Source organism: Cronobacter malonaticus LMG 23826 (genome assembly GCF_001277215.2).
Taxonomy (GTDB): Bacteria; Pseudomonadota; Gammaproteobacteria; order Enterobacterales; family Enterobacteriaceae; genus Cronobacter; species Cronobacter malonaticus.
The window spans coordinates 1,542,330-1,599,426 of the sequence record NZ_CP013940.1; the positions used below are offsets into that span (position 1 = coordinate 1,542,330).

55 protein-coding genes (2 of these 55 only partly in view) are annotated in these 57,097 nt (G+C 58.4%); 45 read left to right on the plus strand and 10 right to left on the minus strand.

Annotation, left to right across the window (positions count from 1 at the left end; all coding sequences use genetic code 11):
- The 7 genes from AFK66_RS07265 to otsA all read left to right on the plus strand — a co-directional run.
- Nucleotides 1-287, plus strand: partial view of a DJ-1/PfpI family protein gene (locus AFK66_RS07265; RefSeq protein WP_023898499.1) — the 3' portion only. Its footprint begins 271 nt before the window's first position; the window shows 287 of its 558 coding nt (coding positions 272-558); its start codon lies beyond the left edge, outside the window; the stop codon is at nt 285-287.
- A 55-nt stretch (nt 288-342) separates the two neighbouring features.
- On the plus strand, nt 343-849 hold the full coding sequence (locus tag AFK66_RS07270) for a cupin domain-containing protein (protein ID WP_007776027.1): 507 nt from the start codon (nt 343-345) through the stop codon (nt 847-849).
- 288 nt (nt 850-1,137) lie between these two features.
- A complete protein-coding gene (gene araF / locus AFK66_RS07275) occupies nt 1,138-2,127 on the plus strand; it encodes an arabinose ABC transporter substrate-binding protein AraF (protein ID WP_004384880.1) in 990 nt (329 codons plus the stop codon).
- A gap of 62 nt (nt 2,128-2,189) precedes the next feature.
- Nucleotides 2,190-3,704, plus strand: a complete 1,515-nt coding sequence (gene araG, locus AFK66_RS07280; protein WP_007776026.1) for an L-arabinose ABC transporter ATP-binding protein AraG — start codon at nt 2,190-2,192, stop codon at nt 3,702-3,704.
- Between the two features lie 10 nt (nt 3,705-3,714).
- Nucleotides 3,715-4,698: an arabinose ABC transporter permease AraH gene (araH, locus tag AFK66_RS07285; protein ID WP_029039203.1), complete on the plus strand. Its 984-nt coding sequence runs from the start codon at nt 3,715-3,717 to the stop codon at nt 4,696-4,698.
- Nucleotides 4,699-4,873: 175 nt separating this feature from the next.
- On the plus strand, nt 4,874-5,674 hold the full coding sequence (otsB, locus tag AFK66_RS07290; protein ID WP_007776024.1) for a trehalose-phosphatase: 801 nt from the start codon (nt 4,874-4,876) through the stop codon (nt 5,672-5,674).
- A complete protein-coding gene (otsA, locus tag AFK66_RS07295) occupies nt 5,649-7,073 on the plus strand; it encodes an alpha,alpha-trehalose-phosphate synthase (RefSeq protein WP_007776021.1) in 1,425 nt (474 codons plus the stop codon). The genes otsB and otsA overlap by 26 nt, the downstream gene beginning before the upstream one ends.
- A 43-nt stretch (nt 7,074-7,116) precedes the next feature.
- Here otsA and uspC read toward each other — a convergent pair whose 3' ends face one another.
- Nucleotides 7,117-7,539: a universal stress protein UspC gene (gene uspC, locus AFK66_RS07300; protein ID WP_007776018.1), complete on the minus strand. Its 423-nt coding sequence runs from the start codon at nt 7,537-7,539 to the stop codon at nt 7,117-7,119.
- Between the two features lie 812 nt (nt 7,540-8,351).
- Between uspC and flhD the strand changes: the two genes are divergently transcribed.
- From flhD to AFK66_RS07415, 22 genes are all read left to right on the plus strand, one after another.
- On the plus strand, nt 8,352-8,702 hold the full coding sequence (gene flhD / locus AFK66_RS07305; RefSeq protein WP_015741652.1) for a flagellar transcriptional regulator FlhD: 351 nt from the start codon (nt 8,352-8,354) through the stop codon (nt 8,700-8,702).
- A 3-nt stretch (nt 8,703-8,705) separates the two neighbouring features.
- A complete protein-coding gene (gene flhC / locus AFK66_RS07310; protein WP_004384887.1) occupies nt 8,706-9,287 on the plus strand; it encodes a flagellar transcriptional regulator FlhC in 582 nt (193 codons plus the stop codon).
- A 131-nt stretch (nt 9,288-9,418) separates the two neighbouring features.
- Complete coding sequence (motA, locus tag AFK66_RS07315) at nt 9,419-10,306, plus strand: flagellar motor stator protein MotA (RefSeq protein WP_004384888.1); 888 nt, start codon at nt 9,419-9,421, stop codon at nt 10,304-10,306.
- Nucleotides 10,303-11,235 (plus strand): flagellar motor protein MotB, encoded by a 933-nt coding sequence (gene motB / locus AFK66_RS07320; RefSeq protein WP_007776016.1) that lies wholly within the window; start codon nt 10,303-10,305, stop codon nt 11,233-11,235. The genes motA and motB overlap by 4 nt, the downstream gene beginning before the upstream one ends.
- Before the next feature lie 10 nt (nt 11,236-11,245).
- The gene (gene cheA, locus AFK66_RS07325) at nt 11,246-13,249 is read left to right on the plus strand and encodes a chemotaxis protein CheA (RefSeq protein ID WP_023898503.1); all 2,004 of its coding nucleotides are present in this window, start codon (nt 11,246-11,248) and stop codon (nt 13,247-13,249) included.
- Between the two features lie 28 nt (nt 13,250-13,277).
- Complete coding sequence (cheW, locus tag AFK66_RS07330) at nt 13,278-13,781, plus strand: chemotaxis protein CheW (protein WP_004384891.1); 504 nt, start codon at nt 13,278-13,280, stop codon at nt 13,779-13,781.
- A gap of 383 nt (nt 13,782-14,164) precedes the next feature.
- Nucleotides 14,165-14,731 (plus strand): Csu type fimbrial protein, encoded by a 567-nt coding sequence (locus AFK66_RS07335; protein ID WP_007776012.1) that lies wholly within the window; start codon nt 14,165-14,167, stop codon nt 14,729-14,731.
- 62 nt (nt 14,732-14,793) lie between these two features.
- The gene (locus tag AFK66_RS07340) at nt 14,794-15,306 is read left to right on the plus strand and encodes a Csu type fimbrial protein (RefSeq protein ID WP_007776011.1); all 513 of its coding nucleotides are present in this window, start codon (nt 14,794-14,796) and stop codon (nt 15,304-15,306) included.
- A 16-nt stretch (nt 15,307-15,322) separates the two neighbouring features.
- A complete protein-coding gene (locus tag AFK66_RS07345) occupies nt 15,323-16,081 on the plus strand; it encodes a fimbrial biogenesis chaperone (RefSeq protein ID WP_007776010.1) in 759 nt (252 codons plus the stop codon).
- Nucleotides 16,060-18,450: a fimbria/pilus outer membrane usher protein gene (locus tag AFK66_RS07350; RefSeq protein ID WP_032968258.1), complete on the plus strand. Its 2,391-nt coding sequence runs from the start codon at nt 16,060-16,062 to the stop codon at nt 18,448-18,450. The genes AFK66_RS07345 and AFK66_RS07350 overlap by 22 nt, the downstream gene beginning before the upstream one ends.
- Nucleotides 18,447-19,400, plus strand: a complete 954-nt coding sequence (locus tag AFK66_RS07355; RefSeq protein ID WP_007776003.1) for a Csu type fimbrial protein — start codon at nt 18,447-18,449, stop codon at nt 19,398-19,400. The genes AFK66_RS07350 and AFK66_RS07355 overlap by 4 nt, the downstream gene beginning before the upstream one ends.
- Before the next feature lie 96 nt (nt 19,401-19,496).
- On the plus strand, nt 19,497-21,167 hold the full coding sequence (gene tar, locus AFK66_RS07360) for a methyl-accepting chemotaxis protein II (RefSeq protein ID WP_038882380.1): 1,671 nt from the start codon (nt 19,497-19,499) through the stop codon (nt 21,165-21,167).
- A 280-nt stretch (nt 21,168-21,447) separates the two neighbouring features.
- The gene (cheR, locus tag AFK66_RS07370; RefSeq protein ID WP_004388324.1) at nt 21,448-22,314 is read left to right on the plus strand and encodes a protein-glutamate O-methyltransferase CheR; all 867 of its coding nucleotides are present in this window, start codon (nt 21,448-21,450) and stop codon (nt 22,312-22,314) included.
- On the plus strand, nt 22,311-23,360 hold the full coding sequence (locus AFK66_RS07375) for a protein-glutamate methylesterase/protein-glutamine glutaminase (RefSeq protein WP_004388325.1): 1,050 nt from the start codon (nt 22,311-22,313) through the stop codon (nt 23,358-23,360). The genes cheR and AFK66_RS07375 overlap by 4 nt, the downstream gene beginning before the upstream one ends.
- A gap of 17 nt (nt 23,361-23,377) precedes the next feature.
- Nucleotides 23,378-23,767 (plus strand): chemotaxis response regulator CheY, encoded by a 390-nt coding sequence (gene cheY / locus AFK66_RS07380; RefSeq protein WP_004388326.1) that lies wholly within the window; start codon nt 23,378-23,380, stop codon nt 23,765-23,767.
- A 10-nt stretch (nt 23,768-23,777) separates the two neighbouring features.
- The gene (gene cheZ / locus AFK66_RS07385; protein WP_004388327.1) at nt 23,778-24,419 is read left to right on the plus strand and encodes a protein phosphatase CheZ; all 642 of its coding nucleotides are present in this window, start codon (nt 23,778-23,780) and stop codon (nt 24,417-24,419) included.
- Between the two features lie 131 nt (nt 24,420-24,550).
- Nucleotides 24,551-25,699: a flagellar biosynthesis protein FlhB gene (flhB, locus tag AFK66_RS07390; RefSeq protein ID WP_032968253.1), complete on the plus strand. Its 1,149-nt coding sequence runs from the start codon at nt 24,551-24,553 to the stop codon at nt 25,697-25,699.
- On the plus strand, nt 25,692-27,770 hold the full coding sequence (gene flhA / locus AFK66_RS07395) for a flagellar biosynthesis protein FlhA (RefSeq protein ID WP_023898506.1): 2,079 nt from the start codon (nt 25,692-25,694) through the stop codon (nt 27,768-27,770). The genes flhB and flhA overlap by 8 nt, the downstream gene beginning before the upstream one ends.
- Complete coding sequence (flhE, locus tag AFK66_RS07400; RefSeq protein WP_023898507.1) at nt 27,770-28,171, plus strand: flagellar protein FlhE; 402 nt, start codon at nt 27,770-27,772, stop codon at nt 28,169-28,171. The genes flhA and flhE overlap by 1 nt, the downstream gene beginning before the upstream one ends.
- Nucleotides 28,172-28,445: 274 nt before the next feature.
- Nucleotides 28,446-30,032: an MFS transporter gene (locus AFK66_RS07405; protein WP_007775973.1), complete on the plus strand. Its 1,587-nt coding sequence runs from the start codon at nt 28,446-28,448 to the stop codon at nt 30,030-30,032.
- Complete coding sequence (gene bglB / locus AFK66_RS07410; protein ID WP_007775972.1) at nt 30,032-31,171, plus strand: beta-galactosidase BglB; 1,140 nt, start codon at nt 30,032-30,034, stop codon at nt 31,169-31,171. The genes AFK66_RS07405 and bglB overlap by 1 nt, the downstream gene beginning before the upstream one ends.
- Nucleotides 31,172-31,774: 603 nt before the next feature.
- Nucleotides 31,775-32,401, plus strand: coding sequence for a helix-turn-helix domain-containing protein (locus AFK66_RS07415; protein ID WP_007775970.1), 627 nt, complete (start codon nt 31,775-31,777; stop codon nt 32,399-32,401).
- A gap of 66 nt (nt 32,402-32,467) precedes the next feature.
- Here the strand turns inward: AFK66_RS07415 and argS are convergent, their stop codons facing one another.
- Complete coding sequence (gene argS / locus AFK66_RS07420; RefSeq protein WP_007775968.1) at nt 32,468-34,201, minus strand: arginine--tRNA ligase; 1,734 nt, start codon at nt 34,199-34,201, stop codon at nt 32,468-32,470.
- A gap of 185 nt (nt 34,202-34,386) precedes the next feature.
- Between argS and AFK66_RS07425 the strand changes: the two genes are divergently transcribed.
- From AFK66_RS07425 to AFK66_RS07435, 3 genes are all read left to right on the plus strand, one after another.
- Nucleotides 34,387-34,950: a VOC family protein gene (locus tag AFK66_RS07425; RefSeq protein WP_023898509.1), complete on the plus strand. Its 564-nt coding sequence runs from the start codon at nt 34,387-34,389 to the stop codon at nt 34,948-34,950.
- A 149-nt stretch (nt 34,951-35,099) separates the two neighbouring features.
- Nucleotides 35,100-35,642, plus strand: a complete 543-nt coding sequence (locus tag AFK66_RS07430; protein WP_023898511.1) for an SRPBCC family protein — start codon at nt 35,100-35,102, stop codon at nt 35,640-35,642.
- A 3-nt stretch (nt 35,643-35,645) separates the two neighbouring features.
- Nucleotides 35,646-36,812 carry a zinc-dependent alcohol dehydrogenase gene (locus AFK66_RS07435; protein WP_007775962.1) on the plus strand — a complete coding sequence of 389 codons (1,167 nt, stop codon included), beginning with the start codon at nt 35,646-35,648 and terminating at the stop codon, nt 36,810-36,812.
- On the opposite strand, the gene AFK66_RS07440 is transcribed toward AFK66_RS07435, so the two are convergent.
- Complete coding sequence (locus AFK66_RS07440) at nt 36,802-37,953, minus strand: MalY/PatB family protein (protein WP_023898513.1); 1,152 nt, start codon at nt 37,951-37,953, stop codon at nt 36,802-36,804. The genes AFK66_RS07435 and AFK66_RS07440 overlap by 11 nt on opposite strands.
- Nucleotides 37,954-38,038: 85 nt before the next feature.
- Here AFK66_RS07440 and cutC point away from each other — a divergent pair, with 85 nt between their 5' ends.
- The 4 genes from cutC to lysM all read left to right on the plus strand — a co-directional run bounded on the left by cutC (nt 38,039) and on the right by lysM (nt 42,919).
- Nucleotides 38,039-38,770 carry a copper homeostasis protein CutC gene (gene cutC / locus AFK66_RS07445; protein WP_007775956.1) on the plus strand — a complete coding sequence of 244 codons (732 nt, stop codon included), beginning with the start codon at nt 38,039-38,041 and terminating at the stop codon, nt 38,768-38,770.
- 206 nt (nt 38,771-38,976) lie between these two features.
- Nucleotides 38,977-40,677 (plus strand): Hsp70 family protein, encoded by a 1,701-nt coding sequence (locus AFK66_RS07450; RefSeq protein WP_023898514.1) that lies wholly within the window; start codon nt 38,977-38,979, stop codon nt 40,675-40,677.
- On the plus strand, nt 40,677-42,326 hold the full coding sequence (locus tag AFK66_RS07455; RefSeq protein WP_007775950.1) for a J domain-containing protein: 1,650 nt from the start codon (nt 40,677-40,679) through the stop codon (nt 42,324-42,326). The genes AFK66_RS07450 and AFK66_RS07455 overlap by 1 nt, the downstream gene beginning before the upstream one ends.
- Before the next feature lie 146 nt (nt 42,327-42,472).
- Complete coding sequence (gene lysM, locus AFK66_RS07460) at nt 42,473-42,919, plus strand: peptidoglycan-binding protein LysM (protein WP_004386298.1); 447 nt, start codon at nt 42,473-42,475, stop codon at nt 42,917-42,919.
- A gap of 36 nt (nt 42,920-42,955) precedes the next feature.
- On the opposite strand, the gene cmoB is transcribed toward lysM, so the two are convergent.
- From cmoB to AFK66_RS07485, 5 genes are all read right to left on the minus strand, one after another.
- Nucleotides 42,956-43,927, minus strand: a complete 972-nt coding sequence (cmoB, locus tag AFK66_RS07465; RefSeq protein WP_007775948.1) for a tRNA 5-methoxyuridine(34)/uridine 5-oxyacetic acid(34) synthase CmoB — start codon at nt 43,925-43,927, stop codon at nt 42,956-42,958.
- Entirely contained in the window at nt 43,924-44,667 is a 744-nt protein-coding gene (gene cmoA, locus AFK66_RS07470) for a carboxy-S-adenosyl-L-methionine synthase CmoA (RefSeq protein WP_007775947.1), read from the minus strand. Before cmoA ends, cmoB begins: the two co-directional genes overlap by 4 nt.
- Nucleotides 44,668-44,707: 40 nt before the next feature.
- The gene (locus AFK66_RS07475) at nt 44,708-45,103 is read right to left on the minus strand and encodes an MAPEG family protein (RefSeq protein WP_004386301.1); all 396 of its coding nucleotides are present in this window, start codon (nt 45,101-45,103) and stop codon (nt 44,708-44,710) included.
- Between the two features lie 67 nt (nt 45,104-45,170).
- The gene (locus AFK66_RS07480; protein ID WP_007775944.1) at nt 45,171-45,989 is read right to left on the minus strand and encodes a DUF72 domain-containing protein; all 819 of its coding nucleotides are present in this window, start codon (nt 45,987-45,989) and stop codon (nt 45,171-45,173) included.
- Nucleotides 45,986-46,552 (minus strand): hydrolase, encoded by a 567-nt coding sequence (locus AFK66_RS07485; protein WP_007775942.1) that lies wholly within the window; start codon nt 46,550-46,552, stop codon nt 45,986-45,988. The genes AFK66_RS07480 and AFK66_RS07485 overlap by 4 nt, the downstream gene beginning before the upstream one ends.
- 266 nt (nt 46,553-46,818) lie before the next feature.
- Between AFK66_RS07485 and aspS the strand changes: the two genes are divergently transcribed.
- From aspS to ruvB, 6 genes are all read left to right on the plus strand, one after another.
- Nucleotides 46,819-48,597: an aspartate--tRNA ligase gene (gene aspS / locus AFK66_RS07490; protein ID WP_032983276.1), complete on the plus strand. Its 1,779-nt coding sequence runs from the start codon at nt 46,819-46,821 to the stop codon at nt 48,595-48,597.
- Between the two features lies 1 nt (nt 48,598).
- Nucleotides 48,599-49,042, plus strand: a complete 444-nt coding sequence (nudB, locus tag AFK66_RS07495; protein WP_032969987.1) for a dihydroneopterin triphosphate diphosphatase — start codon at nt 48,599-48,601, stop codon at nt 49,040-49,042.
- A 27-nt stretch (nt 49,043-49,069) separates the two neighbouring features.
- The gene (locus tag AFK66_RS07500; protein ID WP_004384823.1) at nt 49,070-49,810 is read left to right on the plus strand and encodes a YebC/PmpR family DNA-binding transcriptional regulator; all 741 of its coding nucleotides are present in this window, start codon (nt 49,070-49,072) and stop codon (nt 49,808-49,810) included.
- Nucleotides 49,811-49,898: 88 nt separating this feature from the next.
- Nucleotides 49,899-50,420 (plus strand): crossover junction endodeoxyribonuclease RuvC, encoded by a 522-nt coding sequence (gene ruvC / locus AFK66_RS07505; RefSeq protein WP_038882382.1) that lies wholly within the window; start codon nt 49,899-49,901, stop codon nt 50,418-50,420.
- Between the two features lie 144 nt (nt 50,421-50,564).
- Entirely contained in the window at nt 50,565-51,176 is a 612-nt protein-coding gene (ruvA, locus tag AFK66_RS07510; protein ID WP_007775936.1) for a Holliday junction branch migration protein RuvA, read from the plus strand.
- 8 nt (nt 51,177-51,184) lie between these two features.
- Nucleotides 51,185-52,195 (plus strand): Holliday junction branch migration DNA helicase RuvB, encoded by a 1,011-nt coding sequence (gene ruvB / locus AFK66_RS07515; protein WP_007775934.1) that lies wholly within the window; start codon nt 51,185-51,187, stop codon nt 52,193-52,195.
- A gap of 84 nt (nt 52,196-52,279) precedes the next feature.
- On the opposite strand, the gene znuB is transcribed toward ruvB, so the two are convergent.
- Together znuB and znuC are read right to left on the minus strand one after the other, a co-directional pair.
- A complete protein-coding gene (znuB, locus tag AFK66_RS07520; protein ID WP_007775928.1) occupies nt 52,280-53,065 on the minus strand; it encodes a zinc ABC transporter permease subunit ZnuB in 786 nt (261 codons plus the stop codon).
- On the minus strand, nt 53,062-53,817 hold the full coding sequence (gene znuC / locus AFK66_RS07525) for a zinc ABC transporter ATP-binding protein ZnuC (protein ID WP_007775926.1): 756 nt from the start codon (nt 53,815-53,817) through the stop codon (nt 53,062-53,064). Before znuC ends, znuB begins: the two co-directional genes overlap by 4 nt.
- A gap of 78 nt (nt 53,818-53,895) precedes the next feature.
- Between znuC and znuA the strand changes: the two genes are divergently transcribed.
- The 3 genes from znuA to lpxM all read left to right on the plus strand — a co-directional run.
- The gene (znuA, locus tag AFK66_RS07530; protein ID WP_023898521.1) at nt 53,896-54,840 is read left to right on the plus strand and encodes a zinc ABC transporter substrate-binding protein ZnuA; all 945 of its coding nucleotides are present in this window, start codon (nt 53,896-53,898) and stop codon (nt 54,838-54,840) included.
- A gap of 15 nt (nt 54,841-54,855) precedes the next feature.
- Nucleotides 54,856-56,187 carry a murein DD-endopeptidase MepM gene (gene mepM / locus AFK66_RS07535; RefSeq protein ID WP_071603022.1) on the plus strand — a complete coding sequence of 444 codons (1,332 nt, stop codon included), beginning with the start codon at nt 54,856-54,858 and terminating at the stop codon, nt 56,185-56,187.
- Nucleotides 56,188-56,312: 125 nt separating this feature from the next.
- Nucleotides 56,313-57,097: the 5' portion of a lauroyl-Kdo(2)-lipid IV(A) myristoyltransferase gene (gene lpxM / locus AFK66_RS07540; RefSeq protein ID WP_023898522.1), read on the plus strand. It continues 184 nt past the right edge of the window; 785 of the gene's 969 nt are visible here — the first part of the coding sequence; the start codon lies at nt 56,313-56,315; its stop codon lies beyond the right edge, outside the window.

The following is a 57,097-nucleotide window of genomic DNA, read 5'->3' on the forward strand; positions in this document are numbered from 1 at the left end:
GCCACGACGCCGCCGGAAAGCTCATCTGCCCAATTTGCTCCGCCGCCGCGCGCGTGCTCGGCGCGCATGGCTTATTGAAAGGCCGCCGCTATGTCTGCTCGGGCGAGCTGTGGCAGGACGTGCGCGATGGCGAGTATGTGGACGCGCCGGTAGTGGAAGACGGCAATCTTATCAGCGGCAAAGGGCTGGGGCGGGTATTTGATTTTGCGCTGACGGTGGCGTCACGTCTTACCGGCGATAAACCCGCCGCGCGCGAACACGCGGATCACATCTACTACCCGTGGTAAAGCACAGGTATACGGCGGGCTATACTTACGCTTTGTTCGCGACAAGGAGGAGAGTATGACTAACGCGTGTGAAACGCTGTATCTGCGCGAGCCTTGCGGCGGCGTGCCGAATAACGCGCTGCCAGTGCTGCTTTATCGCCATGTGTTGCCCGACGACGCTAACGACGCGGCGGTCTGGTTTGAGCAGCGCTTCGGGCAGCATCAGTGGCCGGCGCGCTGGCGCTACCCGGTTTTCACCTACACCCATTTTCATACCAACACGCATGAAGTGCTCGGTATCTATGCGGGCGAAGCGCAGATCCAGTTAGGCGGTGAAGAAGGGCCGATAGTCACCCTGCACACCGGCGACGCGGTGCTGATCCCGGCGGGCGTCGGGCATAAGCAAATCGACGCCAGCGCCGATTTCATGGCGGTGGGCGCGTACCCTGAAGGGCTGTCGCCCGATAAATTTCTGGATGAACCTGCGCAACTGGCACAAACGCGTAAAAATGTGGCGCAGGTCGCAAAGCCTGCACGCGACCCGCTCTGTGGCAAAGAAGGCGGACTTGTCACCCTCTGGTAACGGTCAGGGATTCTCCGGCTGGGCTTATGGAGATTTCTGCTAACCCCTCGTTTAATCATCATACATATCGGGCCAGATTTATGCCCGATATTGCTGTATTTATGTACGCAATCACTGTAATTCCATGATGTGATTTTGCTCTCCTATGGAGAATTAATTTCCCGCTAAAACTATCTCCAGCGTTCGCCGCTTCCGGGAGGGGACGGCTAATACGTTGTTTTCTGTCCGATTAAAAGAACCTTTCAGGTTTTTACCCTGCATAAAAGAGAGCTAAAGCTGGAGATAACCATGCACAAATTTACTAAAGCGCTGGCAGCCATCGGGCTTGCCGCCGTTATGTCACAATCCGCTATCGCAGAGACCATGAAGCTCGGTTTTCTGGTGAAACAGCCTGAGGAGCCGTGGTTCCAGACCGAATGGAAATTTGCCGACAAAGCGGGCAAAGACCTCGGTTTTGAGGTCATCAAAATTGCGGTGCCGGACGGCGAGAAAACCCTGAACGCCATCGACAGCCTCGCGGCGAGCGGCGCGAAAGGCTTTGTTATCTGTACCCCAGACCCGAAACTCGGCTCGGCGATTGTCGCGAAAGCGCGTGGCTACGACATGAAAGTCATCGCCGTGGATGACCAGTTCGTGACCGCTAAAGGCAAACCGATGGAAACCGTGCCGCTGGTCATGATGGCCGCGACCAAAATCGGTGAGCGTCAGGGCCAGGAACTCTATAAAGAGATGCAGAAACGCGGCTGGGATGTAAAAGAAACGGCGGTGATGGCGATTACCGCTGACGAGCTCGACACCGCGCGCCGCCGCACCACCGGCTCCATGGACGCGCTGAAAGCCGCAGGCTTCCCGGAAAAACAGATCTATAAAGTCCCGACCAAATCCAACGATATCCCCGGCGCGTTTGACGCCGCCAACTCCATGCTGGTTCAGCATCCGGAAGTGAAACACTGGCTGGTGGTCGGCATGAACGACAACACCGTGCTGGGCGGCGTGCGCGCCACCGAAGGGCAGGGCTTTAAAGCGGCTGACGTTATCGGCATCGGCATCAACGGCGTGGATGCGGTGAGCGAGCTTTCCAAAGCGCAGGCCACCGGCTTCTACGGTTCGCTGCTGCCAAGTCCGGACGTACACGGCTATAAATCCAGCGAAATGCTCTACAACTGGGTGACCAAAGGGGCAGAGCCGCCGAAATTCACCGAGGTGACCGACGTGGTGCTGATCACCCGCGACAACTTCAAAGAAGAACTGGCGAAGAAAGGTCTTGGCGGCAAATAAGGGCGATTTATCGCGGTTCGGGCGCGCCTGCGCGCCCGCTTTTTGAGTGGCCCGGAGGTATCATGCAGACATCGTCACCTTATCTTTCGTTTCGCGGCATCGGGAAAACCTTTCCCGGTGTGAAGGCGCTTTCGGACATCAGCTTTGACTGCCACGCAGGCCAGGTTCATGCGCTGATGGGCGAAAACGGCGCCGGTAAATCGACGCTTTTAAAAATTCTCAGCGGCAACTACGCGCCGACCACCGGCACAATCGCCATCAAAGGCGAAGACGTCACCTTTAACGACACCACGGCGGCGCTCAACGCGGGCGTCGCCATCATCTACCAGGAGCTGCATCTGGTGCCGGAGATGAGCGTGGCGGAAAACATCTATCTGGGCCAGATCCCCCACAAGGCCGGGATAGTCAACCGCTCGCTGCTCAACTATGAGGCGAAGCTGCAACTGGAGCATCTGGGGCTGGATATCGACCCGCAGACCCCGCTGAAATATCTCTCCATCGGCCAGTGGCAGATGGTGGAGATAGCTAAAGCGCTGGCGCGCAACGCCAAAATCATCGCCTTCGACGAGCCGACCAGCTCGCTCTCGGCGCGTGAGATTGAACACCTGTTCCGCGTTATCCGCGAGCTGCGCAAAGAAGGGCGCGTCATTCTCTATGTCTCGCACCGTATGGAAGAGATCTTCGCGTTAAGCGACGCCATCACGGTGTTTAAAGATGGCCGCTACGTGCGCACCTTCAGCGATATGCAGCAGGTGAACCATGACAGCCTGGTGCAGGCGATGGTCGGGCGCGATCTCGGTGACATCTACGGCTGGCAGCCGCGCAGCTATGGCCCCGAACGGCTGCGTCTTGACGCCGTAAAAGCGCCGGGCGTGCGTGCGCCGGTGAGCTTAAGCGTCAGGAGCGGCGAAATCGTCGGTCTGTTTGGGCTGGTGGGCGCCGGGCGCAGCGAATTAATGAAAGGCCTGTTCGGCGGCACGCGTATTACCAGCGGTCAGGTGCTGATTGATGGCGAGCCGGTCGCTATCCGCGCGCCGGGCGACGCCATTCGCGCGGGCATGATGCTCTGCCCGGAAGACCGCAAAGCTGACGGCATCATTCCGGTACATTCCGTGCAGGACAACATCAATATCAGCGCGCGGCGCAAGCACATCAGCGCGGGCTGCCTTATCAACAACGGCTGGGAGCAGGAAAACGCCCGCCATCATATCCGCTCGCTGAATATCAAAACCCCAGGCGCTGAGCAGTTAATTATGAATCTCTCCGGTGGCAACCAGCAGAAGGCGATTCTCGGCCGCTGGCTGTCGGAAGAGATGAAAGTGATTCTGCTTGATGAGCCGACCCGCGGAATCGACGTCGGGGCGAAACATGAAATCTACAACGTGATCTACGCGCTGGCGGCGCAGGGGGTGGCGGTGCTTTTCGCCTCCAGCGATCTGCCGGAAGTCCTCGGCGTGGCCGACCGCATTGTTGTGATGCGTGAAGGCGAAATCGCCGGTGAATTACTGCACGAGGAGGCCAGCGAATCAACGGCGCTCAGCCTCGCTATGCCCAAAACCAGCCAGGCTGTCGCTTAAGTAAGGAGAAATTATGTCATCACTAACCACATCCGGTGCGCCGAAGTCCTCATTCTCCGTGGGTCGCATCTGGGATCAGTACGGCATGCTGGTGGTGTTCGCCGTGCTGTTCCTCGCCTGCGCTATTTTTGTGCCGAACTTCGCCACCTTTATCAATATGAAAGGCCTGGGGCTGGCTATCTCGATGTCCGGGATGGTGGCCTGCGGCATGTTATTCTGCCTCGCGTCGGGGGATTTCGACCTCTCGGTAGCCTCGGTTATCGCCTGCGCGGGCGTCACCACGGCGGTGGTCATTAACATGACCGAAAGCCTGTGGCTCGGCGTCGCGGCGGGCCTGCTGCTCGGCATCGTGAGCGGGCTGGTTAATGGCTTTGTTATCGCGAAGCTGAAAATTAACGCGCTGATCACCACGCTTGCCACCATGCAGATTGTCCGCGGCCTCGCGTACATCATCTCCGACGGTAAAGCGGTGGGCATCGAAGATGAAAGCTTCTTCACCCTCGGCTACGCCAACTGGCTCGGGCTGCCCGCGCCTATCTGGCTGACGGTCGCCTGTCTTATCGTGTTCGGCTTCCTGCTCAATAAAACCACCTTCGGGCGTAATACGCTCGCGATTGGCGGCAATGAAGAGGCCGCGCGTCTGGCGGGCGTGCCGGTGGTGCGCACCAAGATTATTATCTTTGTGCTCTCGGGCCTGGTGTCCGCTGCGGCGGGTATCATCCTCGCCTCGCGCATGACCAGCGGTCAGCCGATGACCTCCATCGGTTATGAGCTGATTGTGATTTCCGCGTGCGTGCTGGGTGGCGTTTCTCTGAAAGGCGGCATAGGAAAAATCTCGTATGTGGTGGCGGGCATTCTTATCCTCGGCACCGTTGAAAACGCGATGAATTTATTGAATATCTCTCCGTTCGCGCAGTACGTGGTACGCGGCCTGATCCTGCTTGCGGCGGTGATCTTCGACCGCTACAAACAGAAAGCGAAACGTGTTGCGTAACGCATTTTTTTCCGCGTAATTCCCTCTAAAAACGCCTTCCGACCTGTTTTTCAGACAGGCGGAAGGCGTTGCCGAATGGCGACACTCGTCACACTGTCTATACTTACACGGTCATTAAAACTATCAGATAACCTCAGGGTTAGCTGTTTAACCCGTAAGGAAGGAGGAAACACTGGTGGCCGAAGTGTTAGCAGTACCGCCCGTAACCCGCGAAAATCTGGCCTTTTTTTTCGACCTTGACGGCACGCTTGCCGACATCAAGCCGCACCCCGATCAAGTGTTCATCCCCTCCGATGTTCGTCGCCTGCTGCAAAAACTCGCTGACATGAATGACGGAGCACTGGCATTGATTTCAGGACGTTCCATGACGGAGCTGGACCAGCTTGCCGCGCCGCACCGCTTTCCGCTGGCCGGGGTCCACGGGGCCGAGCGTCGTGATATCCGTGGTCAGAACCATGTCGTGTCGCTGCCGGAAACGCTGGTAGAACATCTGCACCAGCAGCTGGAAGCCGCGCTCGCGCAGATGCCGGGTACCGAGCTTGAGGCGAAAGGCATGGCGTTCGCGCTGCACTATCGCGGCGCGCCGGAGTATGAAGACCAGATTTTGGCGCTGGCGGAAGCTATCGCCAGCGAGCATAAGCAGCTGGGGCTGCAACCGGGCAAATGCGTAGTGGAGTTAAAACCGCTGGGCATTAATAAAGGCGCGGCTATCGAGGCATTCATGAATGAAGCGCCGTTCGCAGGCCGCGTGCCGGTTTTTGTAGGTGACGATCTCACCGACGAAGCCGGGTTTTACGCTGTAAACCAGCTTAATGGCATTAGCGTGAAGGTCGGGCAGGGGGATACCCAGGCGAAGTGGCATCTCGCCGATGTCCCGTCCGTACACGCGTGGCTGGAGCAATTAGTTCAAGAACAAGAAAAAAAAACGTCAAATAAAAGGAGAGAAGGCTATGAGTCGCTTAGTCGTAGTATCTAATCGTATCGCCCCGCCGGATGACAAAAAGAGCAGCGCAGGGGGCCTCGCGGTAGGGATACTGGGAGCGCTGAAAGCAGCAGGCGGCCTGTGGTTTGGCTGGAGCGGTGAAATTGGCAATGAGGATGCCCCGCTAAAAAAAGTCACCCGTGACAACATTACCTGGGCGTCATTCAACTTAAGCGAGCAGGATCACGACCAGTATTACAACCAGTTCTCCAACGGCGTATTGTGGCCTGCGTTCCACTACCGTCTGGATCTGGTGAACTTCCAGCGCGAAGCGTGGGAAGGCTATCTGCGCGTTAACAGCCTGCTGGCGGATAAACTCAAACCGCTCATTGAGCCAGACGATAATCTGTGGATCCACGATTACCACCTGCTGCCGTTTGCCAGCGAACTGCGTAAGCGCGGCGTGAATAACCGCATCGGTTTCTTCCTGCATATTCCGTTCCCGACGCCGGAAATTTTCAACGCGCTGCCGACCAATACCGAGCTGCTGGAGCAGCTGTGCGATTACGATCTGCTGGGCTTCCAGACGGAAAACGACCGCACCGCGTTCCTGGACTGCCTGGCGATGCAGACGCATCTCTCTACCAGTAGCGACGGCGAGCATACCGCCTACGGTAAAACCTTCCGCACGGAAGTCTACCCGATTGGTATTGAGCCTGAAGAGATTGCGCAGGCCTCCGCAGGCCCGCTGCCGCCAAAACTGGCGCAGCTTAAAGCCGAGCTTGCCAGCGTGAAGAATATCTTCTCTGTGGAGCGCCTCGACTACTCCAAAGGACTGCCGGAGCGTTTCCAGGCGTTTGAGACGCTGCTGGAAAAATACCCGGAGCACCACGGTAAAATTCGGTATACCCAGATTGCGCCTACGTCGCGTGGCGATGTACAGGCCTATCAGGATATTCGTCATCAGCTGGAAACCGAGGCGGGGCGTATTAACGGCAAATATGGTCAGCTCGGCTGGACGCCGCTCTATTACCTCAACCAGCACTTCGACCGTAAGCTGCTGATGAAAGTGTTCCGCTACTCAGATGTGGGGCTGGTGACGCCGCTGCGCGACGGTATGAATCTGGTGGCGAAAGAGTATGTGGCCGCGCAGGACCCGAAAAACCCGGGCGTGCTGGTGCTGTCACAGTTTGCGGGCGCAGCCAATGAGCTCACCGCCGCGCTGCTGGTCAACCCTTACGATCGCGACGATGTGGCGGCAGCGTTAGATCGCGCGCTGAAAATGCCGCTTGCGGAGCGTATCGCGCGCCACAGCGAGATGCTGGAGATTGTCCGTAAGAACGACATCAATCACTGGCAGGAGGCCTTTATTAAGGATCTAAAGCAGGTAACGCCACGCAGCCCTGAACGTGAGCTGCAGAACAAGGTGGCGACTTTCCCGAAACTGGCCTGACGCACCGTCACCCCTTCCCGGGCACCCGCCCGGGAACGTCATTCTAATCGAGCGCGACCAGCAGAAGATCGGTTCTGCTGGTCGCGACGATTTTTTTCGATAAGCAGATCGCTTTACTGAACAGGTTGTGATTGTGGTTGCCGCAAATCACGAGATCAATGTCATCTTTTTCACATATATCGCGAATATATTCTCCAGGCTCTCCGGTAGCGATTATGGTTTTATTAATCGGGTATCCGGCTCGGCTTTGCAGGTCTTCCAGAAACGTTTTCGTCTCTTCAAACATGATGTCTCGCAAATTTTCGAGCATTGGTGCTGACATTTGATTAAAGAGTTCCGGATCTGTGGCGATAGTAATAAGAGTGATTTTGCCGTTGACGGGTTTAACAATAGAAACCGCGCGGGTGATAAGCCGGTAGCTTTCTGGTGTCACCGCCACGGCAACGAGTACATGTGAATAGCTCATAGTGATGTCCTTTCGCCAGAGAGAACTGCAGGAAGCAGCCATAATGAAATAGTACGACGTACACGCCCCGAAAGAATGTGAAGCCGCTTTAATAACGGTGAAACACGACTTTTGAATACATTAGCTATTCTTATCGAAGGAATAATTTAACCATTATTTCCGTTCTGTAATATCTTGTAACATTAGCGCAGGATGCATCCTGACATCGTTTTATCCCCTTTTCGTTCAAAAATGCATCATTAGCATGCTTCTTATTATTTGACATAAATCACTGTTTTAATTGGTTAAGTTGGTTTAAGTACTCCCCTGGTAGTACTGTTTCTTTTATAGTGACCACCCGTGATCACGTGATGTTAAATAGTTGCAAATGTAAAGTATGACCGACTGCTACACCCTAGTTAAGGGTGAATGAATATTCGGAATTTTACGCATTGCCAGGCGTCTGTTTGGTTACTTTTTATACAAAAGAAAAGCAATCCTGATGGTTTTTTAGTGACTTTTTCCGAAAATGTGTGATACTCGTCACACTTTTTCCAAAATCTTTTCACAAGCACGTTGTGTGAACGGTGTCCGCCGAGTACGATTTGCTCGATTTAGGAAAAATCTTAAGCAAGTGTAAGGAAATGATGAAAGGCGTGCACGGAGCCTGCCAGGGACAATCGAATTTGACGGGAACACTGTTCACCGACAAGTCTGGTTTCACCGATGCATTTTGGCCGTAACGATTTATTTTTTTACCGGGATTTGCCCGGCGACATCACGGGGTGCGGCTTCGCCGCGTTAAAATAATAGTTTGTTATTGGATGGGAAAAATGCATACATCCGAGTTGCTGAAACATATCTACGACATCAACCTGTCATATCTGTTACTTGCACAGCGTTTGATTAGTCAGGATAAAGCGTCTGCGATGTTTCGCCTGGGTATTAGCGAAGAGATGGCGTCCACACTGGGCGACCTGACACTTCCGCAAATGGTGAAACTGGCTGAAACGAACCAGCTTGTTTGTCAGTTCCGTTTTCAGGATCATCAGTCGATCACGCGTTTAACACAAGAATCACGCGTTGACGATCTGCAACAGATCCACACCGGTATTCTGCTCTCCACGCGTCTGCTCAACGAGGCCAACGGCACCGAAGACGTCGCCAGGAAGAAAAGGGCATAACTTATGACCGACAAGAGCATTGTTCAGGAAGCCCGTGATATCCAGCTCGCCATGGAACTGATTACCCTTGGCGCACGTTTACAGATGCTGGAAAGTGAAACGCAACTTAGCCGCGGTAGACTCATCAAACTTTATAAAGAGCTGCGGGGCAGCCCGCCGCCAAAAGGTATGTTGCCCTTTTCCACGGACTGGTTCATGACCTGGGAGCAGAACATCCACGCTTCGATGTTCTGTAACGCCTGGCAGTATCTGCTGCGCACCGGGTTGTGTTCAGGCGTTGACGCGGTTATCAAAGCGTACCGTCTGTACCTGGAGCAATGCCCGCAAGAAAACGAAGAAGGCCCGCTGCTGGCGCTGACCCGCGCCTGGACGCTGGTCCGTTTCGTGGACAGCGGAATGCTTGAATTATCTCGCTGCAATAGCTGCGGCGGTAATTTTGTTACCCATGCACACCAGCCGGTTGGCAGCTTCGCATGCAGCCTGTGCCAGCCACCGTCTCGCGCCGTAAAAAGACGTAAACTTTCGCGAGATGCTGCCGATATTATTCCACAACTGCTGGATGAACAGGTCGAACAGGCCGTTTAACCGGATAGGTGTGGAAAACCACTCCAGCAGCGGCCCAAAAGGCCGCTGCTTTTTTTTTCCTAACTGAAACCGGCAACGTTTTCTGCTCACCTGAACATCCTCGCCATAGCCAACAGCGGAAGGATGATGTCGTGCTGATTTTAATAGGTTACCTGGTCATTCTGGGAACGGTCTTCGGTGGTTACATGATTACCGGAGGAGAGCTTGGTGCACTCTATCAACCTGCTGAATTAATTATTATCGGCGGGGCGGGTGTGGGTGCGTTTATCGTCGGTAACAACGGGAAAGCGATTAAGGGCACGCTGAAAGCGCTGCCGCTGCTGTTTCGCCGCTCGAAATACACCAAAAGTATGTACATGGATCTGATGGCGCTGCTGTATCGCCTGATGACCAAATCGCGCCAGCAGGGCATGTTCTCGCTGGAACGCGATATCGAGAACCCGAAAGAGAGCGAGATCTTCACCAGCTACCCGCGCATTCTGGCGGACAACACCATGCTGGAATTCATCACCGATTATCTGCGTCTCATCATCAGCGGCAACATGAACACCTTTGAGATTGAAGCGCTGATGGACGAAGAGATCGAAACGCACGAAAGCGAGGCGGAAGTCCCGGCCAACAGCCTGGCGCTGATGGGCGACTCGCTCCCGGCGTTCGGGATCGTGGCGGCGGTGATGGGCGTGGTGCACGCGCTGGCGTCGGCTGACCGTCCGGCGGCGGAACTCGGCGCGCTTATCGCGCACGCGATGGTGGGGACGTTCCTCGGCATCCTGCTGGCTTACGGCTTCGTGTCGCCGCTTGCGACCGTGCTGCGCCAGAAGAGCGCCGAAACCACCAAAATGATGCAGTGCGTGAAAGTGACGCTGCTGTCGAGCCTTAACGGTTACGCGCCGCCTATCGCCGTAGAGTTTGGTCGTAAGACGCTCTACTCCAGCGAGCGTCCGTCCTTCACCGAGCTGGATGAACACGTTCGCGCGGTGAAATCGCCTAACCAGCAGCAGGTGACAGAAGACGCATGAAAAACAGCAACCACCCCGTCGTTATCGTAAAAAAGCGCAAGCATAAAGGGCACGGCGGCGGTTCGCACGGCTCGTGGAAAATCGCTTACGCCGACTTTATGACAGCCATGATGGCCTTCTTCCTGGTGATGTGGCTTATCTCCATCTCCAGCCCGAAGGAGCTGACGCAGATTGCGGAATATTTCCGCACGCCGCTGTCGGCCGCCATCACCGGCGGGCATCGCATCGCCGATAGCGAAAGCCCGATTCCGGGGGGTGGGGATGATGTCACGCAGTCGCAGGGCGAAGTGAAAAAACAAGAGCCGAATATCGACGAGCTGAAAAAACGCATGGAGCGTAACCGCCTGCAAAAACTGCGTGGCGATCTGGATCAGCTTATCGAAGCCGACCCGAAACTGCGCGCGCTGCGCCCGCATCTGCGCATCGATCTTGTGCAGGAAGGGCTGCGTATTCAGATTATCGACAGCCAGAACCGCCCGATGTTTAAAACCGGCAGCGCCGAAGTGGAGCCGTATATGCGCGACATCCTGCGCGCCATCGCGCCGGTGCTGAACGGCATACCGAATAAAGTGAGCCTGTCAGGCCATACCGACGACTTCCCGTACGCCAACGGCGAACGCGGCTACAGCAACTGGGAACTCTCGGCAGACCGCGCCAACGCGTCGCGCCGCGAGCTGGTTATCGGCGGGCTTGATGATGGCAAAGTTCTGCGCGTGGTCGGCATGGCCGCCACGATGCGCCTGGCGGAGAAAGGGGCGAATGAAGCCCTCAACCGCCGCATAAGTTTGCTGGTACTTAACAAGCAGTCGGAAGATGCCATCGTGCATGAAAACGCCGAAAGCGAGAATGAGTCACTGAGCGTATTACAACAACCGGGCGCCGTCCCCCCGGCCTCAAACCCAACACCGTCCCAACCGGTTACGAGGTGATAGCGTGAGTATGGATATTAGCGATTTTTATCAGACATTTTTCGATGAGGCTGACGAACTGTTGGCTGACATGGAGCAGCATTTGCTCGATCTGGTGCCCGAAGCGCCCGATGCCGAACAGCTAAATGCCATATTCCGCGCCGCGCACTCCATCAAGGGTGGCGCGGGGACCTTTGGCTTCACCATCCTGCAGGAAACCACCCATCTGATGGAAAACCTGCTGGATGAGGCACGTCGGGGTGAAATGCAACTCAACACCGACATTATCAACCTGTTTTTGGAAACCAAAGATATTATGCAGGAACAGCTTGACGCTTATAAAAGCTCTCAGGAGCCGGACGCAGCCAGCTTTGAATACATCTGTCAGGCGCTGCGCCAGCTGGCGCTCGAAGCCAAAGGCGAAGCGCCTGCGGCGGCGGCGAAACTCTCTGTTGTTGAAACAGAAACCGCGGCACCTGCGGCCAGTGCACCCACGGATGGCGGCAAGCTGCGCATAAAGCTTGGCAAGCTCAAAGGCAATGAAATCGAACTCCTGCAGGAAGAGCTCGGTAATCTCGGCGCCTTAAGCCAGATTGAAAAGGGTGCCGATCACCTCATCGCCACCCTTGAAACCAGCGCCAGCGCGGATGACATCACCGCGGTGCTCTGCTTCGTCATCGAAGGCGATCAGATTGAGTTCCTGCCGCTGCCTGCCGCTGATGAAGCGCCTGCTGTTGCGGCCGCGCCGGTCGTTGAAGCCGCGCCTGCTCCTGTGGCCGCGCCGGTCGCGAAAGCGCCTGCCGCCAGCGCCCCGCGCGCCGAGCAGAGCAAACCGGCTCGCGAGAAAGAAAACACCAGCATCCGCGTGGCGGTTGAGAAAGTTGACCAGCTCATTAACCTGGTGGGCGAACTGGTGATCACCCAGTCGATGCTCCAGCAGCGCTCCAACGAACTGGACCCGGTCACGCATGGCGATCTGATCACCAGCATGAGTCAGTTACAACGTAACGCGCGCGATCTCCAGGAATCGGTGATGTCCATCCGTATGATGCCGATGGAATACGTTTTCAGCCGCTTCCCGCGTCTGGTGCGCGATCTGGCGAGCAAACTTGGTAAACAGGTTGAACTGACCTTACAGGGCAGCTCCACCGAACTCGACAAGAGCCTGATCGAACGCATCATCGACCCGTTAACGCACCTGGTGCGTAACAGCCTCGACCACGGTATCGAAGCGCCGGAAAAACGCGCCGCCGCGGGTAAATCCCAGGTGGGCAACCTGATCCTCTCCGCAGAGCATCAGGGCGGCAACATTTGCATCGAAGTGACCGATGACGGCGCAGGCCTGAACCGCGAACGTATTCTGGCGAAAGCGATGTCTCAGGGTATGGCCGTCAGCGAAAGCATGACCGACGACGAAGTGGGCATGCTCATCTTCGCGCCGGGCTTCTCCACGGCTGAACAGGTGACCGATGTTTCCGGTCGCGGCGTCGGCATGGACGTGGTGAAACGTAACATTCAGGAGATGGGCGGCCATGTTGAAATCGCCTCCCGTCAGGGCCAGGGCACGACCATTCGCATCCTGCTGCCGCTGACGCTGGCCATTCTCGACGGCATGTCGGTTAAGGTAAACGAAGAAGTCTTTATTCTGCCGCTGAACGCGGTCATGGAATCGCTGCAACCGCGTAAAGAAGATCTGCACCCGCTGGCAGGCGGCGAGCGCGTACTGGAAGTGCGTGGCGAATATCTGCCGCTGGTTGAGTTGTGGAAAGTCTTTGATGTGCAAGGGGCGAAAACCGAAGCGACGCAGGGCATTGTCGTTATCCTGCAAAGCGCCGGTCGCCGTTATGCACTGCTGGTCGATCAGCTGATTGGCCAACACCAGGTCGTCGTGAAAAACCTTGAGAGTAACTATCGCAAGGTGCCGGGTATTTCGGCCGCCACGATCCTGGGCGATGGTAGCGTGGCGCTGATTGTTGATGTATCCGCGCTGCAAAGTTTAAACCGTGAGCAACGTCTGGCGCCGACCGCCGCCTGAAGCCACTATCGTAGAAAAGGTAAGTAATATGACCGGTATGAGCAACGTCACTAAACTGGCCGGCGAGCCGTCTGGCCAGGAGTTCCTGGTATTCACCCTGGGCGACGAAGAATATGGTATCGATATTCTGAAAGTGCAGGAGATCCGCGGTTACGATCAGGTAACCCGTATCGCCAACACGCCGTCTTTCATTAAAGGCGTCACCAACCTGCGCGGTGTTATCGTGCCTATCGTTGACCTGCGCGTGAAGTTTGAGCAGGGCGATGTGGAATATAATGAAAACACCGTGGTTATCGTTCTGAATTTCGGTCAGCGCGTGGTCGGCATCGTGGTGGACGGCGTCTCTGACGTGCTGTCGCTGACTGCCGAGCAGATCCGCCCGGCACCGGAATTCGCTGTGACGCTCTCCACAGAATACCTGACTGGCCTCGGCGCTATTGGCGAACGCATGCTGATTCTGGTACACATTGAGAAGCTGCTCAACAGCGAAGAGATGGAGCTGATTGACAGCGCAACCGCCCGCGTGGCGTGACAACAAGAAAAGCAGTGGCACGGGGCGCGAAAGCGCCCCTTTTTTTCGCCTGTTGTTTGCATGCGCCGCCCGCCACCGCTGGAGAAAGGGCGCGCTTTTTACCGTGAAACACCGCTTATAATGTGACGCAAATCACATATCAATTAATATATCGTTTGCTGTTTACATTTAGAAATGTCTCTTGATATTTAACTTACTGTAAATAAAGCTTTTTATCCATTCTCGTAACGCCTCGCTGATACTTTTCACAACTTTTGTGATGTTTTGAAACATAAACTAAATTTCAGTTTAGCGTCTCGCCTGACGCGCTGCGCTTTATGGTTCAGGTCGCTATCCCGGCCCGGCAGAGCGTTACTTCCGTTAAGAGTTTGAGGATAAACACGATGAAAACACGTCTGTTAGCGGTTATCTTCGGTGCCGGTATGATGCTGGGCGCGCCGACAAGCTACGCGGTCACCAGTAGCGGGACCATTGGCGCAACCTTAACACTGACTAATGGTTGCCTGATTAACGGCTCGCCGAGCCAGAACGGGATCAACTTCGGTACCCTGAACTTCGGCACCAGCCCGGCTACGTTCTCCACGCTGACCACCCAGTTAACCGGCGCAGGCGGCGGCAATACCTTCTCTATTCAGTGCACCACGCCGGAATACACCGTGCAGATTACGGGCAGCACCAACCAGGCGCCGGGCACCGTCGTCGGCACGCCAGGCACGCCGGGGCGTTATCTGGTAAATACCACCAACACCGCGCAGGGCGTGGCGTACAGCCTCTACAGCGACAGCGCCTTCCAGAACGTTATTGCCAATAACGCCTCTATTCCCGCGGCCTCGACCACCGGCGGGGTGAGCAACTACACCATCTATGGCCGTATTCAGGGCGGCGGTAACAGCGTGACCGTCGTACCAGGCACCTACACCGACACCATTAACGTCAGCGTCACCTACTAAGCGCCAGCAGGGCCGCGATGAGGATGAAGGGCAACCGGCCACGGTTGCCCCAGGGGAGCGCTGTGCGGCGCATTCTGTGGGGAACGGCTGGCATGTTAACGGTGTGCTGCAACAACGTGCAGGCCGTGACCACGCAGTCGTTTCAGGTGAGCGCCACTATCGCTGCCGGCTGTTCCGTCACGACCGGCACAGGCGGCGTCATGGGATCGCTCAACTTCGGCACCCATACCGGCGTGGAAAGTTCGCGCGTCAGCACCAGCTTCGTGCCATCTTCCTCATTATTGCTCGCCTGCACGCCGGGCGTGGCGCTCAGCATGAGCATCAACGGCGGCCAGAACTACGGCTCGTCTGTGCGCAATATGGTGCGCGGCGGCGGTACTGAACGGGTGCCGTATCGTCTCTATACGTCCAGCTCGCTCAATGCGGCGAGTGAAATTGGCGTCAACCAGGCGGTTTCCATCACGTACAGCAACAGTAACAACATTTCGCTGCCTCTCTTTGGCGCAGCGCAGCTCACGGGCTTTAGCCCCGCCGGCAGCTATACCGACACGCTGACGGTGACATTATCATGGTGATACAGGGAGAGCAGACATGATGCAGTGCGCAACGTCTCTCAGGCGGCTCGGACTGGCCGCCGCGTTTTGGCTGGCCGCAGGCAACGCCTGGTCCGCCGGTAATATGCTTATCTGGCCCATCGATCCTTACCTCGCGCCCGGCGACAACGCGGCGGAATTATGGATACAGAATCAGGGCGCCACGCCGATGACCATGCAGGTGCGCATTGTGCGCTGGCGGCAGGAGGGCGGCAACGAGCGCTATCAGCAGCAGCAGGATGTGGTGGCAAGCCCGCCGATTGTGCGCATTGATGGCGGTAAAAAGCAGCTTATTCGCCTGATAAGTCAGGCCCAGGTGCCCACTGGCGTCGAGCAGGCTTACCGCATTGTGGTTGATGAAATCCCACAGCCCACCGAGCCTGGCAAACCGCAGCTCGGCCTGAAACTGCAAATGCGCTATTCGATTCCGCTTTTCGCGTACGGCCAGGGCGTCGCCACCGAGCGCGCGGGCGCGCATCACGCGTATTTACAGCCGGAGAACCTCTCCTGGCGCGTGGTCCGGGATAACGGCAAACCCGCGATTGAAATCGCCAACCGGGATCAGATCCACGCACGCATCAGTAAAGTGACGATACAGCAGGGCGGCAAGTCGCACGTGCTGGCGGAAGGATTACTGGGCTATGTGTTGCCGGGCCAGACTCGCGTCTTCCCGCTGCCCGCCGGTATGCCGCAGCCCACACAGCTTAGCGCCTCCGTCAACGCCCGCGAGGGGACATGGCAGGCCGCCGCCCGGTGAGTCGTCGGGGGGTGATCATCAGCCTGCTGTGTGTCGTCTCTCCCGCCGTTAACGCGCTCGACGGGGACGACGCGCTTCCGCCGCCGCCGGACGCGCAGGCTATCGACCGCCAGGCGGTGTTTCATCTGTCGCTGGTGGTGAACTATTACGATACCGGGCTGGTCGTGCCGGTGACGCGGCGCGGCGGCGCGATGTGGGTTTCATCGGCGGATCTCCAGCGCGCCGGGCTGCCGGGGGATAAACTCCCGCAGGGGGAGGTGAATGTCGATACGCTCCCGCAGGTGAAAAGCCGCTACGACAGCACCGGGCAGCGGCTGTTGCTGACGGTGCCCACCGACTGGGTGCCCGCGCGTACCGTGGCGCTCGGCGAGCAGGAGCGGCGGGTGCGCCCGCGCGCCAGCAACGGCGCGGTGCTTAACTACGATTTTTACGCCAGCGACACCAATCACGGCCTGCGCCAGGCGTCGCTCTGGCACGAGATGCGGCTGTTTGGCGACGCGGGTTCGTTTTCGTCAACCGGGGCATTACGGGAAGTGTTTCGCGGTTATCCTGGCCAGAATGAAGGCTATATGCGCTACGACACCATGTTTAACAGCACCAACGACGACAGCGCCTGGAGCTGGTCGCTGGGCGATGTTATCAGCGACAGCCTGAGCTGGAGCAACAGCGTGCGCATGGGCGGCGTTTCCGTGGGTCGCGACTTCTCGCTGCGTCCCGATCTCATCACCTATCCGCTGCCGGCGTTCTCCGGCGAGGCGGCGGTGCCGACCACCGTCGATGTGTTTATCAACGGCTACCGCTCCGGCTCGACAGACCTCGCCCCCGGCCCGTTTACGCTCACCAATCTGCCCTACATTAACGGCTCCGGCGACGCGGTGCTGGTCACCACCGACGCCCTGGGCCGCCAGGTTTCCACCACGCTTCCCTTTTACGTGGCAAGCGAACTGCTGAAACCGGGCTTAAGCGACGGCTCGTTCAGCGCGGGCGCGCTGCGCCGCAACTACGGCGTGAAAAATTTTGATTACGGCCCGGCGGCGGCAAGCGGCTCCTGGCGCTACGGGGTGACGGATTTCTGGACGCTGGAAACCCACGGCGAAGCGGCGGAAAAACTCAAGCTTGGCGGCGTCGGCTCGCTGGTGAAGCTCGGGCGCTTCGGCGTGGTCAACGGCGCGGGAAGCTGGAGCAAAATGCGCGATAACAGCGGGCAGCAGTGGAACTGGGGTTATCAGTACAACACCGCGGGATTTAGCATTTCGGCGCAGCAGACCCGCCGCACCCGCGGGTTCGGCAATCTGGCGCTCTACGATCAGCCCGTGCGCTACGATCAGTATCAGCAGCCCATCATCACGTTAAGCCGCTCCAGCGCGCAGTATGCGCTGACGCTCAATATGGGTGCGGCGGGCAGTATTGGCGCGGCCTGGATAGATGTGCAGTCTTTCAACCGCGATCAGACGCGTCTGCTCAACCTCTCCTGGAATAAAACGCTCTGGAACAGCAGTCTCTATCTTGCCGCGAGCCACGATTACGACGCGCGCGACTGGACGTTCGCGCTCTCATTGCAAATTCCGCTCGGCGAGCAAAGCTCAGTCGCGCTCAGCGCCGAGACCACGCCGGAAAGCGGCTCGACGCAGCGCGTCAACTTTAACCGCGCGATGCCGAGCGATGGCGGCTTTAGCTGGAACCTGGCCTACGCGAATCAGTCGCGTGATGACAACTATCAGCAGGCGACGCTCGGCTGGCGCAATAACCATATTGAGACGCAGGGCGGCATTTACGGCCAGACGAAAAACCTGACGCGCTGGGGCGAGGCTACCGGCTCGCTGGTGACGATGGATGGCGAGCTGTTCGCGGCTAATCAGATTAACGACGCCTTCGCCGTGGTGAGCACGCAGGGGCAGCCGGGCGTGACGGTGAACTTTGAGAACCAGCCGATAGGGGAGACTGACGAAGAGGGCTATCTGCTGGTCAGCGGCGTGACCTCTTATTACCCGGCCACCTATAGCATCGATGCGCTGAATCTGCCCGCTGATACCCGTATCCGTGAAACCGAACGGCGTCTGGCGCTACGGCGCAACAGCGGTTATCTGGTGACGTTCCCCATGGAGCAGGAGCGGGTCGCAAGCGTCATCCTGCATGATGAAAATGGCCAGCCGCTGCCGGTATCAAGCCAGGTGTTGCGCGATGACCGTCCCACGGCCGTCGTGGGCTACGACGGGATCGCATGGCTTGAAGATATCGGTCAGGTCAACCCGCTGCGCGTCACGAAGCCCGATGGCACTACATGCCACGTTACGCTGACGGTCGGCGCCGCCCGTTCGCACCGCCTGGAAACCTATGGTCCGCTCATTTGTCGCGAGGTTACGCCATGATCCGTCTGCTGCTGGTCATTATCCTTTCTGTGGCAAGCCTGCCTGCGCTCGCGGACTGCCGCGTCAGCGGCACCGGCGCGGCCTACGGCAGCCAGACGTCATTTGTGATTAACAGCACCGTCCAGACCACGACGGCGACGCTGACGCTGGACTGCGACTCGGTGTTGAACGTGCTCAATAATGACTTCGTGACCCTGACGCTGACCGGTGCCACCACAACCGCCGGCACCCGCGCCACGCTTGGGCGTAGCGGCGACACCACCGATCGTATACCGCTTCAGGTGTGCGCGCAGAGCGGCTGTCCGTCCGGCAGCGAACTGGCCATCAACGGCAGCTATCGCTGGACCGGGCAGTCGCTGCTGAATCTGTTAACCAGTAAACGTTACACCTTTCCGATTTACATCCGCACTTTGCAGGGGCAGAACGTCGCCGCGGGCGCGTATCAGGTAACACTGAGTTTCAGCGTCAACTACAGCATATGCGCGGTGGGCGTGGCGGTCTGCCTGACGCCGCAGAACGGCACGTCAACCTTCACAAGCCTCGTGACGCTCACCGTCACTAACGATTGCAGCACCATCACCGCGCCGAACCTGAACTTCGCCAGCGCGCCGCTGGTGAAAGACTTCGCGCCGGTCTCGCAAACCATCGCTATTACCTGTACCAAAGGCAGCACCTACACCGTGGGGATCAACAACGGCAACTACGCCGTCGGCAGCGTGCGCAACATGGCGAGCGGGACCAACCGGCTCAGCTATGAGATTTACAAAGGCAGCACCGCGAACCGCTGGGGCGTCAGCGGCACCGAACGCTGGGCCAGCGATACGCCCACGCAGGTCAGCACCGACGGCCTGCTGAAATCCTATCAATACACGGCGCGTATCCTCACCACCCAGAACACGCCGCCCGCCGGGAATTACACCGATACGCTGGTGGTGGACGTCGCCTTCTGACCTCGCCGCCGACTAACGCAAATTTCCTTTACACAACGATAAAGTTCCCCCAGGCCATGCCGATAACCCCTTCAGGAACCAGAAGGAAGGTGTCGCATGTTGAATCGTATCCGCGTTGTCTCACTGCTGATGATGGTGCTGGTGGTCTTCGCACTGCTGCAATTCATTTCCGGTGGGATGTTTTTCTCGTCACTGAATGAAAACCAGCAGAGCTTCGCCGCGTCGCACCAGCTGCGACTGCAACAGGCGCAGCTCAACCAGTCGTGGAATCTGCTGCTGCAAACCCGCATCAACTTAAGCCGTTCTGCGGCGCGGATGATGATGAATGCGAACAACCAGCAGAGCAGCGCCAAAACCGATCTGCTCAACACGGCGAAAAAAGTGCTGGCTGAAGCGGATACCCACTTCAACGCCTTTAAAGGCGTGACGGTGGATGTACCGGAAATTAACGCCGCCGCGGGCGATGTCGAGCAGAGCTATCGCGATTACTTCCAGGCGCTGAGCGAACTGGTGCAGTACCTGGAAACCGGCAACATGGATGCCTACTTCGCACAGGCGACCCAGGGCAAACAGAACGCGCTGGAAAAAGCTGTGATGCGCTATGACGACGTCAACGTGCGTCTGGCGCAGCAGGCCTGGGACGAGAGCCGCAGCGATTTCCGTGTGGCCCAGTGGCAGACAGGCATTCTGGCGGTCCTGGTGGTGCTGGTCATCGCCCTGGTGTGGTACGGCATCCGCCACGTGCTGCTGACGCCGCTCGCGGGCGTTATCCACCACATTCGTGAAATTGCGGCCGGCAACCTGACTGAAACCATTACGGTCACCGGGCGTAACGAGATAACGGAGCTTTCCGCGAGCGTTCAGCACATGCAGCAGGCGCTGATCCAGACGGTAAGCAGCGTGCGTGAAGGCACCGATGCCATCTACAGCGGCACCAGCGAAATCGCCGCGGGTAATACCGATCTCTCTTCACGTACTGAAGAGCAGGCCTCCGCGCTGGAGCAGACGGCTGCCAGCATGGAAGAACTGACCGCGACCGTGAAGCAGAACGCCGAGAACGCCCGTCAGGCATCGCAGCTGGCACTGAGCGCGTCGGAAACCGCGCAGCGCGGCGGCAAAGTGGTGGATGGCGTGGTCAACACCATGCATGACATCGCCGCCAGCTCGAAAAAGATTTCAGACATTACCAGCGTCATTGATGGCATCGCCTTCCAGACCAACATCCTCGCGCTGAACGCCGCGGTGGAAGCGGCGCGGGCAGGGGAGCAGGGCCGCGGATTTGCGGTAGTGGCGGGCGAAGTGCGCAACCTCGCCAGCCGCAGCGCCCAGGCGGCCAAAGAGATTAAGGCGTTGATTGAAGATTCCGTTTCGCGCGTCGATTCCGGCTCGGTGCTGGTAGAAAGCGCGGGCGAAACGATGCAGGAGATTGTCGGGGCGGTAACGCGCGTGACCGACATCATGGGCGAGATTGCCTCTGCGTCCGACGAACAGAGCCGTGGCATCGATCAGGTGGCGCTGGCGGTCTCCGAGATGGATCGCGTTACGCAGCAGAACGCCTCGCTGGTACAGCAATCCGCGGCCGCCGCGAGCGCGCTGGAAGATCAGGCAAGCCGTCTGTCGCAGGCCGTCGCCGCCTTCCGCCTTGCCAGTGCGCGAGCCAGCGCACCGCGTAGAGAACCCGTGGCCGCGCCAGTGAGCGCAAGCCCCGCGCTCGCGGTGGCAAGCAAACCTGCTGTCGCAGGCCAGGATAACTGGGAAACATTCTGAACAGATTCCGGCGTATGACCGGCTAAGGAAGCAGGCATGTTGTACCAAAGGGGAACGCTGTCGGAAGGTTTTTTGGGAAAAGCGCGCGGCGCGAAAGCATGGGACGTACTGCACAGCTCGTCCATGCAAACGAACAGAATCGGATGCGTGCTCCACGGCGCGTCTGAGAAGAAAAAAGTTTCAGTCTTAAACCTTGAACACGGCTTTTGTAAGCGTAACAAGATGGCCGCACCACCCTGAGTGGTGCCAGTAACACTCTGACTGTGAAGAAGAAGGCAACATGACATCATCCATGCCTGCTGGGCAAACGTCATTATTAGTACAGATGACACAGCGCCTCGCGCTGTCCGACACCCACTTCCGTCGGATATGTCAATTGATATACCAGCGCGCCGGGATCGTGCTGGCTGAACATAAGCGGGACATGGTCTACAACCGTCTGGTTCGACGTCTGCGCACGCTTGGGCTGGATGATTTTGGACGCTATCTCAGCATGCTGGAGGCCAACGCCAACAGCGCCGAGTGGCAGGCGTTTATCAACTCGCTGACCACGAACCTGACGGCGTTTTTCCGTGAAGCGCACCACTTTCCGGTGCTGGCGGAGCACGCGCGTAAGCGTTCGGGCGAATACCGCGTCTGGAGCGCCGCGGCATCGACCGGCGAGGAGCCTTACTCCATCGCCATTACGCTCGCCGATACGCTAGGCACCGCGCCGGGCCGCTGGAAAGTCTACGGCACGGATATCGATACCGAAGTGCTGCAAAAGGCGCAGAGCGGAATTTACCGGCAGGAGGAGCTGAAAACCCTCTCGCCGCAGCAGATGCAACGCTATTTTATGCGCGGCACCGGGCCTCACCAGGGGCTGGTGCGCGTGCGTAACGAACTGGCGAACCAGATTGAGTTCGCCTCGCTGAACCTGCTTGATAAGCAGTACAACGTACCAGGGCCATTTGACGCGATTTTCTGCCGCAACGTGATGATTTATTTCGATAAAGAAACACAGCAGGAGATCCTCAAACGCTTTGTTCCGCTGCTGAAGCCGGGCGGTCTGCTGTTTGCGGGCCACTCAGAAAACTTCAGTAACCTCAGTCGGGAGTTCTCGCTGCGCGGTCAGACGGTGTATGCCCTGAGTAAGGAAAAAGAATGAGTAAAATCAGAGTGTTGTCAGTAGATGATTCGGCGCTGATGCGTCAAATCATGACCGAAATTATCAACAGCCACAGCGATATGGAGATGGTGGCGACGGCGCCGGACCCGCTGGTGGCGCGCGATCTGATTAAGCAGTTCAACCCGGATGTCTTAACGCTGGATGTTGAAATGCCGCGCATGGATGGACTCGATTTCCTGGAAAAACTGATGCGCCTGCGCCCGATGCCGGTGGTGATGGTTTCCTCGCTGACGGGCAAAGGCTCTGAAGTGACGCTGCGCGCGCTGGAGCTGGGCGCGGTGGATTTCGTGACCAAGCCGCAGCTTGGCATTCGCGAAGGGATGCTGGCTTACAGCGAACTGATTGCCGATAAAGTGCGTACCGCCTCGCGTGCGCGGATCTCCGCCCGCCTGCCGGACGCGGTGCCGAAAACGCTGAAAGCAGGCCCGCTGTTGAGTTCGGAAAAACTGATTGCCATTGGTGCTTCCACGGGCGGCACCGAAGCGATTCGCCATGTGCTCCAGCCGCTGCCGCTCTCAAGCCCGGCGGTACTGATTACCCAGCACATGCCGCCTGGATTTACCCGTTCTTTCGCCGAGCGACTGAACAAGCTGTGCCAGATTAGCGTGAAAGAAGCCGAAGACGGCGAGCGCGTGCTGCCGGGCCATGCCTATATCGCCCCGGGCGATAAGCATATGGAGCTCGCGCGCAGCGGCGCTAACTACCAGATAAAGATCCACGACGGGCCGCCGGTTAACCGGCACCGTCCGGCCGTGGATGTGTTGTTTCACTCCGTAGCCAAACATGCGGGGCGCAACGCGGTGGGCGTGATCCTCACCGGGATGGGCAACGATGGCGCGGCGGGAATGCTGGCGATGCACCAGGCGGGCGCCTGGACCATCGCTCAAAACGAAGCGAGTTGTGTGGTGTTCGGCATGCCGCGTGAGGCCATCAATATGGGTGGCGTCAGCGAAGTCGTCGATCTAAGCCAGGTCAGCCAGCAGATGCTGGCGAAAATCAGTGCCGGACAGGCAATACGTATTTAACGAGGAGTACAGTTTTTATGGCGGATAAAGATCTCAAGTTTCTGGTTGTGGATGACTTCTCCACCATGCGCCGCATTGTACGTAACCTGCTCAAAGAGCTGGGTTTCAACAACGTAGAAGAAGCGGAAGATGGTGTGGATGCCCTCAACAAACTGCAGACCGGTGGTTTCGGTTTCGTGATTTCCGACTGGAACATGCCCAACATGGATGGTCTTGAGCTGCTCAAAACCATTCGCGCCGATGGCGCTATGGCATCCATGCCGGTACTGATGGTGACGGCGGAAGCCAAGAAAGAGAACATCATCGCGGCAGCGCAGGCAGGCGCCAGCGGCTACGTGGTAAAACCGTTCACCGCGGCGACGCTCGAAGAAAAACTGAGCAAGATTTTCGAAAAACTCGGCATGTGAGGACAGGCAGATGACGGCATCGATAAAACCGACTGACGAGCATTCGACTGGCGACATTATTGTCCGTATCGGCAGTCTTACCCGCATGCTGCGTGACAGTCTGCGCGAGCTGGGGCTTGATCAGGCGATTGCGGAAGCGGCGGAAGCTATCCCGGACGCGCGCGACCGTCTGGATTACGTAGTACAGATGACAGCGCAGGCCGCCGAACGCGCCCTGAACTGCGTCGAGGCTTCGCAGCCTCACCAGAACAAACTGGAAAGCGACGCGAAAGCGCTGAGCGGCCGCTGGGACGAGTGGTTTGAGAACCCGATCGAACTGAGTGACGCGCGCGAACTCGTGACCGACACCCGCCAGTATCTGGCAGAGGTGCCGGATCATACGAGCTTCACCAACGCCCAGCTTCTGGAAATCATGATGGCACAGGATTTCCAGGATCTGACCGGTCAGGTGATCAAGCGCATGATGGATGTTATCCAGGAGATTGAGCGCCAGCTTCTGATGGTGCTGCTGGAGAACATGCCGGAGCCGAACGCGCGCGCCAAGCGCCCGAACGACAGCCTGCTCAACGGCCCGCAGCTGGACGCCACCGCCGCAGGCGTCGTGGCAAGCCAGGATCAGGTCGACGACCTGCTCGACAGCCTGGGGTTCTGATCCCCTTAACCCTCCCTTCGGGGAGGGCAGTAAAGCGCGAAACAACCACCGGTTTTGCGCTTTTCTCTTCCCATTAGCTTTTCCCGCCTCTGGCATGCTAGCTGCGTGATAGTAGCTGCGAGAATCGAATCGTGTCAGACGATAGCGACGACAAAACAGAAGCCCCCACACCCCACCGACGAGAAAAGGCGCGAGAAGAAGGGCAGATCCCCCGTTCCCGTGAACTGACCTCCATGCTGATGCTGCTGGTTGGCGTCGCGGTGATTTGGGTAGGCGGTTCGCTGCTGGCGCGTCAGCTGGCGGCGATGCTCTCTCACGGCCTCCATTTCGATCACAGCATTATTAACGACCCGAAACTGGTGGTCGGACAGATTAGCTTTTTGATAAAGCAGGCGCTGGTGGCGCTGGTTCCGCTGATTATGGGCGTGGTGATTGTGGCGCTGTTTGCCCCGATGCTGCTGGGCGGCCTGCTGTTTAACACGAAAGCCGTGGCGTTTAAGCCTGAGAAGCTCAACCCGCTGCCGGGCATTAAACGTATTTTTTCATCGCAGTCGCTGGCCGAGCTGCTCAAGGCGATCCTGAAGTCGGTACTGGTGGGCATCGTGACCGGGGTTTTCCTCTGGTACAACTGGCCGGACATGATGCGTCTCATCAGCGAATCGCCTGTCGCCGCCATGCGTAATTCGATGAATCTGGTTGCGCTCTGCTGCATCCTGATTGTGATGGGCCTGGTGCCGATGGTGGGCTTCGACGTGTTCTGGCAGATAGTCAGCCACACCAAAAAATTACGCATGTCGCGCCAGGATATCCGCGATGAATTCAAGAACCAGGAAGGTGACCCGCATGTCAAAGGGCGCATTCGCCAGCAGCAGCGCGAAGCGGCCCGTCGTCGCATGATGGCGGACATACCGAAAGCCGACGTTATCGTCAACAACCCGACGCACTACTCGGTGGCGTTGCAGTATGACGAGAACAAGATGAGCGCCCCGAAAGTGGTGGCCAAAGGCGCAGGGCTGGTGGCGCTGCGTATTCGCGAAATTGGTAATGAACATCGAATTCCGATGCTGGAAGCGCCGCCGCTGGCGCGCGCGTTATACCGGCACGCGGAAATCGGTCAGCAGATCCCAGGGCAGCTCTACGCTGCCGTGGCGGAAGTGCTGGCATGGGTATGGCAACTCAAGCGCTGGCGTCTGGCGGGCGGCTTGATTCCGAAGAAACCTGAAAACCTTCCGGTGCCTGAGGCGCTGGATTTTTTGAACGAGAAGGACACTGATGGCTAATCTGGTGGCAATGCTGCGCCTGCCTGGCAATTTGAAATCGACCCAATGGCAGATCCTCGCCGGGCCGGTTATCATCCTGATGATCCTGTCGATGATGGTGCTGCCATTACCGGCCTTCATCCTGGATTTGCTGTTCACCTTTAACATCGCGCTTTCCATCATGGTGCTGCTGGTGGCGATGTTCACCCAGCGCACGCTGGAGTTCGCGGCGTTCCCGACCATTCTGCTGTTTACCACCTTGCTACGTCTGGCGCTGAACATTGCGTCCACGCGTATCATTCTGATGGACGGCCATACGGGGGCGGCGGCTGCGGGTAAAGTGGTGGAGGCGTTCGGCCACTTCCTGGTCGGCGGCAACTTCGCTATCGGCATCGTGGTGTTCATCATTCTCGTCATCATCAACTTCATGGTTATCACCAAGGGTGCGGGGCGTATCGCGGAAGTGGGCGCGCGCTTCGTCCTTGACGGGATGCCAGGCAAACAGATGGCTATCGACGCCGACCTTAACGCCGGGCTTATCGGCGAAGAGGAAGCGAAAAAACGCCGTACTGAAGTGACACAGGAAGCCGACTTTTACGGCTCGATGGACGGTGCGAGTAAGTTCGTGCGCGGCGACGCCGTCGCGGGCCTGCTGATTATGGCGATTAACATTATCGGCGGCCTGCTGGTGGGTGTGGTGCAGCACGGTATGCCGATAGGACAGGCGGCGGAAAGCTATACGCTTTTGACCATCGGTGACGGCCTGGTGGCACAGATCCCGGCGCTGGTGATTTCGACCGCGGCGGGCGTTATCGTGACCCGCGTCGCCACCGATCAGGACGTTGGCGAGCAGATGGTCGGCCAGCTGTTCAATAACCCGCGCGTTATGGTGCTGAGCGCCGCCGTACTCGGTCTGCTCGGTATGGTGCCGGGGATGCCTAACTTTGTGTTCCTGCTGTTTACCGCAGCGCTGCTGGGCCTCGCCTGGTGGATGCGCGGCCGCGAACAGCAGGCGCCTGCCGCGCCCGCGCCGGTTATCCAGCAGGATAATCCGCAGGCCGTGGAAGCGACCTGGAACGACGTGCAGCTGGAAGATTCCCTCGGGATGGAAGTGGGCTACCGCCTGATCCCGATGGTGGATATGCAGCAGGACGGCGAACTGCTGGGCCGTATCCGCAGTATTCGTAAGAAATTCGCGCAGGATCTCGGCTTCCTGCCGCCGGTAGTGCATATCCGCGACAACATGGATCTGCCGCCGGCCCGCTATCGCATTCTGATGAAAGGCGTCGAAATTGGCAGCGGCGAAGCCTATCCGGGCCGCTGGCTGGCGATTAACCCCGGCACCGCCGCAGGCTCTCTGCCGGGCGAGCCGACGGTCGATCCGGCGTTTGGCCTGGCCGCTATCTGGATTGAAAGCGCGCTGAAAGAGCAGGCGCAAATCCAGGGCTTTACGGTGGTTGAGGCAAGCACCGTGGTGGCGACGCACCTGAACCATCTGATCGCGCAATACTCCGCCGAACTGTTTGGCCGCCAGGAGGCGCAGCAGCTTCTCGATCGCGTGAGCAAAGAGCTGCCGAAACTGACCGAAGATCTGGTGCCGGGCGTGGTGACGCTCACCACGCTGCATAAAGTGCTGCAAAACCTGCTTGCTGAGAAAGTGCCTATCCGCGATATGCGCACCATTCTGGAAACGCTCGCCGAGCACGCGCCGGTCCAGAACGATCCGAACGAGCTGACCGCCGTGGTGCGCGTGGCGCTGGGCCGCGCGATTACTCAACAGTGGTTCCCTGGTAACGACGAAGTGCAGGTCATTGGGCTTGATACGTCGCTTGAGCGTCTGCTGCTGCAGGCGTTGCAGGGCGGCGGCGGTCTGGAGCCGGGCCTTGCGGATCGCCTGCTTGAGCAGGCGCAAGAGGCGCTGTCGCGCCAGGAGATGCTCGGCGCGCCGCCGGTACTGCTGGTGAACCACGCGCTGCGTCCGTTGCTGGCGCGTTTCCTGCGCCGCAATCTGCCGCAGCTGGTGGTGCTCTCGAACCTTGAGCTGTCCGATAACCGCAACATTCGCATGACGTCGAGCATCGGAGGTAAATAATGCGCGCGCGCTTGTTAATGGCATTACTGACGCTGCCAGTTCTGGCGAACGCCGCAGGAGAGGGTGCCTGGCAGGCGAGCGCGATGGGGCCGGTATTAAGCCAGCGCGGCATGGCGGCCTCGTCACCGCTGCTGGCGCCCGATTCCCCGCCGCCGCAGGGCGTGATGACGGTCGTGGTGTGGCGTTATGAGCTGGCTGGCCCGACCCCTGCGGGCATGGTGGCGCGGCTCTGCTCGCAGACCCGCTGCGTGGACGTGGACGACCAGACCGGCACCACGCGCGCGTTTAGCAATGTTTCCGCCGCCGAGCCGCTGCGCTTTATCTTTGAAGTGCCGGGCGGCGGCAGGCTCTGGCCTGCGCTGGAAGTGCGCAGCAGCCAGGTCATCGTCAATTACCGTTAACACTCTTCTGTAAAACGCGCCGCCGCGCGTTTTCTTTTTCCGGCCGCCCGATTTTTGGCGGCTGGCTCGCAGTTCTGAACTCCCGCTTTGAACACTTCGAAACGCTGTTTTATAAATCAGTGAAGCCGGTGGCAGCGCTCTTTGTATTTTTGCCAGTTTTCCGTTTCAGGTGGCAGAAAAGGAAAGGTTTCCCACCCGCCATACTTTTACTTTAGCCCTGATAGCTCTGCGGTTTGCCGCAGAGCTCCACATAAAAATACACAGGGTGACGGCGATGAAAACGCGTAAACCAGGACTGGCAAATTACCTTGCCTACGGGTCAGGAGACTTCCTCGGCGCAGGAACGACCGCCCTCACGGCAGCGTGGCTTCTCTATTTCTATACCACCTTCTGCGGCTTAACACCGATTGAGGCGACCTTCATTTTCGCGGCGGCGAGGGTCGCTGATGCCGTGGTCAGCCCGCTGATGGGCTTTCTTACGGATAACTTTGGCACCACCTGGCTTGGCCGCCGCTTTGGCCGCCGGAAATTCTTTATCCTGCTCGGCATTCCCTGCGTTTTTAGCTACTCGCTGATGTGGGTGGGGGATATGGGGTTCTGGTACTACCTGCTGACGTATCTGCTGTTTGACATCGTCTACACCATGATTCTGGTGCCTTACGAAACGCTGGTGCCGGAAATGACCGACGATTTCAAACAGAAAACCAAATTCTCCGGCGCGCGCATCTCTATGGCGCAGATGTCCGCCATTCTGGCGTCGTTCCTGCCGGGCGTGCTGCTGACGCACTTCGGGAAAGATAACGCGGTGTCGTTCTTTTATGCGAGCCTGGTCTTTTCGGTGCTCTGCGCGATTATGCTGACGCTGGTGTGGATCTTCACCTGGGAGCGCCCGCGCGAAGAATGGTCGGACGCCGCACTGCGCGCTGAAGAAGAGAAGAAACACCTGACGCTCGGCCAGAGCCTGCGCCGTCTGGTGGTTGAACTCTCCTCCACGTTGCGCATCCGTATTTTCCGCCAGCATCTTGGCATGTATCTCGGCGGCTACATCGCCCAGGATGTGTTCAACGCCGTGTTTACTTACTACGTGGTATTTGTGCTGATGCAGGAGGCGTCTGTCGCCTCTAATCTGCTCGGCACCATGGCGATTTTCCAGTTTATCGCCGTTATCGCGATGATCCCGCTCTGTATTCGTTTCGGGCCGGCACCGTCTTACCGCATGGTGGTCGTGCTCTTTGGTTTAAGCTCGCTCTCTTACGCGCTGCTCTATTACACCGGCATGAGCGATATTTACTCGCTGCTGTTGCTGGTTTCCGCGCTGGCGGGCCTCGGGCGCGGCGGCATTAACTATGTACCGTGGAACACCTACACCTATATCGCTGATGTCGATGAAGTGGTCACCGGGCAGCGCCGCGAAGGGATTTTCGCGGGCATTATGACGCTTACCCGTAAAGCCTCGCAGGCGGGCGCGGTGATGCTGGTGGGGATTGTGATGCAGATGTCCGGCTTTGTCTCCGGCCAGAGCACCCAGGCGCCGGCGGTGAGCCATACCATTCTGACCATTTTAAGCGTCGGCACCATAGCCGTGCTGGCCTGCGGTTTCCTGATCTCTCTGCGCTTTAAGCTCAACCTGAAAACCCACAGCATCCTGCGTGAAGAGACCGCGAAGATGCGCGCCAGCGGCCGCGTGATGCCGGAGAGCATCAGCCCCGCGAACCGCGCGACGGTGGAGATGCTGGCGGGTATGCCTTATGAAAATCTGTGGGGGAACAACAATATTGGCTTCCTGAATCGCAACAAACCGGCGGCGCAACCGCTGAAAACCCCCACTCCCGAATTCGATACGACACAGAGGTTAAGTTAATGATTGTCTGGCCTGTAAAACACAGCCCGCTGCTGCGTCAGCCGGAGCGCTTCATTGCCCGTGATGAACTCAAGGCAATGATCCATAAAATTACCGACAACCTGATCAACATTAAGGATGAAACCGGACAGTTCCTCCTGCGCCTCGATGACGGCCGCGTGATTGACACCAAAGGCTGGGCTGGCTGGGAGTGGACGCATGGGGTCGGGCTGTACGGCATCTATCAATATTACCGCCAGACCGGCGATGACCGGATACGCGCGGTGATTGACGACTGGTTCGCGGCGCGCTTTGCCGAAGGCGCCACCACCAAGAACGTCAACACGATGGCTCCGTTCCTGACGCTGGCGTACCGCTATGAAGAGACGCGCGACCCCACGCTATTACCCTGGCTTGAGAGCTGGGCGGAGTGGGCGATGTATGATATGCCGCGCACCGACCAGGGCGGGATGCAGCACATTACGCTCGCCGAAGAGAATCATCAGCAGATGTGGGACGACACGCTGATGATGACCGTGCTGCCGCTCGCGAAAATCGGCAAGCTGCTCGGGCGGCAAGAGTATGTCGATGAGGCGGTCTATCAGTTCCTGCTGCATGTCGAGAACCTGATGGACAGGGAGACGGGGCTGTGGTTCCACGGCTGGAATTACGAGGGTTGCCATAACTTCGCTAACGCCCGCTGGGCGCGTGGCAATAGCTGGGTGACTATTGTTATCCCCGATTTTCTTGAGCTGATGGACTGGCCGGAGCGTCATCCGGTGCGCCGTTATCTGACGCAGGTGCTGGCGCGCCAGGCGGCGGCGCTGGCAGAGTGTCAGGATGAAAGCGGCCTGTGGCATACGCTTCTGGACGATCCGAATTCCTACCTGGAGGCATCCGCCACTGCCGGTTTCGCCTGCGGCCTGCTGAAGGCGGTGCGCAAGCGCTATATCGGCAAGGAATACGGCCTGGTGGCGGAGAAAGCTATCAAAGGCGTCGTGGCGAATATTTCGCCGCAGGGCGAGCTTTTACAGGTGTCGTTCGGCACCGGTATGGGAAGCGATCTCGATTTCTACCGCCAGATCCCGCTCACGTCGATGCCCTACGGCCAGGCGATGGCTATTCTGTGCCTGACGGAATACCTGCGCACTTATCTGTAACGCTCTCCGCCGTGCGCTGACCCCCACCGCGCGGCGGACATTTGATTATACTTACACCGCTTTTCATGTTTAATTCCACGTCACGTTCCACGCTCTGTTCTCCACTTAACCCGTAAGACATTTAAGTCATCAGCATTAGCTTATTTATACAGCCCACCTCTTCTTATGACTCTGATGATATTTACAATGTGCTTATGCGGCCATTATTAAATTTTCAATATTAAATTACTCCAAAAAAGTAATTTGTTGTTACTTGTTTCTTTGTTGTCATTCTTTAAAATGCCAGCCGCACTGCCATTATTGTTGATTTAATTTAAAAGAAACAATAACCAGGTAATTCCCGCAATTTCACCGCTATGACGCCGTGATTCTTTACTGCACACGAAAGTATTTCTTCATGTGCGGTTTATAAATGCATTTCGCCCAGTGTCTTTATGTCACGCTATTACCTACACAGGTATTAGCCAGACAGAAGGACATGGCTTGCGTCTGGCCACACAATTGCTTAACTGATAATGCATTCGCATATCTTTCTGAATTCTGGAGTGCTGCCGGCAGGGCAGTACCGATCTGCGAAGCCGTTAATCCTGATGGATCATAGAAATGAACCACTATCCTTTACCTCCAAGGCCGGACGCCCAGATAAATGCGCTGATTAACGCCTTTCATTGTCACGGTACGATCAAAGAATACCCGCGCGGCTCTTGTCTGGCGCACAATGAAGAGTCGATAAATATTTTGCTGACAGGCAGTCTTGCAATGACCAGGGATTGGGATAACCTCATTTTCTTTGAAACGAATCGGCCAAATATTTTGGGTATTTCTTTGCAACCCAATAATGCACGGTTTGAGCATTTTCGACTAATAATAAAAGAAGATAGCCTTGTGAAAAGGATTAGCCGTGCGGATTTTTTCAACGTTATCGAATCTCAAAGTTTGTGGAAGGAACTCAGCCACGCTGTCTCTTTTTATTATCATGTTTTGCTCTGGAAGAGTTATCATTTTTTTGCCGCGGATTCGTATATGCTGGTGAGAAAATCGCTAATTACTCTTAGCGCAATTCCGCTCGATCACCGGATGAATATAAACGCCAGCCAGTATATAACGAGCACCACTAATTTATCGAAAAGCTACGTGATGAAGGTGATTCAGGAGTTACGCAAAGGCGGGTATATCGACATCCAGCGCGGCCGTCTGATCTCCATCGGTAAGTTGCCACAAAAATATTAATCCCCCGCCAGCGCTAATAAAAAGGCCCGTCGGTGACGGGCCTTTTTTTACGCGTGAGAACAGGGTTTACATGCGTTCGACGGTTTCGATGCCGAGCGTATCCAGACCGAGTTTCAGCGTTTTCGCGGTCAGGAGCGCCAGTTTCAGGCGGCTCTGGCGCAGCGCGTCAGTTTCAGCGGTAAGAATAGGGCAGTGCTCGTAGAAGCCGGAGAACAGACCCGCCAGATCGTAAAGATAAGCACACATCACGTGCGGCGTACCGTCACGGGCGACCACGCCCAGCGTCTCTTCAAACTGCAGCAGGCGCGCGGCGAGCTGCGCTTCACGATCGTCCTGAATCACTACCGGGGCCGTCAGTTCACTTTCTGACACGCCTGCCTTGCGGAACACCGACAGCACGCGGGTATAGGCATACTGCATATACGGCGCGGTGTTGCCCTCGAAGGCCAGCATGTTATCCCAGTCGAAAATGTAGTCGGTGGTGCGGCTCTTCGAGAGATCCGCATATTTCACCGCGCCGATGCCGACCGCATTCGCCAGTTTTTCCAGCTCGTCGGCAGGCATATCCGGGTTCTTCTCCGCGACCAGACGGCGCGCACGATCCAGCGCTTCGTCCAGCAGTTCGGAAAGTTTAATCGTGCCGCCCGCGCGGGTTTTAAACGGTTTGCCGTCTTTGCCGAGCATCATGCCGAACATGTGGTGCTCCAGCGGGACGGATTCCGGCACGTAGCCCGCTTTACGCACGATGGTCCACGCCTGCATCAGATGCTGGTGCTGGCGGGAGTCGATGTAGTAAAGCACGCGGTCGGCGTGAAGGGTTTCATAGCGGTACTTCGCGCAGGCGATATCGGTCGTGGTGTAGAGGTAGCCGCCATCCTTTTTCTGGATGATGACGCCCATCGGCTCGCCTTCTTTGTTTTTGAACTCATCCAGGAACACCACGGTGGCGCCTTCGCTCTCCACCGCCAGCCCTTTGGCTTTCAGATCGGCGACGATACCGGGCAGCATCGGGTTATAGAGGCTCTCGCCCATGACGTCGTCGCGCGTCAGGGTCACGTTAAGACGCTGATACGTTATCTGGTTCTGCGTCATGGTGATGTCAACCAGCTTGCGCCACATCTCACGGCAATATTCATCGCCGCCCTGCAGTTTCACGACGTAGCTACGCGCGCGCTCGGCGAAGGCTTCATCTTCGTCGTAATGCTTTTTGGCTTCGCGGTAGAACCCTTCGAGATCCGAGAGCGCCATCTCGCCGGCGTTTTCCTGCTGCTGTTTCTCAAGATAAGCAATCAGCATACCGAACTGGGTGCCCCAGTCGCCGACGTGGTTGGCGCGAATGACCTTATGCCCCAGGAACTCCAGCGTACGTACGGAGGCATCGCCGATGATGGTGGAGCGAACGTGGCCCACGTGCATCTCTTTGGCGACGTTCGGGGCGGAGTAATCCACCACGATGGTCTGCGGCGCGCTGACTTTTTCCACGCCCGCTCGATCGGAGGCGACAGCGGCTTCGATGTTTTTCGCAAGGAACGCCGGGTCGAGGAAGATATTGATAAAGCCAGGGCCTGCGATTTCCGTTTTCGCGGCGATCCCGGTGAGATCCAGATGGGCCAGAGCCTGCTCGGCGAATTGTCGCGGCGGCATGCCCAGTTTTTTCGCGATAGCCATCACGCCGTTAGCCTGATAGTCGCCGAACTGCGCTCTGGCTGACTGACGAACCTGCGGTTCGCAATCCGCAGGCGCACCTGCGGTAATCAGCGCCTGACTGACTTTTTCTGAGAGAAGAGCCTGAATATTCACCGGGATACCTTACGTTAATAACGCTGCCTGTCGAAGGCGGCAGCGTGCGGTCTTAAGAAAAAAGAGGGCAAAAGTATACTGCATTTAGGCGGCGACGTCAGCACCGGCGGGCAGGGCGGCGCGCGCTGGAGCGCGGGCGTTAAACAGGGTAGATTAGCGCCTTTGTCACCGTACGGGAAAAGCCAATGATCCACTGGCACACATCAGAAGAACTCCAGGATATCCGCGTGGATCTGCCGCGCTTTGAAGCGGCGTTACAGACGCTCGCCGGGCGTCTCGCGCTCGATATTAACGACCTGTATGCCGATCATATTTCGCTGCGCTGCCACCAGAACGCGACCGCCGAGCGCTGGCGGAAAGGGTTTGAGCAGTGCGGCACGCTGCTTAGCGAAAACGTTATTAATGGCCGCCCCATCTGTCTTTTTCGCCTTGATGAGCCGGTCTGCGTCGGGCCGTGGCGCTTTACGGTTGTTGAACTGCCGTGGCCTGGCGAGAAACGCTACCCGCATGAAGGCTGGGAACATATTGAAATCGTGCTGCCCGGCGCGCCCGAAACGCTTAACCAGCGCGCGCTGGCGCTGCTGGGCGACGAAGGGTTGATGGCACCGGATATCTCAGTAAAAACCAGTTCGCCTGCGGGCGAGCATGAGCGGCTGCCGAACCCGACGCTCGCCGTCACCGACCGCATCGTCACCATCAAATTCCATCCGTATTCCATCGAAGAGATTGTCGCAAGCGAGCAGCCGTAACGTTTCGCTGTCACGCACGGGGCCAGACTGGCGCAAAGTCTGGCCCCGTTTTTTGTCTATAGTATTCAGGGGACCATTTCCCGCACGCCCCCGCATGAAAAGAGTAAGGAGAGACCCGACGCCTGTTTTCGACCCGATGGGAGAGACTCATGCAACAAACCGTAAAACGTACTGATCTCTGGATTAACCGCGATGAGCCTGGGCTGCGCCGCTCCCTGCTTATCCATCGCTCCGCCGAGGAGCTGTTTGATTTATGGCGCGCGCCGTCCACCCTGCCACGCATCATGGGACATTTCGCCCACATCACCATTCTCAGTAACACCGCGTCCCACTGGGCCGTGCGGATGCCGCTTGGCAAAACGGTCGAGTGGGATGCCTATATCACCGATGAAGAGCGCGGCCACTACATCAGTTGGGCGTCTGAGAAAAAAGCCACCGTGCCGAACGCCGGCAGGCTGACGTTTCGTCATATTTCGGACGAGCGCGGCACCGAAGTAACGCTGGCGCTGCACTTCGATCCGCCGGGCGGCTTTTTAGGCGAGTGGCTGTCGAAAAAAATCGATCTGGTGCCGGAGGCGATGCTGAGCCAGGCGCTGCGGCGCTTTAAAAGCCTCGCCGAGACGGGCGAAATTGCGACCAACAAACCGCAACCGGCGGGCCGTCACGACGGTATGGACAAGGTGGAGGAATAACCGATGCGAGCACTCTGCTGGAACGGCGTCAACGATCTGCGCGTCGAGACCGTGAGCGACCCGACTCTCGTCAATCCGCATGATGTGATCCTCAAAGTAGGGCTGACCACGACCTGCGGCTCCGATTTACACGTCATCGACGGGCTTATCCCGAGCATGGAAGAGGGCGATATCCTCGGCCATGAATTTATGGGCGAAGTAGTGGAGGTGGGGCCGGAGGTGAAAAACATCCGCCGCGGCGATCGTGTCGTGGTGCCGTCGTTTATCTCGTGCGGCTCCTGCTGGTATTGCAATCATGGACTGACCTCGTGTTGCGATAACACCAACCCGAACGCGCACATGCAGGAAAAAATCCTCGGTTACCCGACGGCAGGTATTTACGCCTACAGCCATGCGTTCGGCGGCTACGCCGGGTCGCACGCCGAATATGTGCGCGTGCCGTTCGCCGATAACGACTGCTTTATCGTGCCGGAAAATGTCTCTGACGAGCAGGCGCTGTTTCTCTCTGATGCCGCGCCGACGGGTTACATGGGCGCGGATTTCTGCAATATCCACCCTGGCGATACGGTCGCGGTGTGGGGCTGCGGCGGCGTCGGGCTGATGGCGGCCCAGAGTGCGTATCTGCTGGGCGCTGAAAAAGTGATCGCCATTGACCGTTTCCCCGAGCGGCTGGCGATGGCGCGGGATATCGTCGGCGCCATCCCGCTGGATTACACCAAAGTGGATATTTACGAAGCGTTGCTGGAGATAACCGGCGGTCGCGGCCCGGATAGCTGCATTGATGCGGTTGGCATGGAGGCGCACGGCGAAGGGCTGGAATACGCCTATGACCGCACCAAACAGGCGCTCAAAATGCACACCGATATCGGCGCCGCGCTGCGCCAGGCGATCCGCGCCTGCCGTAAAGGCGGCACGCTGGCCATTCTCGGCGTCTACGGGATGATGGATAAATTTCCGCTCGGCGTGGCGATGAATAAAGGCTTAACCATCCGCACCGCCCAGCAGCACGGCCAGGCCTATATGAAACGCCTGCTGGATCACGCAGCGCGGGGCGAACTGCGCACCGATTTTCTCGCCACGCACCGCTTCTCGCTGGAAGACGCGCCGCGTGGCTATGAAATGTTTAAAAACAAAGAGGACGGCTGCGTGCGGGCGGTGTTTAAGCCCTGACGTTCGCCACACTGACCGCCTGTGTCAGACGCGCAATCGCCGTCTCCAGCGTGGCGGCGGTACAGCCGAAGTTAATCCGCACGTGCTGAGGCGCGCCGAAATCCGCGCCGGGGGAGAATCCGAGCCCCTGGCGCTTAAAGAAGCGCGTCGGGTTCTCCACCCCAAGCCCGGACGCATCCACCCACGCCAGATAGGTCGCCTCCGGGCGCACCATTTCAAGCCCCGGCAGCGCGCCAATGGCGGCGTATAAGCGGTCGCGGTTGCGGCGCAGATACGCAATCTGTTCAGCAAGCCACGGCTCGCCGCCGCGCCAGGCCGCTTCGGCGGCCGTCAGCGCCAGTACGTCTACGTTCGGCACGATCCCGGCGCGCGTTTCACTAAAGCGCTGGCGCAGCGCGGCATCCGGGATCACCGCCACCGAGGCGCCAAGCCCGGCGATATTAAACGTTTTCGACGGCGACATCAGCGTAATGGAGCGCCGCGCGGCGTCCTCGCTGAGCGAGGCGAACGGGATATGCTGCACGCCGGGCGTGAGAATCAGATCGCAGTGGATCTCATCAGAACAGACGATGAGATCATGCTCCTGCGCAAACGCGAGCTGCGCTTCAAGTTCGTCACGGCGGTACGCGGTGCCGCCGGGGTTTTGCGGATTACAGAGCATCAGCAGTTTTTCGCGCCCGGTGAGCTGCGCGCGCAGGCTTTCAAGATCCAGCACCGGCCGTTCGCCGCGTTGCTGCAACGGCGCGTTACGCTGCGCGCTACCGGCAAGGGCGGCGGATTTGCGAAACGGCGGGTAAATCGGCGTGGGCGCAACCGTGGCTTCCTCAGGGGTGGTGAAGGCGCGCACCGAGAGATTCAGCCCTGCCACAATCCCTGGCAAAAAGACCAGCCACTCCGGTTCGACGCGCCACTGGTAGCGACGCTGGCACCATTCAATAAAGGCCTCAGCCAGCCCTTGCGGGTGCGCGCCGTAGCCAAACACGCCATGCTGCACGCGCGCTGTCAGCGCATCGGTAATGCAGGCGGGCGAGCGGAAGTCGGTATCGGCCACCCACATCGGCAATACTGACTCGTCATGGGCGTTCCACTTAATGCTGTCGCTGTGACGGCGGTTGATCTCTTCGTCGAAATTGAATGCCATGATACGTTGTCCTGCGGCTAAGGGGTTTTCAGACTAAGACGTTTGCCCACAGCTGACCACTACTTTCATTTACAGGGAGTTAACCATGGCGTTACTGGAAATTTGCTGTTACAGCCAGGCGTGCGCAATGACCGCACAGGCGGCGGGCGCTGACCGCATAGAACTGTGTTCGGCGGTTAACGAGGGCGGCCTGACGCCGTCAGCGGGCGTGCTTAAAGGCGTGCGTGCGCAGATAACGATCCCCGTTCATCCTATCGTGCGCCCGCGCGGCGGCGATTTTTGCTACAGCGAGAGTGAGTTTGCGGCAATGCTGGACGATATCGCGTTTATCCGTGAGCTGGGCTTTCCGGGGCTTGTCACCGGCGTACTGAAGGAGGACGGCGGGGTGGATCTCGCCCGAATGCGTAAAATAATGCGCGCCGCCGACGGCATGGCGGTGACGTTTCACCGGGCCTTCGACATGTGCGCCAGCCCGTTGAAAGCACTGGAAGAATTAACCGATCTCGGCGTGGCGCGCATTCTGACTTCCGGCCAGCAGGCGAGCGCGGAAAAAGGAATTTATTTAATTACGGAACTAAAACAGAAATCCCGTGCTCCAATCATTATGGCCGGTGCAGGGGTACGGCTTAGCAACCTTAACCTGTTTCTGGCGCAGGGGATAGACGAGCTTCACAGCTCGGCGGGCATCCATGTAGCCTCTCCCATGCGTTATCGCAATACCGGCGTCTCGATGTCATCGGACGCAAGCGCCGACGAATACTCCCGTTACCAGGTGGATGGCGACGTGGTAGCCGCCATGAAGGCGGCGCTTTCGTAAGCGAAGATTTTTGCCCTCAGTTTTTACCGCACATCATGTCGCCCAATATGATGCTTGCTCGTACCAGGCCCCGGTCTTTTGCCGGGGCTTTTTTTATGCCCCGCGCGTCCTACCAAATCTGGTCATCGTCTTGTCTTTCCATACAGGCTCGGAGAAGATGCCACGCATTATCTGCGTCTGTCGCAGACCGGCAAAGGGAGAACAGGATGATCGTCGGCATCGATCTCGGCACCACCAACAGCCTCGCCGCCGTCTGGCAGGAGGGCCATCCGCGGCTTATCGCTAACGCGCTGGGCGAGTGTCTCACGCCGAGCGTCGTCGGCCTGGATGACGAAGGGCGCGTGCTGGTCGGCAAAGCCGCCCGCGAGCGTCTGCATACGCATCCGCATCTCACCACCGCACTTTTCAAACGCCATATGGGCACCGCCTGGAGCGTCCGGCTTGGGGGCAAACTGTTCCGCGCCGAAGAGCTTTCTGCGCTGGTTTTAAAAAGCCTGAAAGAAGATATCGAGCGCGCCTGCGGCGAGACGGTCACCGAAGCGGTGATAAGCGTGCCGGCGTACTTCAGCGATGCCCAGCGTAAAGCCACGCGCGTCGCGGGCGAGCTGGCCGGGCTTCACGTTGAAAAACTGATTAACGAACCGACCGCGGCGGCGCTGGCTTACGGCCTGCATCGTGGCACAGAAGAGGGCACCTTTCTGGTGTTCGATCTCGGCGGCGGCACGTTTGACGTTTCGGTACTGGAGCTGTTCGAAGGCGTGATGGAAGTGCGAGCCAGCGCTGGCGATAACTTTCTCGGCGGCGAGGATTTCGACCAGGCGCTGATTGACGCCTTCGTGGCGCGCCAGATGGCGGCGGGCGGCCTGCCGGACCCGGCGGCGCACACCCACGCCCTGCGCCGCGAGGCCGAGCGGGTGCGACAGGCGCTTGGCGATCGCCCTGTCGCCACCTTCACGCTGCGTGCCGAAGACCAGAACTGGAGCCAGGAATTTCATCAGGGCGAGCTGAACGATATTTTCGCACCACTGCTTGCCCGCCTGCGCCTGCCCATTGAGCGCGCGCTGCGCGACGCCCGCATTCGCGTCGCGGATCTCGACGAGATCCTGCTGGTGGGCGGCGCGACCCGCATGCCACTGGTACGCCGCCTGGCCGCCGGGCTGTTTGGCCGTTTCCCGTCGGTATCGGTAAACCCTGACGAAGCGGTCGCGCTCGGTGCCGCCGTGCAGGCGGCGCTGAAAAAACGCGATGCGGCGCTGGAAGAAGTGGTGCTGACCGATGTCTGCCCTTATACGCTTGGCATTGAAACCGTTAAAGCCTTTGGCCGTCATCTCGACGAGGGCCACTATCTGCCGGTGATTGAGCGCAACGTGGTGGTGCCGGTGAGCCGGGTGAAAACGGTCTGTACGCTGGCCGATAACCAGACGATGGTGGAATTTACTCTCTACCAGGGCGAGAGCCGTCTGGTCAAAGACAATATAGAGCTTGGCAAAATGCGCGTGCCGGTGCCGCCGAGACCGGCGGGCGAAGTGTCGCTGGACGTGCGGTTCACCTATGACATTAACGGCATTCTGGAAGTGGAAGTCACGGTACCGCTGACCGGCGAGCGCCATCAGCTCATTATTGAAAACAACCCTGGCATGCTAACGCCGCAAGAGATTGCCGAACGTCTCGCACAGCTGAGCGCGCTGAAAATTCACCCGCGCGAACGCCAGCCCAACACCCATCTGATGGCCCGTCTCGATCGTCTGTATCAGGAGAACACCGGCGAGATGCGCGAGGAGATTAGCTATCTCGGGGCGCGCTTCCAGCAGGCGCTGGAAAGCCAGGATGACGCGCGCATCGATAAAGCCCGTCACGAGATAACGCAGCAGGCGGACGCTATCGAAGCCGGGATGTGGCTTTTCTGATGCGCGCGCTGGAGATCCTCGGGCTTGAGCCCGGCGCGGACGAGCGCGCCATCAAACGTGCCTACGCCAGGCTTCTGAAAGGGTGCCGGCCGGATGACGATCCGCAAGGCTTTCAGGAATTGCGTGATGCCTATGAAGCGGCGCTGGAGCAGGCGCGTCGCGGCGCGGCGGACAACGAAGATGATGAAGACGGTGATGGCGACTATCAGGAATTTGATGTCAGCGGTGCGCAGACGCCGCCAGCAGTGCAGCGCCAGGCTGAGGAGCCGCCGCTTAAGCATCACTTCGGCGATCCTGAACCCGCCTCGCCGGAAAACGAGCCCGTTCGTCCCGCACCGCTGTATGAGCCGCCGCGTACCGCGGCCTTGCTCGACGGGTTAAACGAGGAAAACCTCAACGCGCGCTGGCTGGAGGCGCGCGCGAGGGGGGAACGGCGCGAATTTGAAGAGGCGGTACTGACGCGCTGTTTGTGGCATCTCGCGCCTGACGAGCACACTTTCGCCGCACAGGCGCAGGCGCGCTTTGAGTGGCTTACGCCGGGCCAGAGGGTGACTATCGATGAGTCGCAGCAGAACCGGTTACGCCATGTGCTGCTCACCCCTTACGCCGAAGAGATGCAGGCGGCGCTGCAAGAGGGGAACGATGCCCGTTTTCTGGCCTGCCTGCGCGCGCTGGCGAATTCCCCCTGGCTGCAAAGCTACGACGGTCAGCGCCAGTTGCAACAGCTGGCGCTGACGCTGCTGGATGCGCAGCCTGAGTGGTCTGCGCAGCGCTTTGCCGCGCTCTGTAAACTGTTTCACTGGGATGAGACGCGCGGCGAGCGGCCGGATCTGCCGGAGCTGTGGGCGCAGGTTATCGCCCGCGACGAAGACGAAGCGCTTTTTGCGCAGCTTACTGCGCAGCGCGACGCGCCAGGCGACGATTCTGCGCTCCGGGCGGCGCACATGGTATTGCGCGTGCAGGATGAAGACGCCCGTATGCTGGCCGGGCTCGACTACACCGATGAAGACTGGCAGGCCTGTGGCAGGCTCACCGACCTGCTGGAAATTGGCCATCCGGCGCTCATCCCGCGCTTTGCGGGCGCGGATATCCACGCATGGCAGCAGACGTATCAGAAGCTTAATGAAGCGAACGGACCGATGATGCGCAGCCTCTGGCTGGTCGGCATGATGATGGCGACGTTTGGCTGGATGTTGCCCGCAGTGTATGACGGCACCATCACCCCGTGGGACGTGGTGCTCCGTGTGCTGGTGGCGCCCGTGGTGGCGATGGTGGTGGGTATCTTCCCGCTGGTTTTATGGCGGGGACTGGCCCGGCCCTTCTCGGACAGAGACGCAGCGCTGAGCGAGCGGCTGCTGCCGCGGTTTATCTACTCCCCGCGGCGTAAACGCTGGCGGCTGTTCGCGCATGTGATCCCGTTTTGCGTCGTGAGCGTTGTTATCGCGCTGGTCTGCGGCAGGCTGGCGATGTGGATTTTCGTGGTCGTAACGCTGCTGCTGGCCTGGACCGATCTCTGGCGTTATCCCGGCGCGCTGCGGCGGTTTCGCCAGAAACGTGCGCCTCTGGGCGGCGGACGCCTGAAGTTTGTCCTGCTGGCGCTGCTATTTTTCGCCATCGTCACCGGCGCGCGCGTGCTGTTGCAAGCGTGACAATCAAAACGCTCCGCGCTGCGATAAATCCAGCCCGCCCGGCCTCGCCGGGCTGTTCGCTTTTCAGGCAACCGGCGCGCTGCCGCCTGGCTTATTTCTTGATTTGTTTGCCAGACTTCTCAGGTGACTTTTTTTGAGGAGGAACTATGGGCTTACTGAATTTTGTGAAAGAAGCGGGCGAGAAAATCTGGGACAGCGTTTCCGGGCATAACGATGCGGCGGCACAGAACGCCAAAGTGCAGGAACACCTCAAGAAAACCGGTATCCCGGATGCCGATAAAGTGCAGGTGCAGGTGGATGACGGTAAAGCGACCGTCACCGGGCAAGGCTTAAGCCAGGAAGCGAAAGAGAAAATCCTGGTAGCCGTCGGCAACATCGCGGGCATCGGGCATGTCGATGACAACGTCGCAGTGGCGACCCCGGCACCGGAAAGCCAGTTCTACACGGTGAAAAAAGGCGACACTCTCAGCGCCATTTCGAAAGAGGTGTATGGCGACGCGAACCAATATCCTAAAATCTTTGAAGCCAATAAACCGATGCTGACCAGCCCGGAAAAAATCTATCCGGGCCAGGTGCTGCGTATTCCGAAGTAAAAAACGTCTCCCGCACGTCAGGTGCGGGAGAAAACATCAGGGTTTGCGAGCGATAAGTACGGCGCGCAGCGGGGCGGGGTAGCCTTCGCGGGTTTTGGTGGCGTCATGGGGATCGAGGAAATCCGCCAGCGACTCCGTTTCCATCCAGGCGGTGCGGCGCTGCTCTTCTACGGTAGTGACCGAGAAATCAGCGATTTTCACATCCACAAAACCGCACTTCTCCAGCCAGTTTTTCAGCGCGGGCGCGGACGGAATAAAGTAGACGTTACGCATCTGCGCGTAGCGCTCGCCCGGCACCAGCACCGTATTTTCATCGCCTTCCACCACCAGCGTTTCCAGCACCAGTTCGCCTTCTTTCACCAGCTGATCTTTAAGCTGCCAAAGGTGATCCAGCGGCGAGCGGCGGTGGTAGAGCACGCCCATCGAAAAGACGGTGTCGAACGCGTTCAGCGCGGGCATCTGCTCGATGCCGAGCGGCAGCACGTGGGCGCGGTTGTCGCCGCCTAAAAGCTTGCGCACCGCCTCAAACTGACACAGGAAAAGCTGCGTCGGGTCGATGCCGACCGCGAGCTGCGCGCCCGCGCCGACCATACGCCACAGGTGATAACCGCTGCCGCAGCCGACATCCAGAATGGTGCGCCCGGCAAGCGGCGTGATATGCGGCAGCACGCGGTCCCATTTGAGATCGGAGCGCCACTCGGTGTCGATGTCGATACCGTAGAGCGAGAACGGCCCTTTACGCCACGGCATCAGCGTGCGCAGCAGCTGTTCGATGCGCTTGCGCTGGCCGTCACTCAGCGGCTCGGCGCTCTGCGCGCTGACGCTGTGCAGCAGATCAAGCTGATCCGGCACCAGCGCAGGCAGATTATCGAGAGAATTTTTCCACTGCTTAAACTGGCCGTGCAGGGTGTCGCGCTGCCAGGCGGCAACCTGGGCGGGCAGGGTTTCCAGCCAGTGGGCAAGCGGCCCGCAGGCGATCTGCTGATAAAATTTGCCGAAATCTATCATGCCGCGCTCCCGCCTTTCACCGCCACCAGCGAGCCGAAGTTAAAGCACTGGAACCAGAGTTCGCTGTGTTCAAACCCGGCTTTACGCAGGCGCGCTTTGTGGGTTTCCACGGAATCGGTAAGCATCACGTTTTCCAGCATACTGCGCTTCTGGCTGATCTCCAGCTCGCTGTAGCCGTTCGCGCGTTTGAAATCGTGATGCATATTGAACAGCAGTTCGCCCACCACGCTGTCTTCAAAGCTGAATTTTTCCGACAGCACCAGCGCGCCGCCAGGGTTCAGGCCCTGATAGATTTTATTGAGCAGCAGCTGGCGGTCGTCCGGGTTCAGGAACTGGAGCGTGAAGTTCAGCACCACCATGGAAGCGTTCTCGATGGTGACATTGCGGATATCGTCCTCAATCACCTCGACCGGCGTCTGCGCCTTGAACGCGTCAATATGGCGACGGCAGCGCTCCACCATGGCGGGCGAGTTATCCACCGCGATGATTTTACAGCCGTCATGATGCACGTTGCGGCGCACCGAGAGCGTGGCGGCACCGAGCGAACAGCCGAGGTCGTAAACCTGGCTTGCGGGCTGGACAAAGCGCTCCGCCAGCATGCCAATCATAGAGATGATATTGGAGTAGCCCGGCACGGAACGCTGGATCATATCGGGGAAGACTTCAGCCACCCGCTCATCGAAAGTCCAGTCGCCCAGACGGGCGATGGGCGCGGAGAACAGCGTGTCGCGATTTGACATAGCGTAAATCCTGGGGAAAACGAAAGGGGCGTATTTTGCGCTAATGAAACGAGAAAACCAACTCCCAGGGCATATACCAGATGTTGGCCAGCACCATCATCAGCAGGGCGATATAGGTGGCGCTCATGCCGCTACGCCGCCAGCGCAGCAGGCGATGATGATAGCCGTAGTAATGCATTAGTCGCCCGACCAGCAGCAGCAGCCCGCAGACGTGCAGCATCCAGTTCTGCGCGCCGTTCATCTCCATAAACAGCAGCAGTAACAGGCCGATGGGCAGATACTCCACCGCGTTGCCGTGAATGCGGATAGCGCTTTGCAGCTCGCTGAAACCGCCATCGCCATAGGCGACGCGGTACTGCATCCGCAGACGAACCACATCGAAAGAGAACTTCATCAACAACAACGCACCCAGAACCGCATAAAGCGCGCTTACCATAGAAACTCCGTTTAACGCTGTTAATGGCGCCTTTATGATAGCGTGGCGCGGCGCTATTGTCGCTGCCCTAAAAGAGGGTGTCCTGGTGCGGGATGGCGGGTTCGTCGCCAAGCGTCGGCAGCGCCTCGCGAAGCGCGGGCCAGAGCGTATGCACCAGCTCCGGCGCATGTTCGATATCCGGCGTATGAAGAAAGAGATAGGGCGTCGTGGTCTGCTGCCACTGCGCGAGTTTGGCAAGCCACACCGCGAAAAATTCTGTGTTTTGCGCCATATCGTCGCTGCCGATAAACCGCACCATCGGATGCTGCGCCGTGACGAGCGCGTGCACCGGCACTTTGGGCTTTTTCCTCTGCGCGTCGATGACCGCCGGACTGTGGGGAAGGGCGGCATGCACCGGGCGGCTGTCGAGCATCACGCGGTTGACGCCGCGCGCGATAAGCCCGCGGTTGAGTGAAAGCTCCGCCTCGCCTTTGGCGAAGAAATCGGGGTGGCGCACTTCAACACCATACGTAAAACTGCCGGGCAGGGCGTCAAGAAACGCCCACAACGCAGGCAGATCGCGCGGGCCGAACGCTGCGGGCAGTTGCAGCCAGTACTGGCCGATACGGCCTTCCAGCGGCGCCATGCGCGCGAAAAACTCGGCGGTTAAATCATCGCAGTGGCGCAGCGCGGCGTTATGTGAAATGGTGGCCGGGAATTTAAAACAGAAGCGGAAATCGTCGTGGGTCTGCGCGTACCACCGCTCGACGATCTCCGCCTTCGGCAGCGCGTACAGCGTGGTATTGCCTTCGACACAGTTAAAGTGGCGGGCGTAATCTTCAAGCGATGTAATGCCAAGCCGCACCCATTTCGGGTGCGACCATTGCGGCAGACCAAGATAAATCATAGGGCTGCGAGGATCTCCTCTGTAGAACGAACCCGCCCGATGCGCGGGAAAATATGCGTCATGCTGCCGTTGTGCTGGTCGGCGTCGGCGGCCGAGCAGGCGTCTTCGGCGACGATCAGTTCAAAGCCCATCTCCCAGGCGTTGCGCGCGGTGGATTCCACGCCAATGTTGGTGGAGATGCCGCACAGAATAATCGTCGTGATGCCGCGACGACGTAATTGTAGCTCCAGATCGGTGCCGTAGAAGGCGCCCCACTGGCGTTTGGTCACTTCGATGTCGGTGTCGCGTTTGCCGAGCGCCACCGGATAGTGCCACCACTCGTCCGGCAGCGTATGCCCGGCAATCGGCGCATCCACCGGCTGCTTCAGCGCTTCGCTGAAATCTTTCGACCAGCCGACACGCACCATCACCACCGGCGCGCCCGCCGCGCGGCACTTCTCCGCAAGCCTTGCGGCGCGGGCCACAACGTCGTCGGCGCTGTGCGGACCGCCGGCAAAGGGAAGGATGCCTTCCTGTAAATCAATCACCACCAGCGCGGTGGTCGCGGGATTAAGCGTTAACATAGAGACTCCCCTTGAAAGTTGGTTCTGGATGAGTACCTTACTGGCGTCGCGGGCCGGACGGGTGTCTATTTTTGTTAAATTTTGTGAGAAGCGCCAGTTTACGCGCAGCAATCGCGCGGGCGCGCGGCTTCGGGCTTATCGTGGCGCGGAATTTCCAGTATAATAGCCCCCTTTTTTCATCCAGTAGTGACATTCAGCCAAAGCTGCGACAGTGGTGCCTGCAGGGCAGGCGACAAACGGCCTGCGGCTAAATTAAGGGATATCTCATGCGTACAGAATATTGCGGGCAGCTCAATCTGTCCCACGTCGGACAGCAAGTGACTCTGTGTGGTTGGGTCAACCGTCGTCGCGATCTCGGCAGTCTGATTTTTATCGACATGCGCGATCGTGAAGGCATCGTTCAGGTGTTTTTCGACCCGGATCGCGCCGACGCCTTCAGCCTCGCCTCTGAACTGCGTAATGAGTTCTGCATTCAAATCACCGGCACCGTGCGTGCGCGCGACGAGAAAAACGTCAACCGCGATATGGCGACCGGTGAAGTGGAAGTGTTCGCCACCGAACTGACCATCATCAACCGCGCCGAGCCGCTGCCGCTCGATTCCAACCAGGTCAACAGCGAAGAAGCGCGTCTGAAATACCGCTATCTCGACCTGCGTCGCCCGGAAATGGCCCAGCGCCTGAAAACCCGCGCGAAAATCACCAGCTTCGTGCGCCGCTTTATGGATGACCACGGCTTCCTCGACATCGAAACCCCGATGCTGACCAAAGCCACGCCGGAAGGCGCGCGCGACTATCTCGTGCCGTCTCGCGTGCATAAAGGCAAATTCTACGCGCTGCCGCAGTCTCCGCAGCTTTTCAAACAGCTGCTGATGATGTCCGGCTTCGATCGCTACTATCAGATCGTTAAATGCTTCCGCGATGAAGATCTGCGCGCTGACCGTCAGCCTGAATTCACCCAAATCGACGTCGAAACCTCCTTCATGACCGCGCCGCAGGTGCGTGAAGTGATGGAAAAACTGATTCGTCAGCTGTGGCTGGACGTGAAAGGCGTGGATCTGGGCGAGTTCCCGGTCATGACCTTCGCCGAAGCCGAGCGCCGCTACGGCTCCGATAAACCGGATCTGCGTAACCCGATGGAGCTGGTGGACGTGGCCGATCTGCTGAAAACCGTAGAATTCGCGGTCTTCGCAGGCCCGGCTAACGATCCGAAAGGCCGCGTCGCCGCGCTGCGCGTGCCGGGCGGTGCCCAGCTCAGCCGCAAGCAGATTGACGACTACGGCAACTTCGTCAAAATTTACGGTGCTAAAGGGCTTGCGTATATCAAGGTTAACGAGCGCGCGAAAGGCCTCGAGGGCATTAACAGCCCGGTCGCTAAATTCCTGAACGCGGAAATCGTAGAAGCCATTCTTGAGCGCACCGGCGCGCAGGACGGCGACATGATTTTCTTCGGCGCCGACAACAAAAAAGTGGTGGCCGACGCGCTGGGCGCGCTGCGCCTGAAGCTTGGTAAAGACCTGAGCCTGACCGATGAAGCCAAATGGGCGCCGCTGTGGGTTATCGACTTCCCGATGTTTGAAGACGACGGCGAAGGCGGCCTGAGCGCGATGCACCATCCGTTTACCGCGCCGAAAGACATGACCGCGGAAGAACTGAAAGCAGCGCCTGAAGACGCGGTGGCGAACGCCTACGATATGGTTATCAACGGTTATGAAGTGGGCGGCGGCTCGGTGCGTATCCACCGTGGCGAAATGCAGCAGACCGTGTTTGGCATTCTGGGCATCAACGAGCACGAGCAGCGCGAGAAGTTCGGCTTCCTGCTGGACGCGCTGAAATTCGGTACGCCGCCGCACGCGGGCCTGGCGTTCGGCCTTGACCGTCTGACCATGCTGCTGACCGGCACGGATAACATTCGCGATGTTATCGCCTTCCCGAAAACCACGGCGGCCGCCTGCCTGATGACCGAAGCGCCGAGCTTCGCGAACCCGACGGCGCTGGCTGAGCTGGGTATCGAGGTCGTGAAAAAAGCGACGCCGGAGAATAAGTAATATGCACTATAAGCACCCTGTCTCTGTGCTGGTGGTTATCTACGCCCTGGACACGAAACGGGTGCTCATGTTGCAGCGGCGCGACGATCCTGATTTCTGGCAGTCGGTCACCGGCAGTCTGGAAGAGGGGGAAACCGCGCCGCAGGCCGCCGCGCGCGAAGTAAAGGAAGAGGTCTCCATTGACGTTGTTTCTGAGCAACTGACCTTGATGGACTGTCAGCGCACGGTGGAGTTTGAAATTTTCAGTCATTTACGTCATCGCTATGCGCCGGGGGTCACGCGTAATACGGAGTCCTGGTTCTGTCTGGCGCTGCCGACGGAGCGGGAGATTGTGTTTACCGAGCACCTGACGTACCGCTGGGTTGACGCCGCCGAGGCGGCTATGCTGACCAAGTCCTGGAGCAACCGGCAGGCGATTGAAGAATTTGTTATTAACGCCGCCTGAAAAGGCGCGCTTTCTGGAGATATTTTTATGGCAGGTCATAGTAAATGGGCCAACACCAAACACCGCAAAGCGGCACAGGATGCCAAGCGCGGTAAAATCTTCACTAAAATTATTCGCGAGCTGGTGACAGCAGCGCGTCTGGGCGGCGGCGATCCGGGCTCTAACCCGCGTCTGCGCGCGGCCATCGATAAAGCGCTGTCCAACAACATGACGCGTGACACCCTGAACCGCGCCATCGCGCGCGGCGTCGGCGGTGACGAAGACGCGAACATGGAAACCATCATTTATGAAGGTTACGGCCCTGGCGGCACCGCGGTCATGGTGGAGTGTCTCTCCGACAACCGTAACCGTACCGTCGCCGAAGTGCGTCACGCCTTCAGCAAGTGCGGCGGCAACCTCGGCACCGACGGCTCCGTGGCGTACCTGTTCAGCAAGAAGGGCGTTATCTCCTTCGAAGCGGGCGACGAAGACACCATCATGGAAGCCGCGCTGGAAGCGGGCGCTGAAGATGTGGTGACCTATGACGACGGCGCTATCGACGTCTACACCGCCTGGGAAGAGATGGGCGCGGTACGTGACGCGCTGGAAGCGGCGGGCCTGAAGGCCGACAACGCGGAAGTCTCCATGATCCCGTCCACCAAAGCGGATATGGATGCGGAAACCGCGCCGAAGCTGCTGCGTCTTATCGATATGCTGGAAGACTGCGACGACGTACAGGAGGTTTACCACAACGGTGAGATCTCCGACGAGGTTGCGGCGACCCTGTGATACCCGCCATGTTTCAGACTGTGGGCGGCCTCGTCCGCAGTCTGATATCTTCTTGTATTCCCGCAGGCTTTTTCTCAGGAGACGCGCCATGAGTATTATTCTGGGCATCGACCCGGGGTCGCGCGTCACCGGTTACGGCGTAATTCGCCAGACCGGACGTCAGCTGACCTATCTTGGCAGCGGCTGTATCCGCACCAGCGTCACGGATTTGCCGTCACGTCTGAAGCTTATCTACGCGGGCGTCAGCGAAATCATTACGCAGTTTCGCCCTGACTATTTCGCCATCGAACAGGTTTTTATGGCGAAAAACGCCGATTCGGCGCTGAAGCTCGGGCAGGCGCGCGGCGCGGCGATTGTCGCGGCGGTGAACCAGGATCTGCCGGTGTTTGAGTACGCGGCGCGTCAGGTGAAGCAAACGGTGGTGGGCATCGGCAGCGCCGAAAAAAGCCAGGTGCAGCATATGGTGCGCAAGCTGTTAAAACTCTCCGCCAACCCTCAGGCGGATGCGGCGGATGCGCTCGCTATCGCTATTACCCATTGCCACGTCAGCCAGAACGCGACGCAGGTCAGCGAAGCGCGCCTGAACCTGGCGCGCGGGCGGCTTCGTTAACGGTAACGTCAGTTACCGTTCCTTTGCGAGACGCCTCGCAACTGTCAGTTCTCTCTTCGTCGCAGCGATTTCTCGACTGGATATCTGTCCAGCTTTTTTTATATTATAGCCAGCAACTTTCTTAGCCCCACGCAGGAGCGCAACGTGATAGGCAGACTCAGAGGCATCGTACTGGAAAAACAGCCCCCGCTGGTGTTACTGGAGGCGGGCGGCGTCGGTTATGAAGTCCATATGCCGATGACCTGCTTTTATGAATTGCCGGAAACCGGCAAAGAAGCGGTGGTCTTCACCCATTTTGTGGTGCGTGAAGATGCGCAGTTACTGTTCGGCTTTAATAACAAACAAGAGCGCACGCTGTTTCGCGAGCTTATCAAGGTCAACGGCGTCGGCCCGAAACTGGCGCTGGCTATCCTCTCCGGTATGTCCGCCCAGCAGTTCGTGAACGCGGTCGAGCGCGAAGAGCCTGCCGCGCTGGTGAAGCTGCCGGGCATCGGCAAGAAAACCGCCGAACGTCTGGTGGTGGAGATGAAAGACCGCTTCAAAGGCCTGCATGGCGATCTCTTCACGCCAGCGGCGGATCTGGTGCTGACGTCGCTTGCAAGCCCTGCAGTGGATGATGCCGAGGCGGAAGCCGTTGCCGCGCTGGTGTCGCTGGGTTATAAACCTCAGGAAGCCAGCCGTATGGTCAGTAAAGTCGCACAGGCGGATGCGAGCAGCGAAACGCTGATTCGCGAAGCGCTGCGCGCGGCATTGTGAGGTAGAGGATGATTGAAGCAGACCGCCTGGTGGCGCCGGGCAGCATCGTGGCGGAAGAGGTGGCCGATCGCGCCATTCGCCCCAAATTACTCGAAGAGTACATCGGCCAGCCGCAGGTGCGTTCCCAGATGGAGATTTTTATCCAGGCGGCGAAGCTGCGCGGCGATGCGCTCGATCATCTGCTCATTTTTGGCCCGCCAGGGCTTGGGAAAACCACGCTCGCCAATATCGTCGCTAACGAAATGGGCGTGAATCTGCGCACTACCTCCGGACCGGTGCTGGAAAAGGCGGGCGATCTGGCGGCGATGCTCACCAATCTTGAGCCGCACGACGTCCTGTTTATCGATGAAATTCATCGTCTCTCGCCCGTAGTGGAAGAGGTGCTCTACCCGGCGATGGAAGATTACCAGCTCGATATCATGATTGGTGAAGGCCCGGCGGCGCGCTCGATCAAAATCGATTTGCCGCCGTTTACGCTGATTGGGGCCACGACACGCGCCGGCTCGCTTACTTCGCCACTGCGCGACCGCTTCGGCATCGTGCAGCGCCTGGAGTTCTATCAGGTCGCCGATTTGCAGCATATTGTGAGCCGCAGCGCGCGCCATATGGGGCTTGAGATGAATGACGAAGCGTCCTTTGAGGTGGCGAAGCGTTCGCGCGGCACGCCGCGTATCGCCAACCGCCTGCTGCGTCGCGTGCGGGATTTCGCCGAGGTGCGCCACGACGGCGTTATCAATCAGCACGTGGCGTCTCAGGCGCTGGATATGCTTAACGTCGATGCGGAAGGTTTTGACTATATGGACCGCAAGCTGCTGCTGGCGGTGATCGACAAATTCTTTGGCGGCCCGGTGGGGCTCGACAACCTGGCGGCAGCCATCGGCGAAGAGCGCGAAACTATCGAAGATGTGCTGGAGCCGTTCCTCATCCAGCAGGGCTTTTTGCAGCGCACGCCGCGCGGAAGAATGGCGACGACCCGCGCCTGGAACCATTTCGGTATTACGCCGCCGCAAATGCCGTGACATCGCTGATGTGAGTGAACGACATGCATAAAAAAAGCGCCCTCAGGGCGCTTTTTTGTTAACCGTTTCTCCGGGTAGACCAGATCAGGCTGGCGGCCGCTTCGTCATGCTGAAAATAAACAGAAGCGCCGCGCACAGCACCACCGACGGCCCGGCAGGGGTATCGTAAAACGCGGAGAACGTCAGGCCGCCCGTGACCGCCACCATGCCAAGCACGACGGCAATGCCCGCCATCTGCTCAGGCGTGCGGGCAAAACGGCGGGCGGTTGCCGCCGGGATAATCAGCAGCGACGTAATAATCAGCGCGCCGACAAACTTCATCGCCACGCCAATTGTCAGCGCCGTTACCATCATCAGCAGGATTTTGACGCGCTGTAACGGCACGCCGTCCACAAACGCGAGATCGGGGCTGATGGTCATCGAGAGCAAATTGCGCCACTGCCAGCACAGCACGCCGAGCACGACGGCGACACCCAGCCCGACGGAGACCAGATCGGCAGGCGTCACCGCCAGCAGATCGCCGAACAGATACGCCATTAAATCGACGCGGATATTACCCATCAGGCTCACCACCACCAGGCCCAGCGACAGCGCGCTGTGCGCCATAATGCCAAGCAGCGTGTCTATCGCCAGATGCGGGCGTTTCTCAAGCCATACCAGGCCGCCCGCCAGCAGCAGCGTGACCACAATGACCGCGTAAAACGGGTTTACATCCAGCAGAAGCCCGAACGCCACGCCAAGCAACGAGGCGTGCGCCAGCGTATCGCCAAAGTAAGACATCCGGCGCCAGACCACGAACGAGCCCAGCGGGCCTGCCGCGCATGCCAGCAGCATTCCGGCCATCCAGCCGGGAAGCAGAAGTTCAATCATAACGAGCCATTTCCCTTGCGCAGAATAATCCGTCCCTGCAAATCGTGACGGTGGTTATGGTGATGACGGTAAATCCCAAGCTGTTCTGCGCCGCGCGGGCCAAACATCGAGATAAATTCGGGGTGCATAGAGACCACTTCCGGCGTGCCGGAGCAGCAGATGTGATGATTCAGACACAGCACTTCGTCGGTCTTGGCCATCACCAGATGCAGATCGTGCGACACCATCAGCACGCCGCAATTGAGTTCATTACGCAACTGGTTAATTAAATCATAGAGCGCCACCTGGCCGTTGACGTCAACGCCCTGGGTGGGTTCATCAAGCACCAGCAGTTGCGGTTCATTGAGCAGCGCGCGCGCCAGCAGCACACGCTGGGTTTCGCCGCCGGAGAGCTTTTGCATCGGCGCGTCGATAAGGTGCCCGGCCTGGACGCGCCTGAGCGCAGGCAGAATATCCGCTTTACGTGTACCGGGGCGCAGGCGCAAAAAGCGACTTACCGTCAGCGGCAGGGTGGCGTCGAGGTGCAACTTTTGTGGCACATAACCGATGCGCAGCTGACGCTCACGCTTGATAACGCCTTCATCGGGTGCTACCAGGCCAAGAACCACCCGGACCAGCGTCGATTTTCCGGCCCCGTTTGGACCCAACAGCGTCAGGATGCGCCCGCCCGTCAGGGTTAAAGAAATGTCAGATAAAACGCGGCGTTGCCCGAAGGAGACGCTAACATTCTGAAGCGATACAAGATTAGTCATGGCAATTTAGTGATTGCAGAAGTTTTCGAATGTTATAATATCACACTTCCAACATTCATAACGATGATAAGTCGCATTATGTTACATAAAAATACGCTTCTTTGCGCTGCGCTCAGTGCAGCAATCCTAGGTGGCGCTGCCAGCAGCGCTCAGGCCGCGGTAGTCGCTTCGCTTAAGCCGGTGGGCTTTATCGCTTCTGCTATCGCAGATGGCGTCACGCCTACCGAAGTCCTGCTGCCAGACGGCGCGTCAGAGCATGATTATGCGCTGCGTCCTTCCGATGTAAAACGCTTACAGAAAGCGGATTTAGTGGTCTGGATCGGGCCCGATATGGAAGCCTTTATGGATAAATCCGTGAAGGCGTTGCCGGCGCAAAAAAATCTGGCGCTCAGCGAGCTTGCTTCCGTGAAACCGCTGCTGATGAAAGGCGCTGATGATGACGATGATGAGCATGACGAACATGCGCATCAGGGCGCAGAAAGTGACGAACATCACCATCATGGCGATTATAACATGCACATCTGGCTGTCGCCGGAAATCGCCCGGGCGTCGGCGGTTGCAATCCACGAAAAATTAGTGGAACTTATGCCGCAAAGCAAAGCCAAACTGGACGCCAACCTCCAGCGCTTCGAGGCCGAACTGGCCCGGACAGACAAACAGGTGGCGAACGAGCTGGCACCGCTGAAAGGGAAAGGATATTTCGTTTTTCATGACGCTTACGGCTATTACGAAAAACATTACGGCCTGACATCGCTCGGCCATTTTACCGTCAATCCCGAAATCCAGCCTGGTGCGCAGCGTTTACATGAAATAAGAACAGAGTTGGTTGAGCAAAAAGCCGAGTGCGTTTTTGCTGAGCCACAGTTCAGGCCGGCGGTGATTGAAGCCGTTGCCAGGGGCACGAAAGTTCGAATGGGAACGCTCGACCCGCTGGGAACGTCTGTCAGCCTGGGTAAGGACAGCTACATGCAGTTTCTGACTCAGTTATCTAACCAATATGCCAGCTGCCTGAAAGGAGATTAACGAGGAAGTGGATACGTGCAACAGATAGCCCGCTCTGTCGCCCTGGCATTTAACAACCTGCCACGACCCCATCGCGTTATGCTGGGGTCTCTTACAGTTCTCACACTCGCGGTCGCCGTCTGGCGGCCGTACATTTACCACCCCGAATCGGAATCAGCGCCCGTCGTTAAAACCATCGAGCTGCGTAAGAGCGAAATCCGCTCTCTGCTGCCCGAGGCGAGTGAGCCTATCGATCAGGCCGCACCAGAAGATGATGAAGCTATCCCGCAGGATGAGCTTGACGATAAAACTGCCGGCGAAGCTGGCGTGCATGAATATGTGGTCTCCACAGGCGACACCTTAAGCAGCGTGCTTAACCAGTACGGTATCGACATGGGGGATATCAGCCAGCTCGCGTCGGTCGATAAAGACCTGCGTAATCTGAAAATCGGCCAGCAGATCTCCTGGACGCTTACCGACAGCGGCGAGTTACAGCGCCTGACCTGGGAGATGTCGCGCCGCGAAACCCGCACCTATGACCGCACGCCTGCCGGCGGCTTTAAAATGAGCAGCGAAGTACAGCAGGGCGACTGGGTCAATAACGTCATTAAAGGCACCGTTGGCGGCAGCTTTGTTTCCAGCGCGAAAGAGGCAGGGCTTACCAGCGCGGAAATCAGCGCGGTCATCAAAGCGATGCAGTGGCAGATGGACTTCCGTAAGCTGAAAAAAGGCGATGAGTTCTCTGTATTGATGTCGCGCGAAATGCTCGACGGCAAGCGCGAGCAGAGCCAGTTGCTCGGCGTTCGTCTGCGCTCTTCCGGTAAAGATTACTATGCGATCCGCGCGGAAGACGGCAAATTCTACGACCGCAACGGCTCCGGGCTTGCCAAAGGCTTCCTGCGCTTCCCGACGTCGCGTCAGTTCCGTGTCTCCTCTAACTTCAACCCGCGTCGTCTGAACCCGGTAACGGGGCGCGTGGCGCCGCATAAAGGCGTCGATTTCGCGATGCCGCAGGGCACGCCGGTACTGGCGGTGGGCGATGGCGAAGTCGTTATGGCGAAACGTAGCGGGGCGGCGGGGTATTATGTCGCTATCCGTCACGGTCGCACCTATACCACCCGCTATATGCACCTGAAAAAGCTGCTGGTGAAACCGGGCCAGAAAGTGAAACGCGGCGATCGCATTGCGCTTTCCGGCAACACCGGGCGTTCCACCGGCCCGCACCTGCACTATGAAATCTGGATCAACCAGCAGGCTGTGAACCCGTTAACCGCCAAGCTGCCGCGCTCCGAAGGTCTTACCGGCTCGGATCGCAGCGACTACCTGGCGCAGGTCAAAGAAGTGGTGCCGCAACTGACGCTTGATTAAAAGCGCGGCAATTAACAGCCGGTGCCTTCGCGCGCCGGCTTTTTATTTTGTCTGGCGGTCATTGCGCCGCTAAACTCCTTCATTATTTTCTCTTTTGATCACCTGGCTCTGGCCTGAGAACCGTCATGGACACAAAAAAAACAAAAAGTGAATACATTCCTGAATTCGAGCGCGCGTTCCTGCATCCGCGTTACTGGGGCTCCTGGCTTGGGATTGGTGCCTGTGCGGCGCTGGCCCTGACGCCGCCATCTTTTCGCGATCCGCTGCTGGGTAAAATCGGGCGGCTGGCAGGGAAGTTTGGTAAAAGCGCCCGCCGTCGCGCGCGTATCAACCTGTTCTACTGCTTCCCGGAGCTTACCGAGGCGCAGCGCGAAGCGATTATCGACAATATGTTCGCCACGGCGCCTCAGTCGATGGTCTTTATGGCCGAACTGGCGCTACGTGGCCCGGAAAAGGTGCTCAGCCGCGTGGACTGGCACGGCGAAGCCATTCTCAACGAGATGCTGGAAAGCAAAGAGAGCGTGATCCTGCTCGTACCGCACGGTTGGGGCGTTGATATCCCGGCGATGCTGCTGGCTTCGCGCGGCGTACACGTTGCGGCGATGTTCCATCATCAGGGCAACCGCCTGCTGGATTATGTCTGGAACAAAGTGCGCCTTAGCTTTGGCGGTCGCCTGCATGCCCGCCAGGATGGTATCAAGCCGTTTATCAAATCGGTACGCGACGGATACTGGGGCTACTACCTGCCGGATGAAGATCACGGCCCGGAGCAGAGCGAATTTGTCGATTTCTTCGCGACCTATAAAGCGACGCTGCCTGCGGTGGGGCGCCTGATGAAAGTTTGCCGCGCGCGCGTGATCCCGCTTTTCCCGGTCTATAACGGCGATACGCATCGTCTGGACGTGCTGGT

What these genes read in the sequence shown, in the direction of transcription:
- AFK66_RS07270 (WP_007776027.1), top strand. Translation starts at nt 343, where the DNA reads ATGACTAACGCGTGTGAAACGCTGTATCTGCGCGAGCCTTGCGGCGGC.
- araF (WP_004384880.1), top strand. Translation starts at nt 1,138, where the DNA reads ATGCACAAATTTACTAAAGCGCTGGCAGCCATCGGGCTTGCCGCCGTT.
- araG (WP_007776026.1), top strand. Translation starts at nt 2,190, where the DNA reads ATGCAGACATCGTCACCTTATCTTTCGTTTCGCGGCATCGGGAAAACC.
- otsA (WP_007776021.1), top strand. Translation starts at nt 5,649, where the DNA reads ATGAGTCGCTTAGTCGTAGTATCTAATCGTATCGCCCCGCCGGATGAC.
- uspC (WP_007776018.1), bottom strand. Translation starts at nt 7,539, where the DNA reads ATGAGCTATTCACATGTACTCGTTGCCGTGGCGGTGACACCAGAAAGC.
- flhD (WP_015741652.1), top strand. Translation starts at nt 8,352, where the DNA reads ATGCATACATCCGAGTTGCTGAAACATATCTACGACATCAACCTGTCA.
- flhC (WP_004384887.1), top strand. Translation starts at nt 8,706, where the DNA reads ATGACCGACAAGAGCATTGTTCAGGAAGCCCGTGATATCCAGCTCGCC.
- motB (WP_007776016.1), top strand. Translation starts at nt 10,303, where the DNA reads ATGAAAAACAGCAACCACCCCGTCGTTATCGTAAAAAAGCGCAAGCAT.
- cheA (WP_023898503.1), top strand. Translation starts at nt 11,246, where the DNA reads ATGGATATTAGCGATTTTTATCAGACATTTTTCGATGAGGCTGACGAA.
- cheW (WP_004384891.1), top strand. Translation starts at nt 13,278, where the DNA reads ATGACCGGTATGAGCAACGTCACTAAACTGGCCGGCGAGCCGTCTGGC.
- AFK66_RS07335 (WP_007776012.1), top strand. Translation starts at nt 14,165, where the DNA reads ATGAAAACACGTCTGTTAGCGGTTATCTTCGGTGCCGGTATGATGCTG.
- AFK66_RS07345 (WP_007776010.1), top strand. Translation starts at nt 15,323, where the DNA reads ATGATGCAGTGCGCAACGTCTCTCAGGCGGCTCGGACTGGCCGCCGCG.
- AFK66_RS07350 (WP_032968258.1), top strand. Translation starts at nt 16,060, where the DNA reads ATGGCAGGCCGCCGCCCGGTGAGTCGTCGGGGGGTGATCATCAGCCTG.
- AFK66_RS07355 (WP_007776003.1), top strand. Translation starts at nt 18,447, where the DNA reads ATGATCCGTCTGCTGCTGGTCATTATCCTTTCTGTGGCAAGCCTGCCT.
- tar (WP_038882380.1), top strand. Translation starts at nt 19,497, where the DNA reads ATGTTGAATCGTATCCGCGTTGTCTCACTGCTGATGATGGTGCTGGTG.
- cheR (WP_004388324.1), top strand. Translation starts at nt 21,448, where the DNA reads ATGACATCATCCATGCCTGCTGGGCAAACGTCATTATTAGTACAGATG.
- AFK66_RS07375 (WP_004388325.1), top strand. Translation starts at nt 22,311, where the DNA reads ATGAGTAAAATCAGAGTGTTGTCAGTAGATGATTCGGCGCTGATGCGT.
- cheY (WP_004388326.1), top strand. Translation starts at nt 23,378, where the DNA reads ATGGCGGATAAAGATCTCAAGTTTCTGGTTGTGGATGACTTCTCCACC.
- cheZ (WP_004388327.1), top strand. Translation starts at nt 23,778, where the DNA reads ATGACGGCATCGATAAAACCGACTGACGAGCATTCGACTGGCGACATT.
- flhA (WP_023898506.1), top strand. Translation starts at nt 25,692, where the DNA reads ATGGCTAATCTGGTGGCAATGCTGCGCCTGCCTGGCAATTTGAAATCG.
- flhE (WP_023898507.1), top strand. Translation starts at nt 27,770, where the DNA reads ATGCGCGCGCGCTTGTTAATGGCATTACTGACGCTGCCAGTTCTGGCG.
- AFK66_RS07405 (WP_007775973.1), top strand. Translation starts at nt 28,446, where the DNA reads ATGAAAACGCGTAAACCAGGACTGGCAAATTACCTTGCCTACGGGTCA.
- bglB (WP_007775972.1), top strand. Translation starts at nt 30,032, where the DNA reads ATGATTGTCTGGCCTGTAAAACACAGCCCGCTGCTGCGTCAGCCGGAG.
- AFK66_RS07415 (WP_007775970.1), top strand. Translation starts at nt 31,775, where the DNA reads ATGAACCACTATCCTTTACCTCCAAGGCCGGACGCCCAGATAAATGCG.
- AFK66_RS07425 (WP_023898509.1), top strand. Translation starts at nt 34,387, where the DNA reads ATGATCCACTGGCACACATCAGAAGAACTCCAGGATATCCGCGTGGAT.
- AFK66_RS07430 (WP_023898511.1), top strand. Translation starts at nt 35,100, where the DNA reads ATGCAACAAACCGTAAAACGTACTGATCTCTGGATTAACCGCGATGAG.
- AFK66_RS07435 (WP_007775962.1), top strand. Translation starts at nt 35,646, where the DNA reads ATGCGAGCACTCTGCTGGAACGGCGTCAACGATCTGCGCGTCGAGACC.
- AFK66_RS07440 (WP_023898513.1), bottom strand. Translation starts at nt 37,953, where the DNA reads ATGGCATTCAATTTCGACGAAGAGATCAACCGCCGTCACAGCGACAGC.
- cutC (WP_007775956.1), top strand. Translation starts at nt 38,039, where the DNA reads ATGGCGTTACTGGAAATTTGCTGTTACAGCCAGGCGTGCGCAATGACC.
- AFK66_RS07450 (WP_023898514.1), top strand. Translation starts at nt 38,977, where the DNA reads ATGATCGTCGGCATCGATCTCGGCACCACCAACAGCCTCGCCGCCGTC.
- AFK66_RS07455 (WP_007775950.1), top strand. Translation starts at nt 40,677, where the DNA reads ATGCGCGCGCTGGAGATCCTCGGGCTTGAGCCCGGCGCGGACGAGCGC.
- lysM (WP_004386298.1), top strand. Translation starts at nt 42,473, where the DNA reads ATGGGCTTACTGAATTTTGTGAAAGAAGCGGGCGAGAAAATCTGGGAC.
- cmoB (WP_007775948.1), bottom strand. Translation starts at nt 43,927, where the DNA reads ATGATAGATTTCGGCAAATTTTATCAGCAGATCGCCTGCGGGCCGCTT.
- cmoA (WP_007775947.1), bottom strand. Translation starts at nt 44,667, where the DNA reads ATGTCAAATCGCGACACGCTGTTCTCCGCGCCCATCGCCCGTCTGGGC.
- AFK66_RS07475 (WP_004386301.1), bottom strand. Translation starts at nt 45,103, where the DNA reads ATGGTAAGCGCGCTTTATGCGGTTCTGGGTGCGTTGTTGTTGATGAAG.
- AFK66_RS07480 (WP_007775944.1), bottom strand. Translation starts at nt 45,989, where the DNA reads ATGATTTATCTTGGTCTGCCGCAATGGTCGCACCCGAAATGGGTGCGG.
- AFK66_RS07485 (WP_007775942.1), bottom strand. Translation starts at nt 46,552, where the DNA reads ATGTTAACGCTTAATCCCGCGACCACCGCGCTGGTGGTGATTGATTTA.
- aspS (WP_032983276.1), top strand. Translation starts at nt 46,819, where the DNA reads ATGCGTACAGAATATTGCGGGCAGCTCAATCTGTCCCACGTCGGACAG.
- nudB (WP_032969987.1), top strand. Translation starts at nt 48,599, where the DNA reads ATGCACTATAAGCACCCTGTCTCTGTGCTGGTGGTTATCTACGCCCTG.
- AFK66_RS07500 (WP_004384823.1), top strand. Translation starts at nt 49,070, where the DNA reads ATGGCAGGTCATAGTAAATGGGCCAACACCAAACACCGCAAAGCGGCA.
- ruvC (WP_038882382.1), top strand. Translation starts at nt 49,899, where the DNA reads ATGAGTATTATTCTGGGCATCGACCCGGGGTCGCGCGTCACCGGTTAC.
- ruvB (WP_007775934.1), top strand. Translation starts at nt 51,185, where the DNA reads ATGATTGAAGCAGACCGCCTGGTGGCGCCGGGCAGCATCGTGGCGGAA.
- znuB (WP_007775928.1), bottom strand. Translation starts at nt 53,065, where the DNA reads ATGATTGAACTTCTGCTTCCCGGCTGGATGGCCGGAATGCTGCTGGCA.
- znuC (WP_007775926.1), bottom strand. Translation starts at nt 53,817, where the DNA reads ATGACTAATCTTGTATCGCTTCAGAATGTTAGCGTCTCCTTCGGGCAA.
- znuA (WP_023898521.1), top strand. Translation starts at nt 53,896, where the DNA reads ATGTTACATAAAAATACGCTTCTTTGCGCTGCGCTCAGTGCAGCAATC.